Consider the following 57671-nt stretch of genomic DNA (forward strand, 5'->3'; position numbering starts at 1 on the left):
ATTTGGGGGTCGGTTCATTTGGTGGGGTTTTTATTTGACAAAAAATAAGGCACGCATGATGTCTTATGTTGCTTATTTTGTGGGCGGGGTAGGTTATTTTACCAAGCCGTATTTTTCTTCTAGCCGTTTTAACTCACCGCTTTGAGCCAGCTCGTCAATGCCTTCGTTTAGGGTGTTAAGCAGTTGAGTATTTTCTTTATCTATCACAAAGATAAAGCCTATTTTGTCTTGATAAGGGACGATTTTTAATAGGGATTCTTTGCCTTGTAGGTTGTTTTTGATGATGTGGTTTAATACCCCTGTATCAGAGAAAGCGACATCGTATTTGCCCTGTAAGACACCTTGAAAGCCCAAAAACTCAGATTGTACCTTGTTAATGTTGTGTTGATTGCCCAGACCCTCAACGTCGCCATCACTGACGGTGGCGATATTTAATGTGTGTGCATTTAAATCTGACTTAGTGGTTGGGTAGGTATTGGCAAGTTTGGCGTTATCAGCACGATAAAAATAAACAGGCTGAGTGTTGTGGTAGGGTTTGGTTACCCCATATTTGGAGGCACGTTCTTCTTGATAGAATATCCCAGAGGCGGCAATATCACTTGTGCCAGCATCAATCTCGGTGAAAATGCCATCAAAAGATGTGGGTTTGTATTGAAGGTTTAACCCCTTGTTTTGGGCGATGGCATCTAATAGGTCAATATCAAAACCTGTGAGCGAGCCTTTTTCATCAGAAAAGGTAAAAGGAGCAAAAGCTGAGGTTACTGCCACGGTCAATGTTTTGGTATTGGGGTTATTGACAGTGGCGGTTGTTTCGGTGGTAGTGGTGGTTGTAGATTCTGTTGATGGAGCATTGGAGTTATTAGGTTTGTCCCCACCACAGGCAAATAAACTAAGACTCATCGCCAAAAGTAGGCTGGGTTTAAAAGCGGTAGTGTTTAAAAAATTCATAAGTGTTCCAAATATTAAGCGGTTGGATGGATAAATGGTAGATTAGATGAATGGTGAATTAATAAAAAATATTGTATTAAACAATTATCATTTAAAAATATAAAGTATTAAGTACCAATCAACACAGTTTGTACTGCTTATTATAGATAAACATGACATAAAGTCAATATTTAAAAGTTTAATTAGAATTTTTAAACATGATTTGTCTAAAAATTAAAAAATCATTTAATGTGCCAAAAAATCAGCAATTTTTACCAAAAATTAAGCCCCATTCACATTTTTAAAACCATTGCAACTTGTTATATTTTGCCAAATGGCGTAAACTATACAGTATTTATTTGATGAAACTGTCTTTGGCTTAATTTGGGACGGATTCATGGATAGATTTTAGAGTGAGCGGGATGATTTTGCCGACAGACGGTTTTGCCATGCTCATCATTCGCTGACCTAATGCAACAATGTATCAAAATTTTCCTTAAAAATAATATGGCGAATATTATGACAAAAAGTAGCAAAGATACGGTGGCTTATCACAGCACCGAACTCACCGCAGATGGTGCAGCGTACATTGAGGCGTTGTACGAGGACTATTTGGCGGATAAGGCAAGCGTGAGCATCGAGTGGCAAAAATACTTTGCCGATTATGAGCAAGCAGGCGATGCCCCGCACAATGCCATCAAAGAGCAGTTCTTGCTCCTAGCCCGCAACCAAACCAACGCTCGCCCCACTGTGCAGACCGTTGGGACAGGCGACTGCGACCCCAAACAGATGGCAGTGCAACAACTTATCAGTGCCTATCGTCGTCGTGGACATCGTATCGCTAAGATTGACCCCTTGGGACTACAAAAGCGTGATGGCATTGAGGATTTGACCTTGGCTTATCATGGTCTGTCCGAGGCTGACCTTGACACGACTTTCCCAACCACACTCATGCACATCGGCAAAGAGTCAGCGACACTGCGTGAGATTATTGAGATTTGTGAGCGTATCTATTGCGGTAGCATTGGCTATGAATACATGCATGTCTTTACCGCCACCGAGAAAAAGTGGATTGAAAAATATATTGAGCAAAATCAAGGCTTTATCAGATTTGATAAAGACAAAAAATTAGAAATCCTTGACCGCTTGACTGCTGCCGAGGGTCTAGAAAAATACCTGGCTCGTAAATATACAGGCGTTAAGCGTTTTGGTCTAGAGGGGGGCGAGAGCTTCATTCCTGCGGTGCATGAGATGATTCAGCGTGTGGGAACCTATGGCACCAAAGAAGTCGTCATCGGCATGGCTCACCGTGGTCGTTTGAACCTACTTGTCAATATCATGGGTAAAAACCCATCTGCCCTGTTTGATGAATTTGATGGTAAAGTTCAGCCAACAGTCGGTTCGGGCGATGTGAAATACCACAATGGGTTTAGCTCAAACGTCATCACCAAAGGCGGAGAGATGCACCTTGCCTTGGCATTTAACCCGTCTCACTTAGAAATCGTCTCTCCTGTCATGCTAGGCTCGGTGCGTGCTCGTCAAGCCCGCCGTAGCGAGGCTTATGGTTATGACATTGACAACAGCACGGTACTGCCCATCGTGGTGCATGGCGATGCCGCCTTTGCAGGTCAAGGCGTCAACCAAGAGACCTTCCAGATGTCGCAAACCCGTGCTTACAAAACAGGCGGTACGGTACATATCGTCATCAACAACCAAGTAGGCTTTACCACATCTCGCCCTGATGATGCACGCTCTACCGAGTACTGCACGGACGTTGCCAAAATGGTACATGCTCCCATCTTGCATGTCAATGGTGATGACCCAGAGGCGGTCGTGTTTGCCAGTCAGCTTGTGCTAGATTATAGAAAAGAGTTCGGTCGTGATGTTGTGCTTGATATTGTTTGTTATCGTCGCAATGGACACAACGAATCGGATGAGCCATCAGCAACCCAGCCACTTATGTATCAAGTCATTAAAAAACTGCCCACCACTCGCACCCAATACGCTCAAAAATTGGCTGCCGAGGGTGTGCTAATTGCCGATCAAGCAAATGAGATTGATGATGCCTATCGTATCGCCCTAGATAATGGCGAGGATGTGGCTCACGGACTTGCCAAAGAGCCTGATGCCAGCCTGTTTGTAGATTGGTCGCCTTATGTGGGTCATGGCTTGACCGATGATGTTCAAACAGGCGTGCCTGTTGAAAAGCTCAAATCCTACGCACAAGCCATGGCAAAAGTGCCAGAAGGCTTTGAATTGCAACGTCAAGTTGCCAAAGTGCTAGAACAACGTCTTGCCATGCAAACAGGACAAGAACCCATGAACTGGGGTGCTGCCGAGACATTGGCATACGCGTCGCTTGTGGATGAGGGTTCGCTTGTGCGTATCACAGGCGAGGACGTGGGTCGTGGGACATTCTCGCACCGTCATAGCGAGCTTTACAGCCAAAAAGACGCTAGCCTATATATCCCATTACAGCACATTCGTGAGGGGCAAGCCCGTTTTGCCACCTATAACTCACTACTATCAGAAGAAGCGGTACTTGCCTTTGAATACGGCTATTCTACCACCGTGCCAAATGCCCTTATCATTTGGGAGGCTCAGTTTGGCGACTTTGCCAACGGAGCTCAGGTGGTGATTGATCAGTTTATTGCAAGTGGCGAAACCAAATGGCAACGCCTATCAGGTCTTGTTATGCTACTGCCACACGGCTTTGAGGGGCAAGGTCCTGAGCATTCATCAGCTCGTTTGGAGCGTTTCTTACAGCTATGTGCTGAGGATAATATGCAGGTCATCACCCCAACGACCCCTGCTCAGATTTTCCACGCTCTACGCCGTCAAGTGGTGCAAAAAGCTCGTAAGCCACTTATCGTCATGTCGCCCAAATCGCTACTTCGTCATCCGCTGGCCACATCAACGCTTGATGACTTGTCAAATGGCAAATTTGAGACAGTATTGCCTGAGATTGACAGCATTGACAACAGCAAGGTAACTCGTGTGGTACTGTGTGGTGGTAAAGTGTATTATGAACTGCTTGAAGCTCGCCGTAAGCTCGGGCTTGACCATATCGCCATCGTGCGTATTGAACAGCTCTACCCACTACCAGAAGAGCGTATTTTGGCGGAGCTTGCCAAATACCCAAATCTTAGCGAAATCGTCTGGACGCAAGAAGAGCCACTCAACCAAGGTGCGTGGTACTATCTACTGCCAGAGCTACACCGCTTGACAGAAGGCAAAGCCAAACTGCTCCCTGCATCAGGTCGTCCTGCGGCGGCAGCCCCTGCAACAGGTTCGCCAAAAATCCATGCCGCCCAACAAAAAGCCTTGATTGCACAGGCGTTGAACGTGAGCGTGGAACAGTTGTAATTTGACAGCACGCAGGGCGACTTGTGTGCTTATTTCTATTTTTGGCATTGTTCAATTAAAGGTACATTTTAAAAATTTGGACGTGTAGGGGCGAATCATATTCGCCCAAAAATCAACACTTTGTCAAAGGGCAAATGTCATTTGCCCCTACAAATTTACCCAAAGGTATGGTTAATTAACAATACCCTATTTTTTAAATTTAAGTAAACTTGGAGTTTATCATGGCTGACATTAAAGCCCCCGTATTTCCAGAATCGGTACAAGACGGCACCATCGTAGAATGGCACGTTGCCGAAGGTGAGCAAGTATCTCGTGACCAACTGCTTGCCGAGATTGAGACCGACAAAGTTGTGCTAGAAGTGGTTGCCCCTGACGATGGCGTGATTAGTAGCATTGCCAAAGGCGTGGACAGCACCGTATTGTCTGCCGAAGTGATTGCCACTTTTGAAGCAGGTGCAACTGCCGCACCAAAAGCTGAGAGCGAAGAGCTATCCAAAGACGAAGCCAACAAAGGCACCACCATTGACCCAGCCAGCGTTGCCGCCCCTGTACAGCCAAAAGCCGAAGCAGAAGGCGACTTTAAAGACCAAAGCCCTGCCGTGCGTAAAGCTGCCAAAGAAACAGGCGTAAACCCAGCAGACGTACAAGGTTCAGGTCGTGGCGGTCGTGTTACCAAATCAGACATGGTTAACCCCACCCTAAAAGGCGACAACGGTCAAGTTATCGCTACTGCTATCGGTCAGCGTATTGAAAAACGTGAGCCAATGACTCGTCTGCGTAAGCGTATCGCCGAGCGTCTATTGTCTGCCACCCAAGAAACCGCCATGCTTACTACTTTCAATGAAGTGAACATGAAGCCACTGATGGACTTGCGTGCCAAATACAAAGACCAATTTGAAAAACGTCATGGCGTAAAATTGGGCTTTATGTCGCTATTTGTAAAAGCAGCCACCGAAGCGTTGAAGCGTTTCCCTGCGGTCAATGCCTCTATTGACGGTGATGACATTGTGTATCACGGCTATTATGACGTGGGCGTGGCGGTGTCAAGCGACCGTGGTTTGGTTGTGCCTGTACTTCGTGATACCGACAGCATGGGTCTTGCCGACATCGAAGGCGGTATCCGTGATTATGCCACCAAAGCCCGTGAAGGCAAGCTATCAATTGAAGAGATGACTGGCGGTACATTCACCATTACTAATGGTGGTGTGTTCGGTTCGCTCCTATCTACCCCAATCATCAACCCGCCACAAACTGCCATCCTAGGTATGCACGCCATTAACGAGCGTCCTATGGCGGTAAACGGTCAAGTGGTTATCCTACCGATGATGTATCTGGCTCTGTCTTATGACCACCGTTTGATTGACGGTAAAGATGCGGTGCAATTCTTGGTAACGATTAAAGAGCTTATTGAAGATCCAGCACGTCTGATTTTGGATTTGTAATTTGTCAAAAAGACGGATTGGAAATCTGATCCGTCTTTGTATCAATTAAAAGGCTTAACAATGACAATGCAATTACACATGAATTTTGATGAAATCAAACGATTTTGCCAAACCAATCCGCTTTTGACGGACAAAAAAGTAACGTTGTCGTTTGATGAGAGTGCCAGCGAGTTGTATCACGCACTGCGTAAACAGCAAATGCTCAACGCCATTAACGCATTTCGTGGGTCGGGCATGGGCGGTGGTGTTGATGAGCTGCTTCTTGACCGACAGCAAGACAAGCGAGTATAGGTGGTGAAATCGTATGTCTTTGATACATCTGCCATTTTGACGTTATTTGATAATGAAGAAGGGGCGGATACAGTTGCCGAGCTACTACACTTGGCAATCCATGAGCGTATCACGATTTTTGTGAGTGCCATTAGCATGGTGGAATTTCGGTATCGACTCATTCGCCAACATCATGAACACGCATTTGTGGACAAAAAGATGAATGAGCTTTATGATATGCCAATAATAGTGGTGGATTTTAATCAGGCATTGATTGAACAGTCTGCCATTTATAAATCTACCGCCAAAATGTCGTTTGCTGATGCGTGTATTGCAGGTACAGCCAAGCATTTGGGTGCAATTTTGGTGCATAAAGACCCTGAGTATCAGGCGATTGCTCATGACATCAAGCAATTGGTATTGCTTTTTAAGCCAAAAACAAACCAATCTTAACAATTTATCCTTTAAAAATATAGGTAATAACTATGAAAAATTCATATGATTTAGTGGTTATCGGTGGCGGGCCTGGTGGCTATGAAGCTGCCATTCGTGCAGGCCAGCTTGGCTTTAGCACCGCTTGTATCGAAAAACGCATTCATAAAGGCGAACCTGCCCTTGGCGGTACTTGCCTAAACGTGGGCTGTATCCCGTCAAAAGCCTTGCTTGACAGCTCACACCGCTACGAAGCAACCCGCCATGAGCTTGCCGAACACGGTATCACGACAGGCGATGTGGCGATTGACGTATCAAAAATGCTAGAACGCAAAGACAGCGTTGTCAAGGGTTTGACCGCAGGTGTGGCAGGTCTATTAAAAGGCAATGGCGTGGACTGGCTACAAGGCGTGGGTACCTTGCTTGACGGTAAATCAGCCGAAAAGCAAGTTAAATTTACCGCTCATGACGGCACCGAGACCACCATTACTGCCAAATATGTGATTTTGGCGGCAGGTTCTGTGCCAATTGAAATCCCCGTTGCCAAAACTGACAGCGAATTTATCGTAGACAGCACTGGTGCCTTAGAATTTAAGGAAGCCCCAAAACGTCTTGGCGTGATTGGTGCGGGCGTGATTGGATTGGAGCTTGGCTCGGTATGGCGTCGCCTAGGCTCAGAAGTGGTAGTGTATGAAGCCATGCCAGAGTTTTTGGCAGTTGCCGACAAAGACATTGCCAAAGAAGCAGGCAAACTGCTTAAAAAACAAGGTCTTGACATTCGTGTGGATACCAAAGTGACAGGTGCTGAAGTGGTGGGTGGCGAAGTGGTTGTAACCACGGATGTCAAAGGCGAAACCAAAACCGAAACCTTTGACAAACTTATCGTGTGCGTGGGTCGCCGTGCGTACAGTGAAGGCTTGCTTGCGGACGGCTGTGGCATTGGGCTGACTGAGCGTGGACTTGTGGCGGTAGATGACCAATGCAAAACCAACCTAGATGGCGTGTATGCCATTGGCGACTTGGTGCGTGGCCCGATGCTTGCCCACAAAGCGATGGAAGAAGGCATGATGGCGGTAGAACGCATTCATGGCGAAAAAGCTCAGGTAAACTACGACACCATCATCAGCGTGATTTATACGCACCCTGAGATTGCGTGGGTGGGCTTGACCGAAGAGCAGGCACGTGCCCGTGGATATGAAGTCAAAACGGGTTCATTCAACCTATCTGCCAACGGTCGTGCCTTAGCACAAGGTGAGGGCGTGGGCGTGATTAAGGTTGTGGCTGATGCCAAGACTGACCGCTTGCTAGGCTTACACATGGTAGGCGTGGGTGCTGGCGACATCGTCCACCAAGGCATGATTGCCCTTGAATTTGTGTCAAGTGTAGAAGACCTACAACTGATGACATTCGCTCACCCAACCGTATCAGAAGCGGTGCATGAGGCGGCGCTGTCTGCGGACGGTCGTGCGATTCACGCGATTCAAAGAAAGAAGCGTTGATTGCATAGTGGTTTTGACACCCCAAATATTTTCGATTTGGGGTGGTTTGTTAAATTATGCAGATGTAAACACAAATGGGTAAAGAATTGTTACTTTGGTGGCAATTTCTTTGAATCCAAATGGCTGCTCTTGTATAATTTATTGTGATTGGGTTGGTTATTTAGTTATTAAGGCGATGACATGACAAAAGTCATTACTTACGGCACTTTTGATTTGCTGCACCATGGTCATATTCGTTTGCTTGAGCGAGCGAGCGAGAGGGCTTGGTGATTATTTGGTCGTGGCAATCTCTACTGATGAGTTTAATTTGGGCAAGGGTAAGGTGTGTGCTTATTCTTATGAAGAGCGTGCTCATATTGTCAAGGCGATACGCTATGTTGACGAAGTCATTCCTGAGAGCGGCTGGGAACAAAAGATTGTTGATGTCAAGAATCATGTCATTTGCACGCTTTTGTGATTGGGGTGGGGGTGTTGTCTCGTGGGTTGCCGAAGGGCTTGGTCGGTCTGGCGTTGGGCAAATTACCCTTGTGGATATGGATGTGATTGCCGAGAGCAATATTAACCGTCAATTGCCTGCCCTAAGTTCAACGCTTGGCGAGAGTAAGGTTTTGGTTGTAGCACAAAGACTGCACGACATTAACCCTGATGTGGTGGTGAATGCGATTGATGATTTTTTTGACTGTCGATAATGTGGCAAAGATTTTGCCCAGTCGTGAAATGGCAAACACTCTAAAAGCACAAGGCAAAAAATCGTGGTATTGGACTGTACGGACGATATGAATGCCAAAATTGACCCTACCAAAATTACCGTAGGCGACTTAAAAGAAGTCTATCAAGACTCTCTACTTGCCAAATTACGCACCAAATTGCGTGAAAAAGGTATTAACCGTGCGTTAAAAGAGAAGTTTGGGATTACCTGTGTGTATTCAACCGAACCACCCAAAACCGTCAAAGCATGCGAAAGTGGGCTACATTGTGGGGGTTATGGTTCATCGGTGGCGATGACTTGTGGAATGGCGATGGTGGTGGTAGGGCTTGTGATTGGAAGTGGTGGTTGAGTTTATCGTGATGGATTGATTGGGTAACAAGTTTTGTTGTGGCAGAGCATTATATGAACAATTTTGTGAAATGGGCAGAATTTAAAGCAAACACTCTAATTTATGGTGCAGGTGTTGGTGGTCAAGAGCTTTTGCAGCACTTACGCAACAAGGGTGAATACTTGGTGGTGGGTTTTATTGATGATGACCCAAGCTTACACGGGCAAGAGGTGATGGGCGTGATGGTGCATCACCCAGAGTGCATCGGTGAGTTGTTGCAGACGCATCAGGCATCAATGATTATTGTGGCAATCCCTTCATTGCCAGAGGCTCGAAAATACGAAATTTATGGGCTGTTAGATCGGTTTGAAGTACAGATTTTGACTTTGCCAAATTTGACCGATATTTTATTGGGTCGTGCTAGTACTGCTCAGACTTCACTAATTTCTCCAGAATATTTGCTTGATCGTCCAAGCGTCAAGCCGATGGGCGATTTGTTGAGCAAAAATATCACAGGCAAGACAGTATTGGTTACTGGCGGTGGTGGTTCTATCGGCAGTGAGCTGGCTCGTCAGATTGTACAATTAAATCCCAAGCACCTGATTATCTTAGAGGTGTCAGAGTATGCGTTATACAATATTGAAAGTGAGTTGTTGGTCTTATCAGATGTGCCAGTAACAGCGATGATTGGTAGCGTGCTTGACGAAACTAAATTACAACAAATTTTTAGTCAATATCAAGTAGATACCGTCTATCACGCTGCCGCCTATAAGCACGTACCAATGGTAGAAAAAAACCCATTTGTGGGTGTGATTAATAATTTTATTGGAACATTAAATTGCGTCAAATTGGCGGTGGCAAATAGCGTGCATACTTTTGTGCTGATTTCTACCGACAAGGCAGTTCGTCCAACCAATGTGATGGGCTGTAGCAAGCGATTGTCTGAGCTGATTTGTCAAGCGATGGCAACCGCCCAATCAAAAACAACCATCTCTATGGTGCGATTTGGTAATGTGCTAGGGTCGTCAGGCTCGGTGATTCCGCTATTTACCAAACAAATCCAAGAGGGCGGTCCAATTACTGTTACCCACCCTGATATTACCCGATACTTTATGACCATTCCAGAGGCGTCGCAGCTGGTGATTCAGGCAGGTGCAATGGCAGCAGGCGGCGATGTGTTCTTGTTGGATATGGGCAATCCTGTCAAAATTCGGGATTTGGCACTAAGAATGATTAAGCTAAGCGGTTTGCAACCAAAAAGCGACAAAAACCCATTAGGCATTGAGATTGTCTATACAGGACTAAGACCTGGCGAGAAACTCTATGAGGAGCTGTTGATTGCAGGCGATAATCTGGAACAAACCCAGCACCCAAGAATCATCAAGGCACACGAACGCCAGTTTTCGTTAGAGGAGCTGGACAATCTAAAACAAGGCATTATGTCAGCGTACGCCAATAATGATGTGGCTTGGCTGATTGAGCAGTTGGTTTATTTTGTTGAAGGCTACAAAAAGAGCGATTTAGCAAAAAGCTATTGATGTTCAATCCAATAAATTTTTTTCAGATAATTTGGGGCATAATAGTAGATGCACCAAGACTAAATAAGGTTAGTATGATATGAGTCAAAATCAGCGTTTTTTACCGTTTTCTTTGCCAGACATTACCGAGCGAGAGATTGAAGAAGTGGTACAAACTTTGCGTTCTGGTTGGGTAACCACAGGACCAAAAACTAAGCAATTTGAGCAAGATTTTGTCAGTTATTTGGGCGATGACAGTTTGGAGGCGATTGCGATCAATTCGGCGACTTCTGGACTGCATTTGGCATTAGAGGCGGCAGGTGTCAAGGCGGGCGATGAGGTCATCGTTCCAACTTATACTTTTACAGCAACAGCAGAAGTGGTGCGTTATTTGGGAGCTGATCCGATTTTTGTGGATGCTGACCCTGTAACTTATTGCATTGATCCAGAGTTGATTGAGGCTGCCATCACGCCAAAAACCAAAGCCATCGTGCCCGTACATTTTGCAGGTCTAACGGCTGATATGGACAGCATTTTGGCAATCGCCAAAAAGTACAATCTAAAAGTCATTGAAGATGCTGCCCACGCTTTCCCAACCAAGTACAAAGGCAAACTGGTGGGTACATTGGACAGCGATGTTACAGTATTTAGCTTTTATGCCAATAAGACAATGACCACGGGCGAGGGCGGTATGCTGGTTTCAAGAAATCCAGAAATCATCAAGCGTGCCAAAGTGATGCGTCTGCACGGCATCAGTCGTGATGCTTTTGATCGCTATCAGTCAAAAACCCCTGCGTGGTTCTATGAAGTGATTGAGCCAGGTTTTAAATACAATCTGCCAGATATTTGTTCCGCCATTGGTTTGGTGCAGTTGCAACGCATTGATGAATTCCAACAAAAGCGTGAGGCACTTGCTGAAGTGTATCATCAGGAACTCAAAGACTTGCCAATTAATTTGCCATTTTATGAGGACAAGAGTCAAGGTCATCAACATGCTTGGCATCTGTATCCGATTCAATTGGCCGATGAGTCAGGCATTAGTCGTGAAGACTTTATTTTGCAGATGTCAAAATTTGGTATCGGTTGTTCGGTGCATTTTATCCCATTGCATCGCCACCCAATTTGGCGTGATATGTACAATTTGACGCCAGAGCAATTCCCTGTGGCAGAATCTTTGTACCAAAATGAAGTGTCTATTCCTCTATTTACTAAGATGACGGCAGACGATCAAGCCTATGTGATTGATGCCATCAAAAAAGTGCTGAACGGACAATTCGCTAGCGAAGAGTAACGCTGTATGTATTATTTGGCGCGCCACGACTTGTGGTACACCACCTTAAAAACGGCGTATTACTTGATACGCCTTAACAAAAAACTGGTAAGACTATGAGTTTGTTTGATAAATTAAACCGCAACGATGTAGAAAAAACCCTACAAAAAGCCATCAAAAATAAAGATTCTTTGGTAAAAAAAGCCAAAAAACTACAACGAGACCCGCAGCTATTCTTTAAGGATATGTATGCCAAAAGAAGCAAGCAGTTGATCTCAAAAGTCCCTGTCAAATACGAAGGTCAAAATCAGTTTACGGTGGTGTCAGCCGTCTATAATGTTGAAAAATATTTGGACGAATATTTTACATCATTGACCAATCAGACGCTGGACTTCAAAAAACACATTCATCTAGTGCTGGTTGATGATGGTTCAACCGATGACTCTGCCAAAATCATCAAAAAATGGCAGAAAAAATTCCCAAACAACATTCGCTACTATTACAAAGAAAACGGCGGTCAAGCGTCGGCACGAGATTATGGTTTGGATTATATTCAGACCGAGTGGTGTACTTTTATTGATCCTGATGACTTTGTGGATATTGATTATTTCAAAAACATTGACCAAGCCTTAGTTGAAGAGCAAGACTTATGGATGGTTTCTTGTAATTTGATTTATTACTATGAGCAAAGCAAGCAGTATAAAGACGACCATCCACAAAATTATAAATTTAAGCAAAAAATTACTTGTTTTGATGTTAGAGACCAAAACCAATACATTCAGCTGTCGGTCAGTCTTGCGATTTTGAACACCAAAATCATTCAAGAAAATGGTTTGCGATTTGACACACGCATTAAGCCATCATTTGAAGATGCGACTTTTATGATGAATTATGCCTTAGCATTGTACAAAAAACAGGGCAGAATCGCCTTTGTTAAAGATGCTAAGTACTACTACCGCAAAAGAGCAGATGGCACCAGTACGCTAGACACAGGTTGGGTAAAACCATCTGGTTATGATGAAGTGCTGCGTTATGGTTGTTTGGCGACTTTGCAGGCATATCATCAGTCGGTTGGTTATGTCCCACGATTTATCCAAACATCGGCAATGTATTACCACATTTGGCAAATCAAGGGCATTGTCAATCAAAACAACGCATTGGACTTTTTGACTCAAGAACAAAAAGATGAGTACTTGTCGTTGTTAAGACAGATGTTTGAGTACATTGATGAAGATGCCATTGATGCTTTTAGTTTGGCAGGTACTTGGATGTTTGAAAAAGCGGGTATGCTAAATCTTTATAAGAATCAAGCACTACGCCCAGACCTGAAAATCGCCTATGCTGAAAAGTACGATGCGACCAAAGATGAGATTTTGTTGTACTATTTTGCACCAAAAGACAGCGTGGCGGTGTTCTATGATAATGGTGTGGTGATTGAGCCAACCCAAAAGAAAATTTTGCGTCATAGCTTTTTGGACAAAGCCTTTGTTTATGAGTATCGCTACTGGGTGCCATTGTCAAAAACTGGAAATATCCGCTTAGAAGTTGATGGTCACCCGACCAAAATTGGCTTTGCAGGCAAGCACATCAGAACGCCATTACTAGCTCAAGACATTCGTAAGTATTATCAGGCACAGTACAAGTATCCAAATATGAACAATGCTTGGATTATTATGGATAGAGATGTGCAAGCGGACGACAATGCTGAGCATTTTTATCGTTATGTAATGAACAATCACCCAGAGCAGCCGATTTATTTTGCTTTGCGTAAGACTTCGCACGATTGGGCAAGGTTGGAAGCAGAAGGGTTTAATTTGCTGGACTTTGGTTCGGTCAGATTTGAAAAAGAGTTAAAAAATTGTGCCAAAATCATCAGCTCACACATTGATGATTATATCGTGGACTATTTTGGCGACAAAGGTTTAATTTCCAAAGACTTTATTTTCTTGCCACACGGCGTTACCCAAAATGACTTGTATAGTTGGTATAACTCAAAAATCCAGTATATGAGCCTGATGACTGTTTCTACTAAAGACGAACACGAGTCCATCGCAGGCGACAACAACCATTATAAATATGGTCATAAAGAAATTAAATTGACAGGTTTTCCACGCCACGATGCATTATTGCGTGGTAATATGGAGAATACCAAGCGTATCGTAGTGATGCCCACTTGGCGCAAATATTTGCTGGGCAAATATGACAATGCTACAGGCAAATTCTTAAAAAATCCTGAATTTATGCAATCAGAATACGCTCAAAAATGGCAAGCATTCTTAGCCAGTGATGAGTTACAGCGTCTGATTCGTGAATATGGCTATGAAGTGGTGTTTGCTCCGCACAAAAATACCGAAGCCTATTTGGATGAGTTTAACTTGCCAAGTAATATCAAGATTTGGCAAGCCAACCCAAATGAAAGCATCCAAAAACTGTTCCAGACAGCGGATATGATGATTACCGACTATTCAAGCGTGGCGTTTGAAATGGGGTATTTGGGCAAGACGGTACTGTACTATCAATTTGATTTTGATGAGTTTTTTGCAACCCAATGGCAGCGTGGCTATTTTGAGTACGAAACACACGGCTTTGGTGCGGTGTCGGCTGATGAACAAAAACTATTGGCGGACTTAGAAGCAGTATTGGCAAATGATGGCAAGCCGTTGCCAGTTTATCAAGCTCGCATTGAGAATACCTTTGCTCATCGTGATGACCAAAACTCTGCTCGTGTTTACCAAGCCATTTTGGCACTTGATGAAAGCAATGAATATGTGGTGGATACTGATAAAGTATATCAGTCAATGCAGGCTTTGATGGCTGATGAACAATGGGCATTGGTTGAAGCACACGCACGATTCTTGATGAAAAAAGCCGATGACGAAACCGTCAATCCAGAGCTGGTTAATGCTTTGTTTGATGCTTTGATAAGACAAGGCAAATACGTAGAAGTTGCAGCATTGATTGATGATGAAGAGAGTGCATTGGTGCTTGGCAAGGCTCAGCAAGCAGAATACGCTTATTTTATGGCGGACTGGCAAGGGGTGGTTTCGCATCTGTCAGGGCTTGATTTGACCGAAAGACAACAAAGAATGTTGGCACACAGTTATGCCGCTCTAGGACAAGTACAATCCACCGAAAAAGCAGTAGCAAAACTGCCACAAGACGCGGAATACGAAGAAGCCTACACCCAAGCCTTGATTGCATTGGCAAATCAGGACTGGCAAGCGGTCATTGAGCTGCTTGGCGAGAACAAGTTGGACGAGCTGTTAGCCTTTGCTGATGAAGTGGCACAAGATGAGCAGGACGAACAAACGGACATACCGAGCATTAGTTCACAGCAGCTTTTGGTAGAGTATCGTTTTGAGTTGATTTTGGCACAAGCATATCGCCAACTAGAAGCGTATGATTTGGCAAATGAGCAATTGGGCAATTATGAAAAGCATTCACGCAATGAACCGCAATGCCGTTTGGAAATTGCACGCTTGGCAGCTGCTAGAAATAACACAACCAAAGTCATCTCACAATACGAGCAAGCGGTATTTGGCGAGATTGAGCGTTTGGCATTGGCGGATTTTGAGCGATATGTACAGGCACTATTAACAGCAGGCAAGCACAATGAACTGGCGAAGTTAATGCCAGAGGCATTGGCGACTTATGCTAACAATCAGACCTTGCAGACAGCGTGGACAAAACACTTATTCCAAGTGGCGGATTACCAAGCCTTCTTGGCAGCGTATGAAGCCCTAGATCAGGCAAGCCGTGCGACCTTAGTTTATGAAGTGGTGCTGGTGAAATACCGCTTGGGCTTGATTGATGAGGCGTATGCAGAGATTGTAATGCCAACCTATGAAAGCTCTTATGAATACTGGCTACTTGTAATGGAGCTGGCATTTGCAAAAGCGGATCTTAAACTGGCAAAAAGCTGTTACCAAAGACTATTGGCAATTTATCCTGCCAAGTCAGCAGAAGTGGCGAGTAAATTTGACTTTATGGTCAAAAATTATGAAGCCATCAATCCTTTGGCATAATTTGCCAAAGGATTGATGATTGGATAAAATCTATCTACTAAGATTGGTGGATAGATTTTATTATTAGCAAGTATGGTTAAGATTAAATTGGACTAAGAGTGTGCATTTTGGGTTTTTAACCACGCTGTTTTGTATTGTTTTTTTAAGGATAGTATTTGTGTATCAGCCGAATAAATGGTGATTTAAATGAAAAAATTTATTGACCGCTACAAATGCAAAACCAAAAAACTCATCAATAATCCCCCGATTTTTTTTCGGGATTATTTTAACAAGCGTTATCCGCTTACCCATACCGAGCTTGGGGTTGATGAGGCGACCGAGTCGGCTTTTATCGCCTATTCTGGGGTAAATAATGTCTTGAACGCCAAAGATACGCCAGTTGATGTGGTGTTTACTTGGGTGGATAATACCGACCCTGCTTGGCAAGCCAGATACCATCAGCATAAGGCATTGGTTGATGAGAGTATTGTTGGGCAATTTGCTACCGATATTGCCCGTTTTGACAATCATAATGAGCTGTATTATGCGGTCAAGGCGGTTAAGCGTCATTTGGCGTGGGTGCGTCATATTTATATTGTTACGGATAATCAAACACCAGCGTGGATTGATGAATTTGAGCAGGTAACCGTTATTGATCATCGGCAGATTATTGATGAAAAATATTTGCCAACTTTTAACTCGCACGTGATTGAGGCGTTTTTGCACAAAATTCCCAATCTGTCTGAGAATTTTATTTATTTTAATGATGATGTCTTTGTGGCAAAAGACTTACCAAAAGAGCATTTTTTTTCGGCAAATGGCTTGGCATCAATCTTTATCTCGTCCAAAGTGCTGTCCGAAATGCAGGCACGTGGGGTAAGAACACCAACTTTGCTTGCCACCAATAAAAGCCTAAATTTGCTGGCGAAGCAGTATCCGCACACAATTACCAATGCTTTGGTGCATACTTATTATCCCCTAAAAAAATCGGTCTATGAGTATGCGTGGCAACTGTATGGCGAACAGATTAAGGCGTTTTTGCCCAATCGTTTTCGCAGCAATAATGACCTGAATATGGCGACCTGTTTGGTGCCTTGGCTGGCATATTATCAACGCCTTGCCACCGAACGCCTTGATGTGTGTTATTATTTTAATATTCGTTCCAGAAAGGCATTGACTTGCTATGACAAGCTTTTGAGACTAAAAAAATTGGACGCATCGCCGCATTCATTTTGTGCAAATGATTTTAATACAGAATTAAAAAATCCTGTAATAGATTATCGTGAACGCTTGCTAAAAATGCTTGATGCGTATTACGCTTAACTGATTGTTTTTTAACTATTTTTTAATAGACTTCCTGCAAAACCCAAAAACAAGGAAAAACCGTTCGTGGTGAGCTTGTCGAACCATAACGGTTTTCCGCCACCCTTCGACAGGCTCAGGGCGAACGAAAAACCTAGTTTTGCAGGAAGTTTAATAGGGATATTATATGACGCCATCATCCCCACCGCAGGCTTTGGTACTCGTATGTTGCCACTCTCCAAAGCCGTGCCAAAAGAGCTTCTGCCACTTGGCGACAAGCCCGCCATTCACTATGTCGTCATGGAAGCGGTGCGTGCGGGTATCAAAAATATCGTACTGGTCAATCACACCCAAAAAAGTGCGATAGAAAATTATTTTGACATTAACAGCGAACTAGATACCCAACTTCGCTTAAAGGGCAAAAATGAGCTGGCGGACAGTCTAAACTTTTTGCCTGATGACGTGCGTATCATCAGTGTACGTCAAGGTCGTCCGCTAGGTCTAGGTCATGCGGTATTACAGGGTCGTGCAGTCGTGGGCGATAACCCCTTTGCCGTGCTGCTGCCTGATGTGGTGCTAGATCCCTTTAAGACCGATTTTAAGGCGGATAATTTGGCGTATATGTTGGATATGTTTGCCAAAACGGGTCGCTCGCAGATTCTCGTTGACCCTGTGGCGGACGATGATATACACAAATATGGCATTGCTTGTCTTAGTGATAAACAAACCATTGCCAAATCTGATGCCAATGACTCATTTGATGTCAAGGGCTTTGTGGAAAAGCCTGCTTTGGTGGATGCCCCATCCAACCTTGCGGTGGTAGGACGCTATGTGTTTGACCCAAAGATTTTTGACTTTTTGGCGGAGACCAAGCCGTCTGTGGGCGGTGAGATTCAGCTGACCGATGCCATTGATGCACTTATCAGTAAGCAGGGCATGGACGTGGTGACCTTAAAGGGTGAGAGCTTTGACGCAGGCGACATGAAAACCTATATACAGGCGTTTGGTTATTTTGCCGAGCATATAGGCGAATTATTCTAAGGATTTGTCATGAACCAAAGCCCTACTTGGCAAACTCTGCAATCCCTTGCCCAAACTAACCGCACCTTGACCGAGCTGTTCAAAGATGACAAACGTGGCGAGCGGTTTGGCGTGTCGGCTTGCGATATGTACATGGATTTTAGTAAGCAAGCGATTGACGATGAGATTTTATCAGCGTTATTGACCTTGGCGGACGATTATCAATTATCTAATAAAATCAATGACTTATTAACAGGCAAAAAAGTAAACGACACCGAAAACCGCCCTGCCTTACACACTGCTTTACGCTCACCCAAGGGCGAGTCTCTCATCGTGGACGGCACAGACGTAAACGCCCAAGTCCACGACAGCCTTGCCAAAGCCGAAACCATTGTCAGCCGTATCCGCACAGGCGTGTGGCGTGGCTATGCAGGACACGCCATGACGGACGTGGTTAATATCGGTGTGGGCGGTTCGGATTTGGGGCCTCTAATGGCAACGACTGCCCTGTCCGAGTGGGCGGACACGTCCATTCGGGTGCATTTTGTTTCCAACATGGACGGCACCCAACTTGACAGCCTGTTAAAGGTGCTAAACCCCCAAACCACGCTGTTTATTATTTCATCAAAATCATTTGGCACGATAGACACGCTCTCCAACGCCAAAACCACCTTAGGCTGGCTATTGTCCGCCCACGATAACAAACCCACGATTTTACGCCGTCATTTTATCGGCATTTCCACACGCCCTGACAAGATGAGCGAGTGGGGCATTCATGAAAATAATCAGTTGCTACTGTGGGACTGGGTCGGCGGTCGGTTTAGTATGTGGTCGGTCATCGGACTTGCCATTGCCATAAAAATCGGCATGGACGGCTTTTATGAGCTACTGGCAGGGGCGAACGACATGGACAGGCATTTTGCCACAGCCGATTTTGCCCAAAATATGCCCGTTTTGCTTGGGCTGTTGGGTGTGTGGAACAGCACTTTTTTGGGGATTAACGCCCACACCGTGCTACCTTATGACGGCAGATTGTCGCATTTTCCCAACTATCTGACCCAGCTTGAAATGGAATCCAACGGCAAATCAGTCGCCAGAGACGGTCAGCAGGTCGGCTATGATACTTGTCCGATTTTGTGGGGCGACATTGGTTCAAATGCTCAGCACGCTTTTTATCAGCTCCTGCATCAAGGCACGCAAAGAGTCTCTTGCGACTTTATCACGCCCATTCATCGCTATCATCAGCATCAAACCGCCAATGCCCATTTGTCCGAACAGCATGAGCTTTCCTTGTCAAATTGCCTTGCTCAGTCGCAGGTGTTGGCATTTGGCAACCATGCCTTGCCTGATGAATTACAAAAAAATGACGATGATTTTGCTAAGTTTAAACAATACCGTGGTAATCAGCCGTCCACAACGCTTTTACTTGACAGCCTAACGCCAAAAACGCTCGGCTCGCTCATCGCCCTATATGAGCATAAAGTCTATGTGATGAGTGTGATTTGGCAAATCAACCCGTTTGACCAATGGGGCGTGGAAGTGGGTAAAGTCATGGCAAATCAGGTTTATGACGTGTTGTGCGACAAACAAAGTGTGGGGGCGTTTGATTCATCAACCAATACGCTATTAAATAAAATTAAGGGCAAATTTTAAAAAGTATTTTTAATAAAAATTACGGTAAATGATAATGAAAACACACGACGCGGTCTATATCATCGGAGCAAATCATGAAGCGATTAATGCAGGGATTTTGCTTGCCAGTTTAAATAAAAAAGTGCATTTATTAAGTATGAAAAATGCCATTGATGAGACATTGTTTCATTATCATTTTGACCGTCAAATCAATGCCTTATGGTCGCTGTATGTGAATGAAAATAAAATCATTCATCATCATAAAAATAGTCGTGATGATACACTTGATTTTATTAAAAAATCACAAGGCAGTTTAATCTGGCTATTTGTTGATGACATGAGCGATGACGAATTGGCATTATTTACCAAAACCCAAGATAATCCGCACAGTCAAATTATCCTAAGCGGTATAGATAATATTGGCAAAATGGAGCAAATTGCCAATGAGATGATTAGCAAATGGGTGTATTATTTGCCATTTATTTTTATGAAAGACGGGGCGAATTTTAGCAGTTTTTATCAATCGGGTTTGGTATTGATTGGCGAAAAAACAGCAAATAGCGTGGCAAATTGTGAAATCATCTCTTTTATCAAATCCCAAGCCAAACAATGCCAAATTGATAATATTAAAACCATAGAATTTGCTCGCAGTGCGATTATGGCAATGCTTGCCACTCGCTTGTCGTTTATGAACGAAATGACACGCCTTGCTGATAAAGAAAATATTAATATCAAGCACATTGAGCGGATTATGGGGTCGGACAGCCGTATCGGTTCGGCATATTTGGGAGCAGGTTGGGGCTTTGGCGGAAAGACCTTGCCCAATGAATTGACTTTATTAAAAAATCAATTTGACAATCAAAACGTCAAATCAGAGGTATTAAATGCCGTGATTGATGTTAATGCTGACCAAAAAGAGCTGATTTTTAGAAAATTTTGGCGATATTTTAATGGCTTTATAGAAAATAAAACCGTGATGATATGGGGGGCAGGCTATCGCATTGGGGCAGGGCTTAGTACCAACAGTGCCATTCATCCATTATTAAAATTGTTGTGGTCGTATGATATAAAAACGGTGGTTTATACCAATAATACCACGATTGAATTACAAACGATGTATGAAAATGAGCGGTTATTTTCAATCACAAACAACCCTTATGAGTTGAATGAAATAGACAGTTTATTTATCATTAATTGGTCGGGATTAACACCGCCTGATGTTTATGAATTAAATAAATACAATGTACCGATATTTGATGCCAAAAATATTTTAAGTGATGATGAGATTAAATTATTAACCAGTGATTATATTGGTATTGGTCGCAAAAATCACTAAGCCCATTTTTAAGAGAGTATGACATGAAAAAAATCCTAGTAACAGGCGGAGCAGGCTATATTGGCTCGCATACCTTGATTGAACTCATCAAGGCAGGTTATACGCCTGTGGTATATGACAATTTGTCCAATTCTAGCCCTGTGGCGATTGAGCGTGTAGAAAAGATTGTCGGTACAGAGATAACCTTTATCAAAGGCGATGTACTGGATAAGGCTCATTTGGAGCGTGTGTTTGATGAATATGACTTTTTTGGCGTGATTCATTTTGCAGGGCTAAAAGCGGTGGGCGAGAGCGTGGCAAAACCGCTTAAATACTACCAAAATAACGTAACAGGCACGCTAAATCTTTTGGAGGTCATGAAAGACAAAGGCGTAACTAACTTTATCTTTTCATCATCGGCGACCGTCTATGGCGACCCAGAAGTCTTGCCCATTACTGAGACCGCCAAACGCTCTTGCACCAACCCTTATGGGCAGTCCAAACTCACGGTAGAATATATCCTAGAAGATTTGGCAAAATCCGTGCAGGACAGCCAAGTGTGGAACATCATCGCCCTACGCTACTTTAACCCCATTGGGGCGGACGTGTCAGGGGCGATTGGCGAAGACCCAAGCGACATTCCCAACAACCTTATGCCTTATATCTCACAAGTGGCGGTGGGTAAATTAGAAAAACTATCCGTGTTTGGCGATGATTATGACACGGTGGACGGCACAGGCGTGCGTGATTATATTCATGTGGTGGATTTGGCAAAAGGTCATGTGTCGGCACTGGACTATATCGCAGGGCGTGAGAGAGCTTTTGGTTTTGAGCCGATTAACCTAGGCACAGGCAACGGCACAAGCGTACTACAACTGGTCAATGCCTTTATCCACGCCACAGGGCAAAACGTGCCATACGTCATCGCCCCAAGACGAGCAGGGGACATTGCCACTTGCTATGCCAGTAGCGATAAAGCCAAAAACCTGCTTGGCTGGACGGCAGAATATGACACCCAGCGTATGTGCGTGGATACATGGCGTTGGCAAAGTCAAAATCCCAAAGGCTACCGCCCCTAAAACAAAACCGCCCAAAGGCGGTTTTTGCGACATTAGGACAGTCATGCCCTACTCACTATGCTTCTTAACCTGCTCAATCCGCTTATCCGTCTCAGGGTGCGTGGACAGCACCGACCAATGCCCTTGACCATCGCCATGTTCTTTTTTTAGCTTTTCAAAGAAGTTGGCAAGGTGCATGGGCGATATGCCAAGGCGTTTTAGCTCATCGATGGCAAATTTATCCGCTTGCATCTCCGCATCTTGGGAGTATTGGGCGGCAGCGAGCATGGTTGGTAGGGCAAGTATCAAATCAGACGCATCGCCTGTGATGACGATGACCAGTACCCCCACACCAATACTGCTAATCGCCCGCTCCAAGCTATGACGATGTACCAAATGCCCCTGCTCATGGGCAAGCACGGCTAGGATTTCGTTGTCATCTCCGCTAAGCTCGATAAGCTCGTCTGTGATGACGATGGTGTTGTTGGGGATGGCAAGGGCGTTTGCTCCGATGACCCCACCCCCACGCACCAGCACTTTGGCTTTGGGGTTGCCATCTAGCTTGTCGTACAGAGCGATTATCGCATCTTGGCGAGCCTGTGATAGCTTGCTTGGCTCGGTCAGCTCCATGACTTGTTCTTCTGCCTTTTGTCCGACTTCCATCAAAACATCAGGGGGTAGGGACTGGGCGATGTGGTGCGATGCCAATGGCACGCCAAATTTGAGTACGCCTGTCATAAAAATAACAACAGCGACCAAACTGACCAAAATCCACCCAAAACTGCTCTCCATGATGGAGATTTTGTGAAATAGGCGTTTGTGGTGTAGTTCAAGCCAATCAGGCACACCGCCAATCAGCTCAATCCGCTCACCGCTACCAAAGGCAAGCACCCCTGCCGACCGCCCCACGCTTGGCATAAATTCACAGTCGGCAGTCCGATATGCCCCGCCAACGTCATCGCCTTCTAGCACAAAGCTATCGGGACTGGTGCTTGGGCGGATATGGGCGGTATGGGCTTTGCTTGTTTTGCCATCAAAATAGCGTACGATGATTGGGCGTGTACTCATGACAACCTACCACGACACATCAATGTCAAACACATCGGCAATCTCTTCGCCCAAAGCGGATTCTTCTACCATTTGGGGTGTGATAATCTCATCAAAATTCTCATAACTGAGCAAAGACAGCGTCTCGGTCTTGTAGCGATGCAGTCGCACTGCCGCCCACGGGGTAAATAGCCCAAGTGTCAAGCCAATCAGCAAAAAGTTGGTAAATTGAATAAAAGCAAATCTAAAAATGCTAAACTCATTTAGCACAAACTCACTCTCGCCAATGGTCAAGTTGTCCCACACAACCTTATGCAGACAGGCTTGAATAAGCGGTAAGATAAGCAGTGCCATCAGGTACATGCCAATCAGGTACATGCCAATAATGACAATGAGCATAGTCCCTGTGCTTTCAACACCACCAAAACCTATGATGAACAGTCCACACACCGCCACAGCAATTGCAATTGGCATCACAACCGCCTTATACACATCAAGCATGCTGGCGTGCCAGGTAAACGCCATCTTGCCAAATTGGGTGTTGTTAAACTGATAACTCTTAAATAGTCGCCATGCAAATGGGGCAAGTAAGACAAAACCAATCACCATCACCATCATGCCAATGACATCATGTATCTGCAAGTTCATGCTCAAATAACCTGCCCCAATGATGAGAATATTGGCAAAAACAATCAAGCCAAACAGCATATAAGCACCAAGCAGACTGCCCACAAAGGCAAAGCGGACGTTTTTGTATTGGCTGTTCCTTGCCCGAAAGCGTAATGTAGAACGCACAAGCCATGGAAATACTGCCATCATCAAAACACCCCCTACCATCGTGATGACAGGCGAGAATTCCCCCAACACACTGATGACAAGATAGACACCAATTGCGATGAGACGCCCAATCAAAATCCGCTTAGGGTTGGCGGTGAAGTCAAATGACTCATCATTTAGCTCGGTGTTGCCATAAAAATACCGCAGACGGCGAACCTTTGCCCACGGCGAATAAATCCCAAGGGTGATGATTGTCAAAAGCAAATTAACAATCCAAATCCTAAAATACTCTGACCCTGTCCCATAAAAATGAAAGTCATATTGATACGGCTCATCAGGTTGGGCAGGGGGTAGGGTAGGGGGTGTATCAAAAGGGGTGTGATAAATATCGTTGGCAAAAGACTCATTTGGGGGCAGTGACATGTTGTGTCCTTATATGGTGTTGAATAAAAGTCATGAGAATAAGACTTATTTTTTTTACACAAATTATACCAAAGTCAAACCAAAAATACAAAAGTTAAGATTTGATTAATTTTATTGATTTTATGGTAAAATAAGACATCTAAACCAAGACTTAATTTTTATGAAAAAACTTATCCTAGCAAGCAATAACCAAGGCAAACTTGCCGAATTTCAATCCCTATTTGATAAGGCAAATCTGGGCATTAGTATCATCCCCCAAGGCGAGCTTGGTATCACAGACGCTGACGAAACAGGATTGTCCTTTATAGAAAACGCCATTATCAAGGCTCGTCATGCCAGTCGTGAAAGCGGTTTGCCTGCCCTAGCGGACGATAGCGGGCTGTGCGTGCCTGTGCTTGGCAATATGCCAGGGATTTATTCGGCGAGATTTTCGGGCAATCACGGCGATGACAATGCCAATAACGCCAAACTCTTGACAGAGCTTGCCCCTTTTAGAAACGGTACACCCATTGTCGGTAAATTTATCTGCGTGCTTGCCCTAGTTCGCCATGCCGATGATCCCTTGCCGATGATTGCACAGGGGCAGTGGGTAGGCGAGATATTGGACGCACCACGGGGCGAAAATGGCTTTGGCTATGACCCGCTTTTTTATGTGCCAAGCCTTGACAGCTCATCTGCCGAGCTTGATAAAACCACCAAAAACGCCCTAAGCCACCGTGGGCAAGCCCTAGATAAGCTCATCGCCCATTTAAAGCAGGGCGAATTTGATAGGTTGTAATTTTGCCAAAAAAAAGCTATACTACTCATCTTTTAGGATTTTTGTGGGCGTTTTAATTAAGTGCCTGCCCAGATTTTTGAGAATTTCACTGATAAGTGATTGAATTTTAACAAATTTTAAGGTAGATTCCCCATGAGTAACTTAGACGTTGCTGTAAATGTCATCTCAGACAAAGAAACCCAACTGACCGTTAAAGTGCCTGTTGGCACCATCCAGAGCAAAGTGGAAAGCCGTATTCGTAGCCTTGCCAAAACTGCCAAAATTGACGGTTTTCGTAAAGGTAAAGTGCCTGTGAGCCACATCCGTGCTCAATATGGTGCCGGCATTCAACAAGAAGTCATTAATGATGTCATTCGTGATACTGTTTTTGAAGTATTGGCTGACAAAAAAGTGCGTGCCGTGGGCGTGCCTAGCATTGATGATGTCAAGCTAGAAAACGACTTTTTGGTATACCAAGCGTCTGTTGAGACCATGCCAGAAGTAGAAGTTAAAGGTCTTAGCGAGATTGAAGTAGAGCGTCAAGTTGCCACCGTGTCTGATGAAGACGTGGATACCATGATTGAAAACCTACAAAAACAACGTCAAACCTTTGAAACCAAAGATGGCGAGTTGGCAGACGGCGATGAAGCGACGTTTGATTTTGAAGGCTCAATCGATAGCGAGAAATTTGAAGGTGGTAGTGCCGAGAATTTCCGTCTTATCATCGGTTCAGGTCAGATGATTCCAGGCTTTGAAGATGGCATGAAAGGCATGAAAGCGGGCGAAGAAAAAACCATCAAGGTAACTTTCCCAGAAGACTACCAAGCCGAGAACCTAAAAGGCAAAGAAGCAGACTTTAAAATCACCGTTAAAGAAGTTAAAGAAGCCAAATTGCCTGAGCTAAACGATGAATTCTTTGAGCTGTTCGGTGTTACTGAGGGCGGTCTTGACAAACTAAAAGCAGACGTTCGTAAAAATATGGAACGCGAGATTAAGAGTGCCGCTCGCAACCAAGTCAAGCAAGCTGCTTTTGATGCGTTGGTTGAGAAAAATGAATTTGACGTGCCAAATGCCATGCTCGCCCAAGAGATCGACCGTCAGCGTAACCTAATGCTCCAACGCTTTGCTCAGCAGTTCGGTGCTAACCCAAATACCTTTGACAAAAACATGCTCCCTGATGAGCTGTTTGAAGACCAAGCGTTGCGTGCGGTACGTCTAGGCGTGCTAGTTGGTCAGATTATTGACAAGCAAAAGCTAGAAGTTGACCAAGAGCGTGTGACTGCCTTTATCGCAGAAGCTGCCGAAAACTACGAAGACCCAGATGAAGTCATCGAGTACTACACCAACGACAAACAAGAACGTGCTGGTATTGAAGCGGTCGTGCTAGAAGACCAAGTGGTAGAATACATCCTATCACAAGGTAAAGTGACTGACAAAGAAGTCAAATACCAAGACCTATTGGCAGCAGCTCAGCAAGCCCAAATGTAATTTGCCAAAATGACACAAATACCCTAACAAAAAGTGTTGGGGTATTTTTATTTTGTGGTAAAATAGCTTGATTTCATTTGAATTTTTAAGGGCGTGCCTGCCTTTTGTATTTGCAATGAAAAATAGGGGAAATCGCCCGTTTTTCAAGGAAAAGGTGAAGTCTGATAGTCGTTCTATCAAACGAGCTTTTGATGATGAAAAACCAGATTTAGCCATTTTTCATGCAAAAACAGATAGTTTATTTCTAAAATATTTCTAAATTTTAAATTGTGTTATAAAGGGCAGGCACGCCCAAGACTTAACAGGATATTGTATGAGTGATTTTCGCAAAAACCCTTTTTATGACCAACTCGCCGACACCTTTCACACTGCCCCCCAGTCTGCCCTTGTGCCTGTGGTGATTGAGCAGTCAGGTCGTGGCGAGCGTTCGTTTGACATTTTCTCACGTCTACTGCGTGAACGTGTGATTTTTTTGACTGGTCAAGTCGAAGACCACATGGCAAATTTGATTGTTGCCCAACTGCTATTTTTGGAAGCGGACAACCCTGAAAAAGACATTCATCTATACATTAACTCCCCCGGTGGTGTGGTTACCGCAGGCATGGCGATGTTTGATACCATGAACTTTATCAAGCCTGATGTCTCTACCATCTGTCTGGGGCAGGCGTGTAGTATGGGGTCGTTCCTACTGGCGGCAGGTGCCAAGGGTAAGCGTTATGCCCTTGCCAATAGCCGTGTGATGATTCATCAGCCATCGGGCGGGGCTCAGGGTCAGGCGACCGACATTGAGATTAGTGCCAAACAAATCCTAAAAATCCGTGAACGCCTAAATGCCATTCTTGCCGAGCGTACCGGTCAGCCACTTGAAAAAATCGAGCGAGACGTTGAGCGTGATTATTGGTTGGATGCCTTTGAAGCCAAAGAGTATGGCTTGGTGGATGCCGTGCTTGAAAAACGCCCTGTGTAGCAAATGACCGATAACGGCAGATTTGCCCTGCCTAGCAAAGATGTGTAAAAGGAAAACTGATGACTAAGACCAAAGAGCCGTGCTGTGCCTTTTGTGGCAAAAAGAAAAGTGAAGTCAAAAAGCTCATCGCTGGCATTGATGAGAATACCAACATCTGTAACGAGTGCGTGGAGCTGTGTGGCGACATGTTGGGCGGTATGGATTTGGACACCAAAAACGAGCAAGGCAAAAAGCCAAGCCATGCCAAAGCCAAAAAAGCCAAAACCGATGATAAAGACTGGGCGAGTGCGGTGCTACCCAAGCCCAAAGAGATTCGTGAACATCTAGATGAATACGTCATCGGTCAAGACACTGCCAAAAAAGCGTTGTCCGTGGCGGTCTATAACCACTACAAACGCCTAAAAGTGCGTGCCGATAACAAAATCTCGCCCGTGGAGCTTGCCAAAAGTAACATCCTGCTCATCGGCCCCACAGGTTCGGGCAAAACCCTACTTGCTCAGACCCTTGCCAAGATGCTAGATGTGCCATTTGCCATGGCAGACGCCACCACACTCACCGAAGCAGGCTATGTGGGTGAGGACGTGGAGAACATCGTTCAAAAACTGCTCCAATCTGCCGACTATGATGTGGAACGCACCCAGCGTGGGATTATCTACATTGATGAGATTGACAAAATCAGCAAAAAAGGCGAGAACGTCTCCATCACGCGTGATGTCTCGGGCGAGGGCGTTCAGCAGGCTCTGTTAAAACTCATCGAAGGGACGGTTGCCAATATTCCGCCCCAAGGTGGTCGTAAGCACCCCAACCAAGAGATGATTCAGGTGGACACCAGCAACATCTTGATGATTGTCGGTGGGGCGTTTGCAGGGCTTGACCGTATCATCCAGCAACGCACCGAGAAGACGGGTATCGGTTTTAATGCCGATGTCAAAGCCCAAGAAGAAACCAAAATCAGCGAGTTGTTCAAAGAGGTTGAGCCTGAGGATTTGATTAAGTTTGGTCTCATCCCTGAGCTCATCGGACGTCTGCCCGTGATTGCCACATTAGATGAGTTGGATGAAGACGCCCTTATTCAGATTCTTACCGAACCCAAAAACGCTCTGACCAAACAGTACGAATACCTATTTGACATGGAAGGGGCGAAATTGAGCTTTGAAGATGAAGCCTTGACGGCAGTCGCCAAGCAGGCGATGAAGCGTAAGACAGGGGCAAGGGGCTTGCGTTCTATCATCGAAAATGCCCTGCTTGACACCATGTACGAATTGCCGAGCATGGAGAGTGCCAAAGAAGTGGTGGTGACTCGTGCGGTGATAGAAGATGGCAAAGAGCCTGTTATTAAATAAGGTGCATGAAACAAAAAGCGGACGATGGTTCGCTTTTTTATTGGAAAATGACCAACAAGTCAATGTTACAAAATGGTCGTGATTTTGCCTAAATGATTGTGATATAGTAAGTAGGCACTGCCAGTGATGGATCGTGGGCGAGATGGAGATGACAAATGTGATTTGTTATTTTGCCTGTATCGGTCGTATCATGAGTGATATTTAACCAAACCCCATCGGGGGACATAACAGGAGTAATCATGATTTATAGTGGAAAATCCATACAAGTCAGCCGACTAGACGGCGACATTGTCAAATTTCATTTTAATAATGAAAGCGAGTCGGTCAATAAATTTGACCAAGCCACCAATGCCGAGTTCAAAGAAGCCGTAACCGCCTTGGAGCAGGATACGAGCATTAAAGGCTTGATTGTAACATCAGGCAAAAAGGTCTTTATCGCAGGGGCGGACATCACCGAGTTTGTCGGTTATTTCAAAAAACCCCAAGCAGAGCTAGAAAACTGGCTACTTGACATCAACAGCGTGTTTAACCGTTTTGAAGATTTGCCATTTCCCAAGGTATCGGCTATCAATGGCGCGGCGTTGGGTGGTGGGTGTGAGATGACGCTTGTCTGCGAATACCGTGTCATGGGGCAGTCGGCTCAGATTGGCTTGCCCGAGACCAAGCTTGGTATTTTCCCAGGGTTTGGTGGCAGTGTGCGTACGCCACGCATTATCGGCATTGACAACGCCCTAGAACTTATCGCCACAGGCAATCCCCTAAAACCTAATGATGCCTTAAAAGTGGGTTTGGTGGACGCTGTCGTGGCGGACGAGAGCGTGGAGCAGTCGGCTCTGGATTTGGTCAAAAAGTGCATAAATGGCGAGCTAGATTGGCAAGCCAAACGTGCCGAGAAGTTAGAACCTGTTAAACTTAACAAAACCGAGCAGGCAATGGCGTTTAACTCTGCCAAAGGCGTGATTTTTGCCAAGGCAAACCCCAAGCACTACCCTGCCCTTGCCCTTGCCCTAGATGCGATAGAAAACCACGCTAATCTGGGGCGTGATGAAGCGATAAAGGTGGAAGCGACCAATTTCGCCAAATCCGCCAAAACTCCACAAGCGACCGCCCTTGTCGGTGTATTCTTAAATGACCAGCTTGTCAAAAAACGTGCCAAAGACCAGTCCAAAACCGCCCACGAAATCAATGAAATGGCGGTGCTTGGGGCAGGGATTATGGGCGGTGGTATCGCTTATCAGTCGGCGGTTAAGGGCTTGCCCATCATCATGAAAGACATCAAATCCGAGCAACTTGACCTAGGCATGAATGAAGCGAGCAAACTCCTTAGCAAAGAAGTAGAACGTGGCAAAATCAGCACCGCCAAAATGGGCGAAACCCTATCCAAAATCCGCCCAACCCTAAACTATGGCGATTTTGGCACGCCTGACATCGTCATTGAAGCGGTGGTGGAGAACGAAAAAGTCAAAAAGTCGGTGCTTGCCGAGACCGAAAGCCTGATTAAAGACACGGCTATCCTTGCGTCCAACACGTCCACGATTAGCATTACCGAGCTTGCCAAATCGCTAAAACGCCCAGAGAATTTTGTGGGTATGCACTTTTTTAACCCCGTTCATCGTATGCCCTTGGTGGAGATTATCCGTGGCGAGCGGACGAGCGATGAAGCGGTGGCGACCACGGTTGCCCTTGCCCAAAAAATGGGCAAAACGCCGATTGTGGTCAATGACTGTGCAGGCTTTTTGGTGAACCGTGTGCTGTTCCCTTATTTTGGGGCGTTTGATTTGCTTATCAAACATGGGGCGGATTTTGTCAAGATTGATAAAGTCATGGAAAAATTCGGTATGCCCATGGGACCTGCCTACCTGCTTGACGTGGTGGGCATTGATACAGGCGTTCATGCCAGTGCGGTCATGGCGGAGGCATTTCCTGAGCGTATGAGCCCTGACTATAAGACTGCCACGACTGTTATGTTTGAAAATAACCGTTTGGGTCAAAAAAATGGCGTGGGCTTTTATAAATATGAGCTTGACAAAAAAGGCAAGCCTAAAAAGAGCGTGGATACGACCACTTATGAGCTACTAAAAGCAGTGCAAGACGGCAGTAGCGATTTTGACGAGCAAGAGATTATTGACCGCTTGATGGTGGCGTTTTGTACCGAGACGGTGCGTTGCCTAGAAGATAATATCGTGGCAAGTGCAGGCGAGGCGGACATTGCAATGCTGATGGGGCTTGGTTTCCCACCGTTTCGTGGTGGGGCGTGTCGCTACATTGACCAAGTGGGCGTAAAAGAATTTGTCGCTTTGTGTGATAAATACGCTCATCTTGGCAAGGCGTATGAAGCTCCACAAATGCTACGAGACATGGCAGAGTGTGGCGAGACGTTTTATCAGTAAGGAGTTTTGATGATTGAGTTGCCCCCAAACTTACCCCAAGAAGTGCAAGCTGTGTTACCTATCATGGCGAATTTGGATTTGCAAAAACGGGCGTCCATTGCTCAGTTTTTGCTTGCCAATCACGATGACGGCAAACCCAAAATGAGCCGTCTTGGGGCGATGAGTTTGGGGGTGGTGGCAATCAGTGATGATTTTGATGATGAGCTTGGCGATGAGTTTTGGCTTGGGGAGCATGCTTAAATGAGTGCGTTTTTGATTGACACGCACATTTATATTTGGGCGGACAGCGAGCCTTGCTGGTTAAGTCCGCAAGTCCGAGCGATTTTGGATAATCCCAATCATCACATTTATCTTAGTATGGCAAGCCTGTGGGAGTTGCAGATAAAAATGCAACTGGGAAAATTAAGCCTAAACACGCCCCTAGCCCAAGCGATTGAGTATATTAAGGCGAATAACTTGTACATCATCTTGCCCATAAAAGAGCGTGATATTTTGGGCTTGCAAAGATTGCCATTTCATCACAAAGACCCTTTTGATAGATTGCTGATATCCCAAGCGATAAACCACGATTTGACATTGATTACCTTTGATGAGCATATTGTAAAATATGACGTAAAGTGTATTTTTTAAATCACAAATTTTTAAGGAAAAAACCATGACAACCCTATCCCCAACAGACGTAGTGATTATAGATGGCGTACGCACCGCCATGGGCAAATCCAAAAACGGTATGTTCCGCAACGTGCGAGCCGAGACCTTGTCGGCAGAGCTGATGAAAGCCTTAATCAAGCGAAATGACTTTGACCCCAATGACATCGAAGACGTGATTTGGGGCTGTGTCAATCAAACGCTAGAACAAGGCTGGAACATCGCTCGCCACGCAAGTCTATTGGCAGGCATTCCCAAGCACGTGGCAGGGCAAACGGTAAACCGCCTGTGTGGTTCGTCCATGCAAGCCCTACACACCGCCGCCGCCCAAATCATGACCCACCAAGGCGACATCTTTATCATTGGGGGCGTGGAGCATATGGGACACGTTGCCATGATGCACGGCGTGGACATCAACCCCAGTAGCTCAAAGCACATCGCCAAAGCGTCCAACATGATGGGGCTGACCGCCGAAATGCTTGGGCGTATGAATGACATCAGCCGAGCCGAGCAGGACGAATTTGCCCTAGGCTCACACGTCAAAGCAACCAAAGCCACCCAAGAAGGACGGTTTGACAAAGAAATCGTGGGCGTGGAAGGGCATGACGAGCAGGGCAATTTGCAATTATGCACGGTGGACGAAGTTATTCGTTTTGATGCCAATATTGAGAGCCTACAAAAACTCAGACCCGTATTTGACCCTATAAACGGCACGGTAACGGCAGGTTCATCGTCCGCCCTATCAGACGGTGCGTCCGCCATGCTCATCATGTCGGCAGGCAAGGCCAAAGAGCTTGGGCTGACCCCACGAGCGGTTATCCGCTCCATGGCGGTGGCAGGGTGCGATGCGGCGATTATGGGCTATGGCCCTGTCCCTGCCACGCAAAAGGCACTAAAACGAGCAGGGCTGTCTATCAACGACATTCAGACGGTGGAGCTAAACGAAGCATTCGCTGCCCAAGGCTTGTCGGTGCTAAAAGGCTTAGGGCTGTACGACAAGCAAGACATCGTCAATCATAATGGCGGGGCGATTGCCCTAGGACACCCCTTGGGCTGTTCAGGGGCGAGAATTACCACTACACTCCTTAACGTCATGGAGCAACAAGACACCCAAATCGGACTTGCCACCATGTGTATCGGACTGGGGCAGGGGATTGCGACTGTGATTGAACGAGTTTGATTGTGTAAAAATCAAAAAACAGGCGAGCAATGACAGTAAGGTGCGTACTACGCACCTTACCGCCCTGCCACTGAGTTTGTACTCATCATCTGATAAAAAACCGAATGGGAAATTGCCATTCGGTTTTTGTTTTAGCCAACGATTTGCATGAGCCTTTCAAAGCTATCCACCACGTCATATTTGACTTGACTGCCTTGCTCGTTTAGTGTCTCAAAAAACCGTCTGGCACTGTCAATTTTGTGCTTTTCGTCTGTTCTTAGGCTATTTTCTTTATGCGAGCCTTTGGTTTCGGCAACAAAATACACATGGCGTACCGCCCCATGACGAAACGCAATCGCCCAATCAGGATTGTAGCCACCGAAGGGTGTAGGGATTTGAAATTTGTCGGGCAATTTGGCATAAACCGCCACTTCGTCCGCACCGTCTAAGGCTTTGGCGAATTTTTGTTCAATCTCAGAATCGGTAGGCACATAGTCCAAAACGTGCTTGGTTGCCAAAAAGCTGTCTTTGTCGATTGGTGTATTTGCCATAAAAATCTCATTGGTCTGGTGGCGTTTGTCCAGCAGATGATAACTAAGATCTTGTACGAGCATGACCGCCTGAGTGTCATTGATAAGCTGACTGACTTTATTGATAAAGCCCTCAGGGTTGTATTTGTACTGCAAAAACACCACAGGCGATATGCCCTGCAAAATCGCCACCACTGTTTTGCGAGTTAGATTGGTCTTTTTGGCGACATCGCCCACAAGGTCGTAGCGTAGTGTGGTCGTCATGGCGATATCGGCACGCACTCGTTTGGTGGTGGCATTGTCAAAGGCTTGGCTGTTGTCTAAGTCGGACAAAGACAAAGTATCCTTTTGACTGCTTTGGGCGATGGTGTAGCTTAGTTTTGGCACAAACTGATTGCTAAGCGTTCTGTTCTCAGTTTCTATCGCTTGTATGCTTTGGCGGATAAGTCTGTCGCTGTCTAGGCGAATTTGAAATGTGGCTTTTTGGTTGATGGTCTGCCACAACGCCAAAAATTCTTGCTTGGCAAGGTTGGCATTGCTGGGATTTGTGATTTTGGCATTACTGTTGTCAATCATATTATCCAAAGCGGACGCATCAAGCACGCTGTCAATCAGCCCAAATACCGCCTGTGCCTTGTCCGCCAAATTCTCAGGCAGTGCAGGTAATTCCCCTGCACGTTTGGCATCTTGATAACTTGGCAATAGATAGTCGTTGTCATCAATAAAATCATGCTTTGACAGATATTTATGAATCTGCTTTGCCTCGGTCTCGCTGATGATGTGCTGTTGCCCATGAACGCTTATCACTTTGCCCTTAAAAAATTCTGGCGTGGCTTGGCTTGTTCTTGATGTCAGACTTTGGCGAATCTCGCTTTGTAAATTTTTGGCAAATTCGGTATAGCTTTCGTTGGTTACGACTGTTAGGTTGTTGACTTTGTGAACGTCCGATAAGCCACCAAAAAAATTGCTGTCCATACGCACGCCGTCTTTATTGACTGCCAAACGCAGTCCACGCCCCATCTCTTGTCGTCTGGATATGGTGTTGTCGGAGTGTTTTAGGGTGCAGATGACAAACACATTGGGGTTGTCCCAGCCCTCACGCAAGGCAGAATGACTAAAAATAAAACGGGTCGGCTCATCAAAGGACAGCAGACGCTCTTTGTCTTTTAAAATCAGCTCATAAGCGTCCTTATCATCGGAAGTATATTCCTCTGATTTTTTGATTTGGGGGTTGGTAAGTCGTTTGGATTTTTTGTCCACGCTAAAATAGCCGTTGTGCGTTTGGCTTGTGGCGATACCACGTAAATATTCCTGATAAGGGTCGTTTTGTAAATTCAAATCCAAATACGCCTCTACCGCCTTGTCGTATTCTTGCTCAAAAATCTTGGCATACTCGCCTGCTACTGATTGATTATTTTCATCATACAAGCGGTATTTGGCGACTTCATCAATAAAAAACAGACTTAGCACCTTAATGCCTTGGCGATACAACAACGCCTCTTTTTCTAAATGAGCCAAAATACACTCACGAATCTGAATGGTACGCAACGTGGTCTCACCCACATCGCCCACCGCCTGCCCAAGAGCAACCGACACGCCATTGACAAACTCAATCACGCCAATCCGTGCATCTATCTCCGAGACGATGTAGCCACGGTACTGCTCAGACTCGCCTGATAGCGTGTACAAATCATCGCCCTTGCCCACTTTGCGGACGGCTCGCCTAAATCCTTTGGCAGTTTTGATTTCAAGTTCAAGCTGGGCGGTGGGGGCGGACGTTGAGATGTTGATACGTTGTAAGTACAAGTAGCCATTGACCCCTGACAGCCCTTTGACTTCTATGCCTTTGACCGTAATTTTTTTGACAAGTCGCCCATTATAAGCATCCAAAGCGTCCAGTCTATGCACAAGGTTGTATTGTTTTTTGTGGGTGGCGGAGTATCGCAGGATAAACAAAGGCTTGAAATTGGCAAGCGATGACAACGTCTTGTCAGCTTGCATTTTTTGGGGTTCGTCTAGGATAAGAATGGGACGGTTTTTGGCGATGACATCAATGGGGCGGCGAGAACCAAAGTCATCAAGCTCATCATAAATCCGTCTGTTGTCCTTGCCTGTGGCGTTAAAGGCTTGCACGTTGATGACCATTACGCTTATCTCGTTGGTGGCACTAAACGTATCTAATTGGTGTAAGTTTTTTGAGTCATAAATAAAAAAGCGTATCTTTTTGTGATACTCCTCATAAAAATGCTCTGCCGTCATCTGCAACGTCTTGTACACGCCCTCACGAATGGCAATGCTTGGCACCACGATGATAAATTTGCCCCAGCCATAGCGGGCATTTAGCTCAAACATCGTACGAATATAGCAATACGTCTTGCCTGTGCCTGTCTCCATTTCCACATCAAGATTTATCATCGCCCCTGTCAGATTGGCAGGTTTGCCTTTTTCTTTATCATTATTGATAAGCTCGTCAGATAGGGGCAGGTTTTGTGTACGCTGAACGGCTTGGATATTGGCGAGAATGTGGCATGAGTCAGCCAAGGGAGCATTGGCAAAGCCCGTCTCGTCTATCTCATCAAAACTGCCTTGGGTCGCCCCAAACAGTTGCCCCTGTCCCATGCCCTGCACGCCCACATCACGGCGGTATGACAGCCCCGACTGATACGGCTGTCCGACAAAGCAATCACTCACAGCACTAACCGCCTTGTGCTGATAAGGCAAGGCATTAAAACGGATTTTCATCTTGCTCTCCTAAATAAATCTCACGTCCGTCTGTGCTGACAACTGCCCAAACCGCTCTTTGATGTTGGTTTTGTCTTGGTCGTGGGCGATGGCACGCTCCGATGACACAAAACGCAGTGGGGCGACTTTGGCAACTTCATCAACGATAGTGGTGCTAAGCCCGTCAAAGCACGCCACAAGCGAATTGCCCGCCACAAAATACACGTTCTGTCCGTCTATGGTGCGACAGTCAATCGGTAGCGACAACGGCACGCCGAAATCTAACATGACTTGAAACAACAAATCCTCGTCCGTGCGATCGTCCTTGATGTGGCTTGTCATCTCAACCAAATCCGCCTGAGTTAGGGCATGGGGCTGGTAATACACGTCTTTCATGTTGGAGCTGTCTATTTTTAAGACACGAAAGCCTGTATCCACATGGGGGTGGTCGGTGCTGATTTTTGCTCCTGCCAATCTTAATCTATCTTTTGTAAGGTCAGAAATTGTTTTGTAACCAGCTTTGTGTGTATCAGAACCTTCTTTTGTTGGCTCATTAACTTGAACCATGATAAATTGCCTATGACTATTTTTGTTTTTAGCATTCATCTGCATAACCGCATGAGCAGTAGTTCCAGAGCCTGCAAAAAAGTCCAAAATAATATCATTATCGGAAGTAAAGTGGAATAGTAATTTTTCAATCAATTCAATGGGCTTAACGGTTTCAAAGCCATGCTCCTTACCTAAAATTTCCCTTAGTAACGCTTTGCCTGTTTCGCTTGTGCCATATCCGTCTGAAAAGTTTGCCCACAATGGAAAGTGCGATTCGGAACTCTCATCTTTCTCGTAAATCTTTCTAATGACTTTTCCTTTTTGTAGTATGACATCACCATTCTTTTCAAGTTGTTTAGCTGTATCAAAACCAATAGTCCAACGATATTCATTCTGTGGCATAACACCCAATATCTCAAAAACCATTTTTTCAGAACGTTTGATACCAATATTTTTTCGTTGTTGAATTTCTTCTAAACGATATTTGTCGCCATTTTCGGAGACAAATGGGTATTCTTTGTAACCTTTTAGTTCTAAGTGAAAATTTTCATGTTCTTGCATTGGCACTCTACCGTAAACATGTATATACTCTTCGGACTTTTGTAATTTGTACTTAGCTGAACCTGCATTCATGGCTTTGGTTGTGGCTGTCCAACTAATTGTTCCATAATAATTATTTCTGCCAAAAACTTCATTAGCCATAACTTGCAAATTGCAACACTCTTCTTCTCCAATAGCCAGAAATATCAATCCTTGTTCAGATAATAGATTTCTGGCAAGTTTTAGCCGTGCATACATCATAGACAGCCAGTCGGAGTGAAAGCGTCCGTTGCTTTCGGTGTTAATGGTTAGGCGGTTGCCGATGTCGTCATATTGCTCGGATTTGGCAAGGTAGTCCTCGCTGTCGGTGGCAAAATCGTCATTATAAATAAAGTCGTTGCCGGTGTTATAAGGCGGGTCAATGTATATCATCTTAACCGCCCCAAGGTAGGTGTCTTGGAGCAGTTTTAGGGCGTCTAGGTTGTCGCCCTCTATAAAGAGATTTTGGGTGGTGTCAAACTGCACGCTCTCATCTTTGTATGGTCGTAAGGTCTTATAAATAGGGCGGTTGGCGGTGAGTATTGCCTCACGTTTGCCCACCCAATCTAGGCGGTAGCGTTCTTGACTGCCCTCCACGATGGACGATGACAGCTCTTGGCGAAGTAGCTCAAAGTCAATGGCAGGGACGGTGTTGCCGTGTTCGTCTGTGTGTTCGGTGAGTACGTTTGGGAACAGCTCGGCGATTTTGGCGATGTTTTGGCAGGTTAGATCGGGGGAGTGGAGTTTTAGGGTCATGGGGTATCCTTAGGGTTGGTACTTATTACATGTACTTATTACATGTACTTATTACATGTACTTATTACATGTACTTATTACATGTACTTATTACATGTACTTATTACATGTACTTATTACATGTACTTATTACATGTACTTATTACATGTACTTATTACATGTACTTATTACATGTACTTATCATGTTGTACTAAGAAAAGTTTGCCTTGTTCGGTGGTGAAGTAGGTTTGTTTTTTGCTGTTTGGGCTTTCTGGAAAGCTAAATGCCAAAAACCCACGTTTTACAAGCTCAGAGATGTAGCGATTTCTAATGCCGTCTTTGTTTTTTTGTAAAAAATGTGCAATTTGGGCAGATGATAAGGGCTGTTCTGCACACAAAGACAGTATTTGTTCCTGTATTTGTTGCTTGACGTTTAGTGGCGTGGGTAGTATGTCTGTTGGATTAACTCCGGCATTAACTCCGGCATTAGGCTTATCGAGTCCGGCATTAACTCCGGCATTGGGGTTATCAACTCCGGCATTAACTCCGGCATTGGGCTTATCGAGTCCGGTGTTGGGGTTAGTGGCTGTAATGATAGAATCGTCCGTTTTGGCGTTAGGTATAGGTATGCCAATCGGGGTGCCCAAGGGTGTATCAGATAAACTAAATAAGTCGGTAGGGTTGGTGTCTGCTAGCCTATAAACTGTGCCTGTGCCTTTACCTGACTTTTGGAGCATGTTTTTTTGTATCAACTGTCTAAGCAGTTTGGTAATGTCTGTGGGGTGTATGCCCAAGAGCTTTTGTAGGCGTGTATTGGTGCTGGTTGTTTCCATTTTTATGGTAGCCAGCACCACTCTTTCATCTTGGCTAAGTGTATCAAACGCTTGTCCGAACTGTATCACCAAATCGTTAATGATGTTTTGGGGGTATAGACTGGCGATTTTTAATTTGACAAGGGTTTGATGATTGGGTTCTCGTCTTTCTTCAAAAGTGGGTTTTTGCCAATGTTGTTCTGCCCAACTGTCGTGAATGGTTTGAATGCCCGTGCCTGCTTGCTCACAAGCCTTAATAAGGCGGAACATCTGCTGTAATTTTCGGTTGCGACAGTCGCTACTGCCAGTATGTTCTAGGGCATACTGGGCAGAGATACGCATAGTGCCGGGGTTGGAAAAGCAAAACTCATGTTCGTATTTTTCTACCAAAATAGGCATACGGTCAGCATAATTGGCGTGAATGAGACAATTAACCAACGCCTCTCTTAGGGCATCATGCACAGGCGTTTCATCTTGGCGTATACCGTCTTTTAGGGCAAATGGAACATCTAGCCCTTGGGGTAAGCGGTAGGCAACATGGCGATAAAAGTCAAAAAGATTGCCTGACCAGTTGCCGTCTAGGGCTAGGCGATGACTCCAACGGGGGTTGTTATTCAGATATTCCCTATAATCCACAAAATAATTGGGGAAAATATCCTGAATGGCAGACAATTGCCCAAACATCAACAGACCTGCTTTGGTAACACCACTAATCTTTTTTGAGCGGTTGACGCCGTAAGCTCCGATTTGTTGCAAAAACTTTTGGGTGTCGTAGCTGTTAAAGGGTGAGTTGGGGTTTAGGTTGGTATAAATTTGGCGATAGTCTTGTATAGAAGTTAAATCCAAGTCCTCAATTGTATAATGTTCCAATACTTCATCATCACGATTTTCCAATTGTTTTTCAGCGATGAGTAGGTTTACTTTGTCATCATCTAGCCGATAATCGCCCTCATGTTGGCGAATAAAGGTGTTGCCATAAGGGTTTTCGGTTAGGTGAACAGGTTGTTGAGTGCGTTTGGCTCGGGGGACGGCTACCAGCATGACCACTTTATCATCAATTTGCCATTCGTGTATATCACTGTCACTCAAAAGATTGGTGCTGACTTTCTTTTTGTTGTTTAGATTGTCAAAAAGCTCTTTTTTGACTTTGGCAACATCGACAATGCCTTGTACCTCAAACTGCCCATTTTTTTCTTTGACACCAAGCACAACCACACCGCCATTGGTGTTGGCAAAAGCACTGTAACTTTCCCAAAAAGCACTGGGCAAACTGCCCCTGCCGTCTTTTCCTGTGGCAAGTTTACATTCTATTTCTATGCTTTCTTGCAGTATGTCTAAGTGATTGCTGTCAATGCTATTGATGATGTCATTGATAAAGTAGTGATTATTCATTGTGATAAGTTATGATTGGGTGAATTGTGCTATTTTACACCAAATTAAGCTGTCTTTGTATGGCTTGTATTTCGCTGTTTATTTGTACTTTGCGATTGAACTGTTTTTCTTTGGCAAGTTTGGCGGTGAGTTTAGTCAGCTGTTTTTGTAGCTGGTGAGTTTGGCGTGCTTTTTGTAGATTTTGGGATAAATTACTGGCAAAAGAGCCTGTTGGTGCTGGGCAGGGTAATAGTGTATGAATAAAATAAGCGTACAGCTCATCTAAATTGGGCAATATCGGCAAATCAGCACTTGGTACATTTGCCAAATCTTTTGATGTGTAATAGTCGTCCAAGACAAGTTTGTCTTTGTCGGCAAGATTTTGGCGTTTGTAAGTGGCAGTTTGGTAGATACTGCCATTTGGGTGGTGGCTTTCAAAGATGATGGGGCTTGGTATCAGTCTGTCTATATATGTCAAGATGTCGGTATTTAGGGTGTTTGTGCGTGTGATAAGATGAAAAATCTGAATCTCCGCCACGTCTTTACCTGCATGGATGTTTAGTGTGGCAGGCGAGAGCTTGTTTGCCCAAATGATTTTTTCTATCTCTTGGGTAAACAGTCGCTGTATGCGAGCATTGGCGTTGCCTTGTTCATAAAATCGGCTTTTGGCGATGACTTGTCCGACTTCGGTGGTGGCAGGATAGTGGTGGCGGATGTTCATGGCGACTACTCAATGACAAAAAAGTTGATAAGCTCAAAGTCGTTCAACCCTGAAATCTCATGCTCTAAGGCTTGGGTGTGACGACTGCCAAACAGACTGTCAATGTCGCTTTGAGTTTGGCGGTCTTGGATATGGGCAATGGCATTGTCTAGTAAGGCAGAATACTCGCTCATGTCCCGTCCGTCCTTGGTGCGTTCATTAAATAGCTCGTACGCTGATGTAATGGGCGTGTCAGTATGACGACACGCCTGAGCGAGCAAATCTAGGAGATGTTTGGCTTTGGTGTGATTGTAGAGTATCTCACCTGCTTTGTTTAGATAAATGACAAAGTAAGGGTACAAAGGATTTTGTCCACCCAGCTCTTTTTTGGCGTTTTTAAGTTTTAGCACAAAAACAACCCCTGCACTTAGCCCATACTCATCATTATGGGGTATTACGGTGTGCAGTCCGTGGGGTAGGCGTTTTATGGCGGGGTGCTTATCCAGATAGGCAAGCAGCTCCATGCGAAAATCATTAAGTCCCAAATCCGTGATAGACACACCACCGCCCACATCTTCTAAGTCTAGCACTTCGTTTTGTAGGCGTTTTAGTTGCTCTTTGCGGTATGCCATGTCATGACTTTGGTGTTTTAGAATGTCATCATCACCAGTGCTTGTCATATCTACAATCGCCATGCGATTCTCCACACGCTCTTTGAGATTGATGTACTCATCAAGACTGATGTCTGGCCAATAATTGACAAGTTGAATGCTGTCGTTGGGCGAGCCGATACGGTCAATCCGCCCAAAACGCTGAATGATACGCACAGGATTCCAATGAATGTCATAGTTGATGAGATAATCGCAATCTTGCAAGTTCTGACCCTCTGAGATACAGTCAGTGGCTATCAAAATATCAATCGCACGAGATTCGTTGGGAAAGATGTCCGCCTTTTGCTTGGATTGCGGTGAAAACAACGTCAATAATCCTTGCAAATCATAGCTTTTTTGGCTATTTGGCATTTTGCCAAGGGTGGAGTGGTTGTTTGTGCCTGTGATTTTGGCGGTATGCAAGCCAAAATGCGTCAAAAAATAAGTTGATACGGTCTCATACAGGTAATCAGCCGTATCAGCAAAGGCGGTAAAAACAATGACTTTTTTGTTGTCTGGGTTGATGGGATTTTGGATTTTGTGGGTGATATGAGCGATGAGTTGTTGGAGCTTGACATCTTTGTGGGTATTGATATGACAAATAAGAGACAACAGCTCATCAATCACTGCCATGTCGTCTTTTAAGGCGCGCTCAAAACTTCGGGTATCCATGTCATCTAGGCGAATTTTTAGCACGCCACCAATCATATCTTCATCATCATCGTCAATATTGGGCAATGCCACCTCACCTGAGCCAATCTGCTTTCTATGAAAATCGTCAATCTGCCCCAAAATATCACTCATGAGCGTTTTCATTTTGGTTAGGGTTAGTCTAAACGCATGAATGGAGCTTTCAAGGCGTTTTAAAAGATTGACTGTCATCAAAGATTGTAGGCTTTTTTCACGGTCAGCTTGGCGAAAGCGAGAGCCTGTGCCTGTGGTGGTATCAAACAGTTCAGCATACTGTGCCAACCTGCTTGGCAAGATATAACCCATGGGGGCATAGACCGTCATCTTAATGCTGGCTAATAGCGTGTAAATGTCATTTAAGGCAATGTTATTATCCACACTAATGCCACAGCGATAAGATAGGGGCTTGTGGCGAGTGGGGAATTTACCAATGGCTTTGGTGTCATAAAAAGTTTGAATGTGCTTTCTTGAACGAGCAATGGTAACGCTATCTAAGAGCTTAAAAAAATCCAATTCTAGTTTGTTTAAAATAGCATCGGTTGTACGATACTCAGGCGGTAGCTTTGTCCATTCATTGAAGGCAGTTTGGGCTTTTCTAAATATTGTGTCTATGCTTTGATTGATGTCTAATTTATCTTCTAATAAACTGCTATCGCCTTCATAAGCTAAGGCAAGCTGATTTTTTAGGTCGTTGAATTTATTATTAACAGGCGTAGCAGACAACATCAGAACCTTGGTTTTTACCCCTTGGCGAATGATTTTGTTCATCAAATGATCATAGCGTGTTTCTTTATCTTTAAAATATTCTTTATTTCTAAAATTATGCGACTCATCTATCACCAGCAAATCATAATTTCCCCAGTTTATTTTGGACAAATCCATACCCAAAGTATGCCCCGATGTTCTAGATAGGTCTGTGTGATATAAAACATCATAATTAAATCGGTCTTTGGCAAAAATATTAGTGATGACATTGGTGTTATAACTTGTCCAGTTATCGCTTAACTTTTTGGGGCATAGCACCAAAACACTTTTATTTCTAAGTTCATAATATTTGATGACTGCCAAAGCACTAAAAGTCTTGCCCAGACCCACGCTATCGGCTAGGATACAGCCATTGAACTTTTCTAACTTATTGATAATACCGATAACAGCATCTTTTTGAAATTCAAACAATTTCTGCCAAATAAGCGTATTTTGATAGCCCGTTTTATCATTAGGTAGATTGTCCTCATTGCTGTCGTCTAAAAATTCCTTAAACAAATGATACAATGCCAAAAAATAAATTCTTTGTGGGTCGTTTTCTTGATAAACTGACTCTATGTGGCGAACGATTTCTTGGCTGACATCATGTGCTTTTGTGGGGTCGCACCATAACTGGTCAAATACCATTTCATGCTGTTTGACAGCACTGGTGTCGTTCATGACATAGACAAAATTAGATAATGCATTGCTTTTTTGTAAACCCAACCCCACAGGCGTAAACCCTTGGGAAACTGGGGTGTATAAGAAATGATGATTTTCATATTTTAAGATACAAAAATTTTGTATGGATTGATTGCTGATATTGGACTTAAAAGTGGCTTTTTGCCTTATCCAATTAGCACACTCTTTGGCAATGGCTTTTTGATTGAGTTTGTTTTTTAGGTGAATTTCAAATTCACTGCCATATAAACTTTTCTCATAAGTTGGCTTAGGAATAAAAAATTCTCTTTTTTCTTTTTTGTCTTGGGCAACGGCAGAGACCGGCTCAAAACTGAATGAGCTAAAAATAAAATCAAAACTTTGCAATTGATTTAAGTGTTCTTTTAGGGTTTCATAAGCATAAATAGAAAAACTATCACCAATGAATTTACATTGGGTATTTGAGTTTAGGTGTTGTTTTATCTCATCAGCAAGCAGATGATTGATATTGTCTATGAGTGTCATGTGTTGCCTTGGGTGTATCGCTCTTCGCTTTAAAATAAAGGATATGTTGGTAGATGTCAAGTGTATTCAAAAAAGAGTTTTGAGCAGTGCTCGATAGCCTAAGCATGTTAATAAAAATACACAATAATTACATAAGATTGCCGTGGTGTCCATGCTAAAATACACACCCCTTTTCTTATCTTTTATGTTATGTTATTAGCCATTATTGCGATGATTGTCGGCATTGCCTTGCTTGTGTATAGTGCCGAGTTTTTTATTGAAGGGTCGTCTGGCATCGCCCTAAAATTTGGTATGCCCAAACTGTTGGTGGGTATGCTGGTCATTGGGGTGGGCACATCCGCCCCTGAGATTGTCGTGTCGGTGTTGTCCACGCTAAACGGAGCCCCTGGTTTGGCACTGGGTAATGCGTACGGCTCAAACATTACCAACATCACGCTTGTGCTGGGTGCAACAGCGTTGGTAAGCCCTTTGTTTATCCAAAAATCCTTGGTCAAATCCGACTTTTTGATACTCATCGGCATTACCGCTTTGGCGATTTTTCAGTTATTGGACGGACAAGTGAGCCGTCTGGACGGGGCGATACTCCTTGGGGTGTTGGCGGTGTTTTTGGCGTTTCAGATTTATATGGCAAAACTGGGCAAGTCCGCCAGCGATGACGTGCCTGACACGGTGGATTTTCGCATGGGCGTGGCGGTCGCCAAACTCATCGGGGGCTTGGTGGTATTGGTGCTAAGTTCACGCCTTGTGGTGTGGGGAGCGGTGGAGATTGCCAAAATCGCAGGGCTGTCCGAGCTTATCATTGGTCTTACCATTGTGGCAATAGGTACGAGCTTGCCCGAGCTGGTCTCATCCATCATCGCTGCACGCAAGGGCGAAGATGAAATGGCTTTGGGTAACGTCATCGGCTCAAACATCTTTAACACCCTAGCGGTCGTGGGCATTCCTGCCGCCATCATGCCCATGGCGGTGGCTCAGGAAGTGGTGAGCCGTGATATGATTGTCATGGGTGGGGTGACGGGACTGTTGTTTATCCTGTGCCTGCTTGCCGTGCGTGGCAGTCAAAAACTCGGGCGTGGCGTGGGTGCGGTGCTGTTGTCTATCTTTATCGGCTATACGGTATGGCTGTTTGTGGGTGGTTAAACCATACTTTGCATAAAAAACGACCATACATGTGATGGTCGTTTTTATTGGATGTCAGATGACTTTGCTAAACCGTCCGCTATGCTTTTGGGTTAGATATTCATCAAAGACCATTGCCACGTTACGCCCCAGTATCCGCCCTTTGGGTAGGATTTGTACGCCGGTTTCATCGATAAAGACAAGCCCATCTTCTGCCATTTGGTGTAGGTTTGCCAGCTCTGGCTCAAAATAACGGCGACTGTCAATGCCGAATCGCTCATCAACATCGGCAAAGTCCAAGCGGTCATGGCATAATAAGTTCATGATGACATAACGGCGCAGCTTGTCCTTTTCATCTGCCCTGATGTGCTTGACGGCAGGGAGCGTGCCGTCATTAATGCGTGCTTGATAGGCTTTTAAATCAGTGGAGTTTTGTAGGATATGCTCGCCAATCTGACTGATACTGCTGACCCCAAACGAGAGTAGGTCGCACTCGCCCAAGATGGCATAGCCTTGAAAGTTGCGATGGAGCTTGCCTTGGCGTTGGGCGATTGCCATGTCATCATCAGGGCGGGCAAAATGGTCAATGCCAATGTACTGATAACTTGCGTCCGTGAGTGCCTTGATGGTGTTGCCAAACATGGTGAGCTTGTCGGCAGGACTAGGCAGGTCGTCATCTTTGATACGGCGTTGGGCGGTAAATCGCTCGGGCAAATGGGCGTAGTTAAACACCGATAAGCGGTCAGGGGCTAGGGCGATGATTTTGGCGACCGTGTCCGCCATGCTCGCCACACTCTGATGGGGCAGACCATAAATCAAGTCAATATTAATCGAACCAAAGCCCAGTTCTCTGGCTTCACGCATGACCGCCTGCACCATGCTGTGGGGCTGTACACGGTTCACGGCGATTTGCACGGTCTCGTCCAAATCCTGCACCCCAAACGATAAGCGATTGACCCCCAGCGAGCGTAACACCGCCAAAGTCGTCTGTCGAAGCTCTCGTGGATCAATCTCTACCGAATAATCCCCGTCATCAGCAAAGTCAAATTCATCTTGTAAAAACCGCCACAATATGCTTAGTTCATCATCGCTCAAAAAGGTGGGTGTACCGCCCCCTAAATGGACTTGTTTGACCTTTGCATTACCGTTTAGCAGGGATTTTTTATGGCGAATTTCTCTAAACAGATAGTCTAGATAATCGCCCGAGTCGCTGTTTTTCTTGGTGATGATTTTGTTGCAACCGCAGTAATAGCACAGATGACGGCAAAAGGGGATATGAATGTAGAACGATAGGGGGACGGCAGGGTCTTTTTGTTGTAAAATGCTCATCTCCACACCGTCTGCAATGGGGGCAAACTCTAAGGCGGTCGGATAGGACGTGTAACGGGGGCCTTGACGGTTGTATTTTTGAATCAAGGCTTCATCAAAGCTGACTTGGCTAAAATGGTGCATGGCGGTTGTCAATAAATGGGTATTGGAATGTTATTATAACTGTTTGGGCGGTGCGAGACAATAATACTTTTGGGGATTGACAGGATATGAAAAGCACGCCCAACAAAAGCATTGTTTAAAAATGCCAAAGCGGTGCGGATTGGGGGTAATTGGATTAATTGGCAAATTTATTCAATGAGTAAAACAAAACCCCAAAACAAAAGTTCTGGGGTTTTTAAGTAAGCTGTTAGCTTAGGCTAGGGCAGACTTTGCTTTTTCGCAGATTGCCGTGAACGCTGCTGCGTCATGCATGGCGATGTCTGCTAGGATACGGCGGTCAATCTCAATGCTTGCCTTTTTAAGACCATTGATAAGACGGCTGTATGACAGACCATTTAGACGAGCACCTGCATTGATACGAGCAATCCACAGACGGCGGAAAGAGCGTTTTTTGTTACGACGGTCTCTATAAGCATACTGACCTGCTTTCATTACCGCTTGTACGGCAACACGATACACACGAGAGCGTGCACCATAGTAACCTTTTGCACGAGCCAAGACTTTTTTATGACGGCGGTTAGCCTGTACACCACGTTTTACACGAGCCATTATATTCTCCTAGATATTAAATGTATGGGCACATACGGCGGATTGATGGAACGTCAGCGACGTGAACCATGACGCAACCACGAAGTTGGCGGATACGCTTAGGAGATTTTTTGGTCAAAATGTGGCGTTTGAACGCTTGTTTGCGTTTAAAGCCGTTGGCGGTTTTTTTAAAACGCTTTGCCGCACCACGTTTGGTTTTTAGTTTTACTTTCATAAGTAGCCTCTTTATTAAAGGTTGGCAGACCAACCGATGAACCTTTTTGCCAATTTATTTTTAAAAAATAAATAGCGGAAGGTGGGACGTGTATTATAAAGGTTTTTTGGTTGGATTGCAATACTTAACAACAATCAAAGGTAAAAAACGCCTTATCAAAACGCAAATTCGCCAAATCATCAGGGTGGATAAAGAAATTGCCCACGCCACAATCGCCCCACATCAGCTCCACGCCTTCATCGCCATATTCGCTGGCTAACTGAAACAGTAGCACATAATCAGACAGTGGCTCGCTGTGCTCCCAGCCACGCACGTCATCTTGGGTAAAAAACGGATAACCGCCCACACGGTGCGACTCGGCTTGTGTCCATGTGTCGTACTCGCTGTGTAGCTCCCAATTGTAGTTGCCTTGGTCGGCTTTGTCGTTTAAAAATTGAGCAAGGTTTGGCACGGTCTCATCAAATTTAAAATCAAATGCGGTAACAGCTTGGGGCATGGCTTCATCAAAACTGATGCGATAAGAGAGTCCTGTGGGAAATGGCAGGGCGTATTCATCAGTATCAACGTCAATGTCTGTTTGCAGGGCGTTGATGTCGTCAAGCACATGGGCGTGATAGATGAGTTTGTAGCCTGTGCGGTCGGTTAGGTCATCAAAGTTGATACCAAAACAATCATCGTTATTGGCGATAAAAAATTGCAAAATGCCCGATGTCGGAAAATCAGGCAAGGCAGGCATTTGCCCAAAGTTAATCTGTGCCAAAAACGCCATAGGCTTGCCGTCCGTGCCTGTCGGATAGCTGTGATCTTTTGGCAGATAAGGCATACCGCCAACCTTGCTATCAAACGGTGTGGCAGGGTCGGTAGATAACGTCAAGCGAACGGACGGACGCATGGACGCAAAAATCTCATCGGCAAATGGGGCAAAGGCTTGGGTTAGGGTCATGGGTTGTCCTTAATTGTGGTGGTATGAATGGTTATTATGGCACGTTTGGGCGGTGGAGACAATGGCAAGTGATTTTATTTGGCATTTGCTTTATAATACCCCTTTTTTATCCGCCAAAATCACGACTAACCAACTTCCCAAAAACGCCCTTATCAAGGCTCTGCCCCCTGCCGTTCAGCGGTTTATCGCTCGCTTTTTTGTAACCCGTGCTTTTGTGTGGCTCATCTCCATTGCCTTTACGCTCTTTGTTGGGGTGAGCAGTTTTTGGCTACTGATGGCGTTATGGGTGCATAAGCCCTTTGGCGAGCTGGGTACACAAGTTTTTATGGTGTTTTGGGCGTGTTTGGCAATGAGTTTAACGGGCTTTTTTATCACTCGGACGATTTTTAGACGGCGGACGGATTTGGCGGTGTATCTTGTCTGCTTTGGTGTGGGGCTTGGGTGGTATTTTGGCATGGACGCAAAAAATGACCGCATTTGGCATGATGAAGTCGCCAAAATCATTCAATACGAACAGCAGGGCGATATGGTTACCCTGCACAATGTGCGTAATTTTCGCTGGTACGATAAAGACAAATACGATGTAAACTGGGAAACTCGCCAGTATAACCTGCAAGAGCTAGAAACCTTTGAGCTTATCATCTCCGATTGGGGTTTGGATAAAATCGTACACACCATGGCAAGTTTTGGCTTTAAAAATGGCGAGAAATTAAGCTTTTCTATTGAAATTCGTAAAGAGTCGCATGAGAGCTTTTCGGCGATTGGGGGATTTTTTCGCCAGTTTGAGCTTGGGCTTGTGGTGGGCGATGAGAAGGATTTGATATACAGTCGCACCAACGTGCGTGGCGAAGATGTGTACATTTATCCTGTTGATTTATCAAAAGAAAGCGTGCGTGAGCTGTTTTTGCTTTATTTACAAAAAGGCGAGAGTCTCAACCACGAAGCCCGTTGGTATAACACCTTAATTAGTAATTGTAGCACGCTCATTTTTGATATGATGGCACAAATTGAGCCGATACCGATTGACTATCGGGCGTTATTGGCAGGCTTGTTGCCCGAATATTTGCTTGATGAAAAGGCGATTGATACTCGTTATACGGCTGATGAATGGCGAGCGATGGCACACGCCAATCCGTATGTGGGGCATTTGATAAAAACTGATATGGACAGCGATAAGTTTTCAAGATTGATAAAGCAAGGGCTACCAACACAGGGGGAGAGATGATAAATTCTTTATTTCAAAATAGCCGATTTTTGGTGTATGTGATTGTTTTTACTTCATTTTTATCATCTGTCATACTCTATATCATGTCGCTCAACATTTTGTTTCATCTGTGCCTATCCTTTGTGATGGCGGTGCCTGATACCGCCAAATCAGGCAAACAGTTGGCGGTAACGCTCTTAAAGGTGCTTGATATTGGGCTGATTGCCTTGGTGTTTCAAATTACCAGTATTGCCTTGTACCAATTTTTTATTTGCAAAAAAGAAATGGTGGATTCTCGTTTTTTAAAGGTGCTACACATTCACGATTTTCATGATTTAAAAAGTATACTCATGCAAGTGGCGGTGCTGATTTTGACCGTGATGTTTTTGGAGCAAGCGGTGGAATATGGGGCAACGCTTGAAACTTTGTATTTTGCCCTGTCGGTGTCGTGCGTGCTAGTGGCGGTGGTGTTTGTGATTAAAAATTTGAAATCATCATCGCACGATAAGACGGATTAACCATCATCTCCTATTTTGTGATAAAATATCCCAAAATAGGAGATGATGATGAGCTGGCTTGATGATTTAACATTTAACGCCGATGGGCTGATTCCCGCCATCGCCCAAGACCACGCCACGGGGCAAATTTTGATGATGGCATGGCAAAATGCCGAAAGTTTACGCCTGACGGTAGAGACAGGCACGGCGGTGTATTTTAGTCGCTCTCGTGGCAAGATTTGGCACAAGGGCGAGACGAGCGGACACACTCAAATCGTTCATGAGATTCGCACCGATTGCGATAGAGATGTGATTGTGCTTATCATCACGCAGATTGGGGGGGTTGCGTGCCACACGGGGCGGACGAGCTGTTTTTTTGAAAAATTGGACGTGGCGAGCCTTGATTGGGTGGCGGTGGATAAGGTCATTAAAGACCCTAGTGAGATTTATGGTGATGCGGTAAAAGTGGACGCACCGCATACGCTGATTAAGCCAGATAATAGCAAAGTCATTGGCGAGCTTGACCGCATCTTAGATGAGCGAAAAACTGCCGACAAAGACAGCTCTTATGTGTCAAGCCTATACCACAAAGGGCTGAATAAAATCCTAGAAAAAGTGGGCGAAGAGACGACCGAAGCGATTATCTCCGCCAAAGAATTACAGCTTGTGCGTGCCACAGGCGACAATGACGAACACGCCAAAGCGGACGTGGTCTATGAAGTGGCGGATATGTGGTTTCATAGCCTTGTGGCGTTACACCAGTTGGGGCTATCAGGCGATGATGTCTTGACCGAGTTGGGACGGCGATTTGGTTTGTCGGGTATTGATGAGAAAAATGCACGCACGCCAAAGGGCTGATTTCATCATTTTGTCAAAATTTTATGTTAGACTAATTTTTTAAATTTAAAAGGGTAATATCATGGGCGGATTTTCTATCACACATTGGCTGATTTTATTGGTGGTGGTGGTCATCGTGTTTGGCACGAGTAAACTTAAAAACGCAGGCAAGGACTTAGGCTCTGCCGTCAAAGGCTTTAAAGATGCGGTCAAAGAAGATGATAAACCTAAACTCACCCAAACCAATGATACCCAAGACGTTAAAGTAGAAGAGATTAAGGTCAAAAAAGACGAGACGGTCTGATAGGCTATGTTTAATCTTGGGCTGTTTGAGCTTGGGCTGTTTGGGGTCATCGCACTCATCATCTTGGGCCCTGAAAAACTCATCATCACCGCACGCACGCTTGGCAAATGGTACGGTAATTTTCGCCGTATGTCAGCACGCCTACAAAGTGAGCTGGTGAGCGAGCTTGAACTCACCGAAGTACAAAACGCCCTAAAAGCAGAGATTGACGAAATTCGTGCGTCCGAAGCCAAGATGAAAGCCCAAATGCAGGAGTTACAAACCAAAATCCGCCAAACCGACCAAATGGCACGCACTAATCAAAGTGCGATTTTGGATAATTGGCAAGAAATTCAAGATACTAAGCAGGACAATCAAAACGCTGACACAAAAAGCACAAATCCCCAACCCACGCCCCAATACGATACCTTACCTTTAACTTATCGCTTTTTTTTATTGGGTGATTATGATAAAAAACGCCGTCTACCCCCTGCCCCATTTTTACCTAACCATAAAGCTGACAGGCTCCTATATCGGAGGGGTGTGTGAGTGAGTTAGACAGACAAAGCACAGATGATGGCGATATGTCACTCATGGCACATTTTGCCGAATTAAGAACCCGATTTATTTACATAATCATGGCGGTGGTAGCAGTGTTTTTGCCACTTATGTATGTGAGTCGTTCTTTGTATGACCTGATTTCAAGACCACTTGTCGCCTTGTTGCCTCACAATGCCAGCATCATCGCAACTCAGGTGGCATCGGGGTTTTTAGCGCCGATAAAACTTGCTTTTTTTACGGCATTATTCATTTGTGTGCCTTTTATCATCGCTCAGATTTGGGGTTTTGTCGCCCCCGCTCTTTATAAGCATGAGAAAAGGGCGGTTATACCTTTGTTGTTGTCCGCCATTGTGCTGTTTTATGTGGGTGTGGCGTTTGCCTATTTTGTGGTGCTTGTTCCTGCTTTAAAGTTTCTTGTGTTGTTCGCCCCTGATAACGTGCTACCGATGACGGATATTGAGAGTTATTTGGATTTTGTTATCAAGCTGTTTTTGGTGTTTGGACTGATGTTTGAGATACCTGTGGCGACCATGCTGTTGGTGCTGATGCGTATTGTAACCCCCAAACAGCTTGCCACGAAACGCCGATATGTCATCGTAGGCTGTTTTTTTGTCTCAGCAATCATCACACCCCCCGATGGAGCAAGCATGCTCATGCTTGCCATTCCCATGTGTATCTTGTTTGAATTGGGGCTTATGGCGGCAAGCATGTTCATAAAGTCCGATAAATCAATCGCCCAGTGATATAAGCACAAAAGATAAGGCTTCATGAGATTGGCATTAACCAACAATTTGATGATGTCTTTGCACTGGTAAGCCCTTGCACTGATAAGATAAATGGTTTTGGTAATTTTTGATGGTTTATGCTACAATACCAAAAATTTTAGCCGTCATCATTTTATCTTATTCATTCTATTTTGGCACAGTCATGTCCATTGAGCTACCCCCATACCGACCGATAAAAAAACGCAGTGGATTGGCTGTCATGGGTGCAGCGTTTCATGCCCTGCTCATGCGTGAGTTACAGACCCGTTTTGGCAGTTATCGTTTGGGTTATCTGTGGGCTCCCTTAGAAGTCATTTTGCAAATGGCGATTATGATGATTATCTTTGGAGCCATCATGAAACGTGCCTTGCCTGGCATGGATTATATGCTGTTTTTGGTGGCAGGGTTTGCGCCGTTTTTTATGATGCAAAAAATCGCCACTCGCTCACTAGGAGCGGTCTCTGCTAATGCAGGATTACTCATGTATCGGGCGGTACGGCATATTGATGTGATTATCGCTCGCTCGTTTTTGGAGCTGGTGATTTATTTTATCACTTTTGTCATTTTATTGTGTGGACTGGCGTTTTTTGGGGTTGGGTTTAGTGTGGCACATTTGGATATGGTGCTACTTTGTTGGCTGATGATGTTCTTTTTTGCTTTTGGACTTGCCATGATACTCATGATTGTGGGGCATTATGGTGGTGAGCTTAGTAAAATCATCAGCATCATCTTTACGGTGTTATACTTTGCATCAGGGGTGATTTATTCGGTACATATGGTGCCTGAGCCGTATTTGTCATACCTGATGTACAACCCATTCATTCACAACTTAGAAATGATAAGACATTCACTCTCGCCCACGTATCCGATTTATCATGTAGACATGTGGTATTTTGTCAAATGGACGATGTGTGTCAATTTTTTGGGACTGCTGCTATATAAAGCTTTTGAGCGTGATTTGATTCGTGCCAAATGATGATACAGACATGATTGAGATTAAAAATATAACCAAATCTTTTATGACCCCACACGGTCGCCATTATCTCTTTAAGGGGCTAAATCTGACGATTGCCCATAAGCAGTCGGTAGGACTGCTTGGACGAAATGGGGCGGGCAAATCCACACTGCTACGCATCATCTGTGGGTTGGACACCCCTGATGAGGGCGACGTGCTGACTGACAGCACCATCAGTTGGCCTGTGGGTGTGGCAGGAGGCTTTCAAGGCAGTTTGACAGGCAGACAAAATGTCCGCTTTGTGTGTCGTCTGTATTCTAGTGGTGATTATATTGATGAGAAGATTCGTTTTGTTCAGGAATTTGCTGATATTGGCAAATACTTTGACATGCCAGTCAAAAGTTACTCATCAGGCATGCGTTCACGACTGACTTTTGGGCTGTCGCTTGCCTTTGATTTTGATTATTATATGTTAGATGAAGTCAGTGCGGTCGGTGATGCAGCGTTTCGTAAACGCAGTGAAGAGATATTAGAAGCTCGCCGTGAGCAGGCGGGATTTTTGATGGTGTCGCATAATCTAAAAGAGATTGAGAAAAACTGTGATATTGGTATTGTACTGATGGATCAAACCGCCAAAGTTTTTGCTGACCCCAAAGAAGCCATTGAGGTGTATAACGAATATGTTCATAAAGCTAAAAAATAAGCGTAATCGCCCAGTTGCTACCCTATTTATATGGGTGGTGGTTTTGCCGTGGCTTGCCATCAGTGCTTATACACTCGTATTGGCTCACCCACGTTATGTCAGCACATCCAACGTGGTCATCAAGCAAGTCTCCGAGCAGGGTGTATCCGCCACAGGCATCTCATCACTGCTTGGGGTGAATAACACCAACCGTGAAGATGCTCTGTATCTGACCAAGTACATCTTATCTGATGATATGATAAATAAGTTAGATACAGAGTTTAAGTTTCGTGAAGCTTATCGCATTAATGGCGTGGATTTTATCAATGAAATCCCTGCTGACGCAACCCAAGAAGAGTTGCATGAGTATTTTCAAAAGCGGGTTTCGGTATCACTGGATGAACTTAGCTATATGCTTACAGTAACAACCGAGGGTTTTGAACCAGAATATGCTCTAAGGCTCAACCAAGCCATCTTGCGTGAATCGGAGAAGTTCGTCAATCAAGTCTCCAAGGACACAGCTGGCGAACAACTTGCCTTTGTTTCTGCCCAGGCCGCCGAAGCGGAACAAAAACTCAACGATGCCAAAAGAGCTGTCATTGACTACCAAAACCAAAATGAGATTTTTGATCCACAGCTTAACGCCCAGATGGTCAATCAGGTCATCGCTACCTTGCAGGGACAGTTAAGTACGTTACGCACCGAAGAGCGACAGCTGCTTAGTTACCTAAACCCAGAGGCTCCGCAAGTGGTGAGCCTGCGTAGTCAGATAAATTCAGTAGAAAAACAAATCAAAGATGAGCAGGCCAAATTAACATCATCACAAGATGCCAAGCTAAATGCCAAAGCATTAGAATTTGAGACCCTAAAAGCAGAGGCTGAATTTGCTAATGAGCTTTATAAAATCGCCTTGAATTCTTTGGAGAGTTCTCGAGTTGAGGTCATGCGTAAGATTAAAAATCTGGTGGTCATCACCTCCCCTCATCGGGCAGAAGATGCTCTCTACCCTCGCATGGGCTATGTTTTGGGTACATCATTGGTGTTGCTGCTCATCTTGTATGGTTTTATCGTGTTGGTGTTGGCGGTCATCAAAGACCATGCCAAATAATGGAAAATAAAACAATGAAACATTTGCTAACAAAAATACCCTTAGCCACTGCTTTGATGCTAAATTGCGTTGCCATTGCCAACACCAATTTTGCCATGGATAATAATACGGGCAGACTGGCAGGGGTGGTTAATGGCAAAAATGTACCATCTCAGGCAACCACGGCCGAAGCGGTGGCGATGGCAAGCATGCCAACTCATGCCATCATTCATAACAATCCTGTCATTCAAAATGTCAAAACGGACGTACGTATTTTTGGTGAACAGCTCTTTCGTGGGGCGTTTTCTACCACGTCAGGCTCCACTTTTAATGACAACTATGTCATCAATGTTGGTGATAATGTGCAGGTGCGAATGTGGGGGGCGTATCAGTACGCCGCCACGATGACCGTTGACCCGCAGGGTAATATCTTTTTGCCAAATGTCGGGCCAGTACGCATTGCAGGTGTGAGAAATGGACAACTACAAAGTGTGGTACAGTCGGCGATAGGGCGGATTTACCGCTCTAATGTGGGCGTGTATGCGTCTTTGGAGCAAGCTCAACCTGTCAAGGTATTTGTCACAGGCTTTGTCAATCAACCGGGCTACTATGGCGGACTGGCGGCCGATAGTGTGCTGTCGTATCTTGACCGTGCAGGGGGCGTGGACCCTAAGCGTGGCAGTTATATTGATGTGCAAATCCTGCGTGGCGGTCAAGTTGTCCAACAAATTAACCTGTATGATTTTCTTATCATGGGTCGCTTGTCGCCCTTTGCGTTTAGAGATGGGGACGTGATTAATGTCGCTCCCCAAAAGCAAACCTTTGCCATCTCAGGTCGGGTGCAAAACGAATATGTCTTTGAGTTTGGGGTCAATGACTTGACCATCTCGGACGTACTCGCTGTTGCAAACCCCTTGCCAGATGCTACCAACGTTAGCATTACCCGAGCCTCAGGCAAAGCCAAGACGGCAGAGTACTATGCTCTAAATGAAGCACGAAATATCCCTGTCCAAAATGGCGACACGCTCGTGGTCACCTCCGACCGCCATGCAGGGACGATAGCGGTGCAAGTCACGGGGGCTCATAAGGGCAATGGAGCGGTGGTGTTGCCGTATGGGGCAAGATTAAAAGACGTCATCGCCCAGCTTGAACCGTCTAGCCTTGCCAATGTCAACAACCTGACCATCTATCGTGAGTCAGTCAAGGCAAGCCAAAAAGCATCCATCAACCGAGCCTTAGACCGCCTAGAAGAGATGACACTGGCTACTCAGTCCACAACCCGAGAAGAGGCACAGTTGCGTGCTGAGGATGCCAAATTGGTGGGGCAGTTCATTGCCAAGGCTCGCCGTATTGAGCCGACAGGGCGTGTGGTGGTGGTGCCAAACTCATGGCAGGACATCATCTTGGAGCAGGGCGACATCATTCATATCCCTGCCCAAACGTCCGTCATCACCGTAAATGGACAAGTGCGTAACCAAGGGGCGTTGACCTTTAATGCTGATTTGACGGTGGGCGACTACATCGCCAAATCGGGCGGATTTGATGACAATGCCGACAGCGATGAGATTTTGGTCATGCACCAAAACGGCGAAACCAGCGTGGTTAACACCGCTTATCGCATACAGCAGGGCGATGAGATTATGGTGTTGCCAAAAGTCAAAACTCGCCGTGTTGAGATTGCTCGTGGTATTGCACAGGTCATCTATCAGCTTGCTGTGGCGACAGGTGTGATTGTCAAGCTCTGATGGTGCGTTTGTCTTGTGCCACACGAGGGATTATTAAAAATAATCCCTTACTTGGCGTGGCACTTGGGGCGGATATTGTTTATCAAGACAAAACCGTCCAAGCCGTCATCGCATGGGGACAAAAACCAAGCCGTAGCAAGGCGACCGCTTTTGCAGATACACACAGCTTACCACTTATCACAGTAGAAGACGGCTTTTTACGCTCGCTCGGCAGTGGCATACACAGCGTGGGGGCGAGTTTTATCAAAGACGATTTGGGCGTGTATTTTGACCTAACTACCCCCAACCGTTTGCAAGCACTCATCGCCGATTGCGTGGCACAGTGGAGTGATGACAAAGAACGACACGCACAGCAGTTGATTAACAAAATCATCAGCCATAAA

At 45.0% G+C, this 57671-nt stretch carries 49 protein-coding genes (1 of these 49 running past the window's edge); 37 read left to right on the forward strand and 12 right to left on the reverse strand.

All coding sequences use genetic code 11. From position 1 onward, the window contains the following. Positions 1-93: 93 nt before the first annotated feature. Positions 94-948, reverse strand: a complete 855-nt coding sequence (locus B5J94_RS10695) for a substrate-binding periplasmic protein (RefSeq protein WP_062499033.1) — start codon at positions 946-948, stop codon at positions 94-96. 498 nt (positions 949-1446) lie between these two features. Between B5J94_RS10695 and B5J94_RS10700 the strand changes: the two genes are divergently transcribed. The 17 genes from B5J94_RS10700 (at position 1447) to galE (ending at position 22112) form a co-directional block, all read left to right on the forward strand. Then, the gene (locus B5J94_RS10700) at positions 1447-4293 is read left to right on the forward strand and encodes a 2-oxoglutarate dehydrogenase E1 component (RefSeq protein WP_062499034.1); all 2847 of its coding nucleotides are present in this window, start codon (positions 1447-1449) and stop codon (positions 4291-4293) included. A 221-nt stretch (positions 4294-4514) separates the two neighbouring features. Then, positions 4515-5735 carry a 2-oxoglutarate dehydrogenase complex dihydrolipoyllysine-residue succinyltransferase gene (gene odhB / locus B5J94_RS10705; RefSeq protein ID WP_062499035.1) on the forward strand — a complete coding sequence of 407 codons (1221 nt, stop codon included), beginning with the start codon at positions 4515-4517 and terminating at the stop codon, positions 5733-5735. Between the two features lie 60 nt (positions 5736-5795). Continuing rightward, a complete protein-coding gene (locus B5J94_RS10710) occupies positions 5796-6026 on the forward strand; it encodes a hypothetical protein (RefSeq protein ID WP_062499036.1) in 231 nt (76 codons plus the stop codon). A gap of 3 nt (positions 6027-6029) precedes the next feature. Beyond that, a complete protein-coding gene (locus B5J94_RS10715) occupies positions 6030-6458 on the forward strand; it encodes a PIN domain-containing protein (protein ID WP_158081060.1) in 429 nt (142 codons plus the stop codon). Positions 6459-6490: 32 nt separating this feature from the next. Further along, positions 6491-7936, forward strand: a complete 1446-nt coding sequence (gene lpdA, locus B5J94_RS10720; RefSeq protein WP_062499038.1) for a dihydrolipoyl dehydrogenase — start codon at positions 6491-6493, stop codon at positions 7934-7936. A 180-nt stretch (positions 7937-8116) separates the two neighbouring features. After that, entirely contained in the window at positions 8117-8206 is a 90-nt protein-coding gene (locus B5J94_RS15160) for an adenylyltransferase/cytidyltransferase family protein (protein WP_373280018.1), read from the forward strand. Continuing rightward, the gene (locus tag B5J94_RS10725; RefSeq protein ID WP_373280020.1) at positions 8166-8393 is read left to right on the forward strand and encodes an adenylyltransferase/cytidyltransferase family protein; all 228 of its coding nucleotides are present in this window, start codon (positions 8166-8168) and stop codon (positions 8391-8393) included. Before B5J94_RS15160 ends, B5J94_RS10725 begins: the two co-directional genes overlap by 41 nt. Next, positions 8371-8625 carry a tRNA threonylcarbamoyladenosine dehydratase gene (locus tag B5J94_RS15165; RefSeq protein WP_062499039.1) on the forward strand — a complete coding sequence of 85 codons (255 nt, stop codon included), beginning with the start codon at positions 8371-8373 and terminating at the stop codon, positions 8623-8625. The genes B5J94_RS10725 and B5J94_RS15165 overlap by 23 nt, the downstream gene beginning before the upstream one ends. 63 nt (positions 8626-8688) lie before the next feature. Then, entirely contained in the window at positions 8689-8994 is a 306-nt protein-coding gene (locus B5J94_RS15170) for a hypothetical protein (RefSeq protein ID WP_373280019.1), read from the forward strand. Between the two features lie 53 nt (positions 8995-9047). Further along, a complete protein-coding gene (locus tag B5J94_RS10735; protein ID WP_062499041.1) occupies positions 9048-10511 on the forward strand; it encodes a polysaccharide biosynthesis protein in 1464 nt (487 codons plus the stop codon). Between the two features lie 79 nt (positions 10512-10590). Continuing rightward, the gene (locus B5J94_RS10740; RefSeq protein WP_062499042.1) at positions 10591-11781 is read left to right on the forward strand and encodes a DegT/DnrJ/EryC1/StrS family aminotransferase; all 1191 of its coding nucleotides are present in this window, start codon (positions 10591-10593) and stop codon (positions 11779-11781) included. Between the two features lie 95 nt (positions 11782-11876). Beyond that, positions 11877-15785, forward strand: a complete 3909-nt coding sequence (locus B5J94_RS10745; RefSeq protein ID WP_062499043.1) for a CDP-glycerol glycerophosphotransferase family protein — start codon at positions 11877-11879, stop codon at positions 15783-15785. A 186-nt stretch (positions 15786-15971) separates the two neighbouring features. After that, a complete protein-coding gene (locus B5J94_RS10750) occupies positions 15972-17087 on the forward strand; it encodes a Stealth CR1 domain-containing protein (protein ID WP_062499044.1) in 1116 nt (371 codons plus the stop codon). A gap of 153 nt (positions 17088-17240) precedes the next feature. Next, entirely contained in the window at positions 17241-18107 is an 867-nt protein-coding gene (locus B5J94_RS10755) for a UTP--glucose-1-phosphate uridylyltransferase (protein WP_265734270.1), read from the forward strand. Between the two features lie 9 nt (positions 18108-18116). Continuing rightward, positions 18117-19739 carry a glucose-6-phosphate isomerase gene (gene pgi, locus B5J94_RS10760; protein WP_062498734.1) on the forward strand — a complete coding sequence of 541 codons (1623 nt, stop codon included), beginning with the start codon at positions 18117-18119 and terminating at the stop codon, positions 19737-19739. Between the two features lie 34 nt (positions 19740-19773). Further along, the gene (locus tag B5J94_RS10765; protein WP_143821975.1) at positions 19774-21054 is read left to right on the forward strand and encodes a UDP-glucose 6-dehydrogenase; all 1281 of its coding nucleotides are present in this window, start codon (positions 19774-19776) and stop codon (positions 21052-21054) included. 23 nt (positions 21055-21077) lie between these two features. Continuing rightward, a complete protein-coding gene (gene galE, locus B5J94_RS10770) occupies positions 21078-22112 on the forward strand; it encodes a UDP-glucose 4-epimerase GalE (RefSeq protein ID WP_062498736.1) in 1035 nt (344 codons plus the stop codon). Positions 22113-22160: 48 nt separating this feature from the next. Here the strand turns inward: galE and B5J94_RS10775 are convergent, their stop codons facing one another. Beyond that, positions 22161-23159 carry a M48 family metallopeptidase gene (locus B5J94_RS10775; protein ID WP_062498737.1) on the reverse strand — a complete coding sequence of 333 codons (999 nt, stop codon included), beginning with the start codon at positions 23157-23159 and terminating at the stop codon, positions 22161-22163. 6 nt (positions 23160-23165) lie between these two features. Next, positions 23166-24338 carry a YjgN family protein gene (locus B5J94_RS10780; RefSeq protein WP_062498738.1) on the reverse strand — a complete coding sequence of 391 codons (1173 nt, stop codon included), beginning with the start codon at positions 24336-24338 and terminating at the stop codon, positions 23166-23168. Positions 24339-24498: 160 nt separating this feature from the next. Here B5J94_RS10780 and rdgB point away from each other — a divergent pair, with 160 nt between their 5' ends. The 8 genes from rdgB to fadA all read left to right on the forward strand — a co-directional run bounded on the left by rdgB (position 24499) and on the right by fadA (position 33111). After that, on the forward strand, positions 24499-25116 hold the full coding sequence (gene rdgB, locus B5J94_RS10785; protein ID WP_062498739.1) for an RdgB/HAM1 family non-canonical purine NTP pyrophosphatase: 618 nt from the start codon (positions 24499-24501) through the stop codon (positions 25114-25116). Positions 25117-25248: 132 nt separating this feature from the next. Further along, positions 25249-26583, forward strand: a complete 1335-nt coding sequence (tig, locus tag B5J94_RS10790; protein ID WP_062498740.1) for a trigger factor — start codon at positions 25249-25251, stop codon at positions 26581-26583. A 313-nt stretch (positions 26584-26896) separates the two neighbouring features. Beyond that, a complete protein-coding gene (gene clpP, locus B5J94_RS10795; RefSeq protein ID WP_062498741.1) occupies positions 26897-27550 on the forward strand; it encodes an ATP-dependent Clp endopeptidase proteolytic subunit ClpP in 654 nt (217 codons plus the stop codon). A gap of 59 nt (positions 27551-27609) precedes the next feature. After that, complete coding sequence (clpX, locus tag B5J94_RS10800; protein ID WP_062498742.1) at positions 27610-28893, forward strand: ATP-dependent protease ATP-binding subunit ClpX; 1284 nt, start codon at positions 27610-27612, stop codon at positions 28891-28893. A 239-nt stretch (positions 28894-29132) separates the two neighbouring features. Continuing rightward, a complete protein-coding gene (fadB, locus tag B5J94_RS10805; protein ID WP_062498743.1) occupies positions 29133-31283 on the forward strand; it encodes a fatty acid oxidation complex subunit alpha FadB in 2151 nt (716 codons plus the stop codon). 9 nt (positions 31284-31292) lie between these two features. Next, positions 31293-31523 carry a hypothetical protein gene (locus B5J94_RS10810; protein ID WP_062498744.1) on the forward strand — a complete coding sequence of 77 codons (231 nt, stop codon included), beginning with the start codon at positions 31293-31295 and terminating at the stop codon, positions 31521-31523. Continuing rightward, positions 31524-31913 carry a type II toxin-antitoxin system VapC family toxin gene (locus B5J94_RS10815; RefSeq protein WP_062498745.1) on the forward strand — a complete coding sequence of 130 codons (390 nt, stop codon included), beginning with the start codon at positions 31524-31526 and terminating at the stop codon, positions 31911-31913. It abuts the gene before it with no gap. Positions 31914-31938: 25 nt separating this feature from the next. Next, entirely contained in the window at positions 31939-33111 is a 1173-nt protein-coding gene (fadA, locus tag B5J94_RS10820) for an acetyl-CoA C-acyltransferase FadA (RefSeq protein ID WP_062498746.1), read from the forward strand. 131 nt (positions 33112-33242) lie between these two features. Here fadA and B5J94_RS10825 read toward each other — a convergent pair whose 3' ends face one another. From B5J94_RS10825 to B5J94_RS10845, 5 genes are all read right to left on the reverse strand, one after another. Next, entirely contained in the window at positions 33243-36362 is a 3120-nt protein-coding gene (locus tag B5J94_RS10825) for a type III restriction-modification system endonuclease (RefSeq protein ID WP_062498747.1), read from the reverse strand. Positions 36363-36371: 9 nt separating this feature from the next. Further along, a complete protein-coding gene (locus tag B5J94_RS10830; protein ID WP_062498748.1) occupies positions 36372-38225 on the reverse strand; it encodes a site-specific DNA-methyltransferase in 1854 nt (617 codons plus the stop codon). Positions 38226-38393: 168 nt separating this feature from the next. Then, entirely contained in the window at positions 38394-40409 is a 2016-nt protein-coding gene (locus B5J94_RS10835) for an RNA-binding domain-containing protein (RefSeq protein ID WP_062498399.1), read from the reverse strand. A gap of 34 nt (positions 40410-40443) precedes the next feature. Beyond that, on the reverse strand, positions 40444-41109 hold the full coding sequence (locus B5J94_RS10840; RefSeq protein WP_062498398.1) for a DUF4391 domain-containing protein: 666 nt from the start codon (positions 41107-41109) through the stop codon (positions 40444-40446). 5 nt (positions 41110-41114) lie between these two features. Further along, positions 41115-44357 carry a helicase-related protein gene (locus B5J94_RS10845; RefSeq protein ID WP_062498397.1) on the reverse strand — a complete coding sequence of 1081 codons (3243 nt, stop codon included), beginning with the start codon at positions 44355-44357 and terminating at the stop codon, positions 41115-41117. 189 nt (positions 44358-44546) lie between these two features. On the opposite strand from B5J94_RS10845, the gene B5J94_RS10850 reads away from it, so the two are divergent. Further along, a complete protein-coding gene (locus B5J94_RS10850) occupies positions 44547-45497 on the forward strand; it encodes a calcium/sodium antiporter (RefSeq protein ID WP_062498396.1) in 951 nt (316 codons plus the stop codon). 54 nt (positions 45498-45551) lie between these two features. Here the strand turns inward: B5J94_RS10850 and hemN are convergent, their stop codons facing one another. The 4 genes from hemN to B5J94_RS10870 form a co-directional block, all read right to left on the reverse strand. Then, on the reverse strand, positions 45552-46928 hold the full coding sequence (gene hemN, locus B5J94_RS10855; RefSeq protein ID WP_062498395.1) for an oxygen-independent coproporphyrinogen III oxidase: 1377 nt from the start codon (positions 46926-46928) through the stop codon (positions 45552-45554). Between the two features lie 231 nt (positions 46929-47159). Then, positions 47160-47516, reverse strand: a complete 357-nt coding sequence (gene rplT / locus B5J94_RS10860) for a 50S ribosomal protein L20 (protein WP_029102390.1) — start codon at positions 47514-47516, stop codon at positions 47160-47162. A 16-nt stretch (positions 47517-47532) separates the two neighbouring features. Then, positions 47533-47730, reverse strand: coding sequence for a 50S ribosomal protein L35 (gene rpmI, locus B5J94_RS10865; protein WP_029102391.1), 198 nt, complete (start codon positions 47728-47730; stop codon positions 47533-47535). 124 nt (positions 47731-47854) lie between these two features. Next, positions 47855-48673, reverse strand: a complete 819-nt coding sequence (locus tag B5J94_RS10870; RefSeq protein ID WP_062498394.1) for a YwqG family protein — start codon at positions 48671-48673, stop codon at positions 47855-47857. Positions 48674-48686: 13 nt separating this feature from the next. On the opposite strand from B5J94_RS10870, the gene B5J94_RS10875 reads away from it, so the two are divergent. The 11 genes from B5J94_RS10875 to B5J94_RS10925 all read left to right on the forward strand — a co-directional run. Then, positions 48687-49898 carry an Lnb N-terminal periplasmic domain-containing protein gene (locus tag B5J94_RS10875; protein WP_143821977.1) on the forward strand — a complete coding sequence of 404 codons (1212 nt, stop codon included), beginning with the start codon at positions 48687-48689 and terminating at the stop codon, positions 49896-49898. Further along, positions 49895-50395 carry a YqhA family protein gene (locus B5J94_RS10880; protein WP_062498392.1) on the forward strand — a complete coding sequence of 167 codons (501 nt, stop codon included), beginning with the start codon at positions 49895-49897 and terminating at the stop codon, positions 50393-50395. The genes B5J94_RS10875 and B5J94_RS10880 overlap by 4 nt, the downstream gene beginning before the upstream one ends. 48 nt (positions 50396-50443) lie before the next feature. Continuing rightward, positions 50444-51232 (forward strand): bifunctional phosphoribosyl-AMP cyclohydrolase/phosphoribosyl-ATP diphosphatase HisIE, encoded by a 789-nt coding sequence (hisIE, locus tag B5J94_RS10885; RefSeq protein WP_373280015.1) that lies wholly within the window; start codon positions 50444-50446, stop codon positions 51230-51232. Positions 51233-51293: 61 nt separating this feature from the next. Continuing rightward, positions 51294-51515: a Sec-independent protein translocase subunit TatA gene (gene tatA, locus B5J94_RS10890; protein WP_062498390.1), complete on the forward strand. Its 222-nt coding sequence runs from the start codon at positions 51294-51296 to the stop codon at positions 51513-51515. A gap of 6 nt (positions 51516-51521) precedes the next feature. Beyond that, the gene (locus B5J94_RS10895; RefSeq protein ID WP_062498389.1) at positions 51522-52043 is read left to right on the forward strand and encodes a Sec-independent protein translocase subunit TatA/TatB; all 522 of its coding nucleotides are present in this window, start codon (positions 51522-51524) and stop codon (positions 52041-52043) included. Further along, positions 52040-52798 (forward strand): twin-arginine translocase subunit TatC, encoded by a 759-nt coding sequence (gene tatC / locus B5J94_RS10900; RefSeq protein WP_373280014.1) that lies wholly within the window; start codon positions 52040-52042, stop codon positions 52796-52798. The genes B5J94_RS10895 and tatC overlap by 4 nt, the downstream gene beginning before the upstream one ends. Before the next feature lie 184 nt (positions 52799-52982). After that, positions 52983-53795 carry an ABC transporter permease gene (locus tag B5J94_RS10905; protein WP_062498402.1) on the forward strand — a complete coding sequence of 271 codons (813 nt, stop codon included), beginning with the start codon at positions 52983-52985 and terminating at the stop codon, positions 53793-53795. Between the two features lie 10 nt (positions 53796-53805). Continuing rightward, on the forward strand, positions 53806-54477 hold the full coding sequence (locus B5J94_RS10910) for an ABC transporter ATP-binding protein (RefSeq protein WP_062498401.1): 672 nt from the start codon (positions 53806-53808) through the stop codon (positions 54475-54477). Then, positions 54455-55564, forward strand: a complete 1110-nt coding sequence (locus B5J94_RS10915) for a hypothetical protein (protein ID WP_062498388.1) — start codon at positions 54455-54457, stop codon at positions 55562-55564. The genes B5J94_RS10910 and B5J94_RS10915 overlap by 23 nt, the downstream gene beginning before the upstream one ends. 14 nt (positions 55565-55578) lie before the next feature. Then, complete coding sequence (locus B5J94_RS10920) at positions 55579-57288, forward strand: polysaccharide biosynthesis/export family protein (RefSeq protein WP_062498400.1); 1710 nt, start codon at positions 55579-55581, stop codon at positions 57286-57288. Positions 57289-57290: 2 nt separating this feature from the next. Further along, positions 57291-57671, forward strand: partial view of a capsular polysaccharide biosynthesis protein gene (locus B5J94_RS10925; RefSeq protein WP_211271087.1) — the 5' end (the start) only. 1782 nt of this gene lie beyond the right edge of the window; only the first 381 of its 2163 coding nucleotides appear in the window; the start codon lies at positions 57291-57293; its stop codon lies off the right edge, out of view.

This window comes from Moraxella lacunata (genome assembly GCF_002027545.1).
Lineage (GTDB): Bacteria > Pseudomonadota > Gammaproteobacteria > Pseudomonadales > Moraxellaceae > Moraxella > Moraxella lacunata.

Coding starts and splice junctions, on each gene's coding strand:
- B5J94_RS10695 (WP_062499033.1), bottom strand. CDS start 948: ATGAATTTTTTAAACACTACCGCTTTTAAACCCAGCCTACTTTTGGCG.
- B5J94_RS10700 (WP_062499034.1), top strand. CDS start 1,447: ATGACAAAAAGTAGCAAAGATACGGTGGCTTATCACAGCACCGAACTC.
- odhB (WP_062499035.1), top strand. CDS start 4,515: ATGGCTGACATTAAAGCCCCCGTATTTCCAGAATCGGTACAAGACGGC.
- B5J94_RS10710 (WP_062499036.1), top strand. CDS start 5,796: ATGACAATGCAATTACACATGAATTTTGATGAAATCAAACGATTTTGC.
- lpdA (WP_062499038.1), top strand. CDS start 6,491: ATGAAAAATTCATATGATTTAGTGGTTATCGGTGGCGGGCCTGGTGGC.
- B5J94_RS15160 (WP_373280018.1), top strand. CDS start 8,117: ATGACAAAAGTCATTACTTACGGCACTTTTGATTTGCTGCACCATGGT.
- B5J94_RS15165 (WP_062499039.1), top strand. CDS start 8,371: ATGTCATTTGCACGCTTTTGTGATTGGGGTGGGGGTGTTGTCTCGTGG.
- B5J94_RS10735 (WP_062499041.1), top strand. CDS start 9,048: ATGAACAATTTTGTGAAATGGGCAGAATTTAAAGCAAACACTCTAATT.
- B5J94_RS10740 (WP_062499042.1), top strand. CDS start 10,591: ATGAGTCAAAATCAGCGTTTTTTACCGTTTTCTTTGCCAGACATTACC.
- B5J94_RS10745 (WP_062499043.1), top strand. CDS start 11,877: ATGAGTTTGTTTGATAAATTAAACCGCAACGATGTAGAAAAAACCCTA.
- B5J94_RS10750 (WP_062499044.1), top strand. CDS start 15,972: ATGAAAAAATTTATTGACCGCTACAAATGCAAAACCAAAAAACTCATC.
- pgi (WP_062498734.1), top strand. CDS start 18,117: ATGAACCAAAGCCCTACTTGGCAAACTCTGCAATCCCTTGCCCAAACT.
- B5J94_RS10765 (WP_143821975.1), top strand. CDS start 19,774: ATGAAAACACACGACGCGGTCTATATCATCGGAGCAAATCATGAAGCG.
- galE (WP_062498736.1), top strand. CDS start 21,078: ATGAAAAAAATCCTAGTAACAGGCGGAGCAGGCTATATTGGCTCGCAT.
- B5J94_RS10775 (WP_062498737.1), bottom strand. CDS start 23,159: ATGAGTACACGCCCAATCATCGTACGCTATTTTGATGGCAAAACAAGC.
- B5J94_RS10780 (WP_062498738.1), bottom strand. CDS start 24,338: ATGTCACTGCCCCCAAATGAGTCTTTTGCCAACGATATTTATCACACC.
- rdgB (WP_062498739.1), top strand. CDS start 24,499: ATGAAAAAACTTATCCTAGCAAGCAATAACCAAGGCAAACTTGCCGAA.
- tig (WP_062498740.1), top strand. CDS start 25,249: ATGAGTAACTTAGACGTTGCTGTAAATGTCATCTCAGACAAAGAAACC.
- clpP (WP_062498741.1), top strand. CDS start 26,897: ATGAGTGATTTTCGCAAAAACCCTTTTTATGACCAACTCGCCGACACC.
- clpX (WP_062498742.1), top strand. CDS start 27,610: ATGACTAAGACCAAAGAGCCGTGCTGTGCCTTTTGTGGCAAAAAGAAA.
- fadB (WP_062498743.1), top strand. CDS start 29,133: ATGATTTATAGTGGAAAATCCATACAAGTCAGCCGACTAGACGGCGAC.
- B5J94_RS10810 (WP_062498744.1), top strand. CDS start 31,293: ATGATTGAGTTGCCCCCAAACTTACCCCAAGAAGTGCAAGCTGTGTTA.
- B5J94_RS10815 (WP_062498745.1), top strand. CDS start 31,524: ATGAGTGCGTTTTTGATTGACACGCACATTTATATTTGGGCGGACAGC.
- fadA (WP_062498746.1), top strand. CDS start 31,939: ATGACAACCCTATCCCCAACAGACGTAGTGATTATAGATGGCGTACGC.
- B5J94_RS10825 (WP_062498747.1), bottom strand. CDS start 36,362: ATGAAAATCCGTTTTAATGCCTTGCCTTATCAGCACAAGGCGGTTAGT.
- B5J94_RS10830 (WP_062498748.1), bottom strand. CDS start 38,225: ATGACCCTAAAACTCCACTCCCCCGATCTAACCTGCCAAAACATCGCC.
- B5J94_RS10835 (WP_062498399.1), bottom strand. CDS start 40,409: ATGAATAATCACTACTTTATCAATGACATCATCAATAGCATTGACAGC.
- B5J94_RS10840 (WP_062498398.1), bottom strand. CDS start 41,109: ATGAACATCCGCCACCACTATCCTGCCACCACCGAAGTCGGACAAGTC.
- B5J94_RS10845 (WP_062498397.1), bottom strand. CDS start 44,357: ATGACACTCATAGACAATATCAATCATCTGCTTGCTGATGAGATAAAA.
- B5J94_RS10850 (WP_062498396.1), top strand. CDS start 44,547: ATGTTATTAGCCATTATTGCGATGATTGTCGGCATTGCCTTGCTTGTG.
- hemN (WP_062498395.1), bottom strand. CDS start 46,928: ATGCACCATTTTAGCCAAGTCAGCTTTGATGAAGCCTTGATTCAAAAA.
- rplT (WP_029102390.1), bottom strand. CDS start 47,516: ATGGCTCGTGTAAAACGTGGTGTACAGGCTAACCGCCGTCATAAAAAA.
- rpmI (WP_029102391.1), bottom strand. CDS start 47,730: ATGAAAGTAAAACTAAAAACCAAACGTGGTGCGGCAAAGCGTTTTAAA.
- B5J94_RS10870 (WP_062498394.1), bottom strand. CDS start 48,673: ATGACCCTAACCCAAGCCTTTGCCCCATTTGCCGATGAGATTTTTGCG.
- B5J94_RS10880 (WP_062498392.1), top strand. CDS start 49,895: ATGATAAATTCTTTATTTCAAAATAGCCGATTTTTGGTGTATGTGATT.
- hisIE (WP_373280015.1), top strand. CDS start 50,444: ATGAGCTGGCTTGATGATTTAACATTTAACGCCGATGGGCTGATTCCC.
- tatA (WP_062498390.1), top strand. CDS start 51,294: ATGGGCGGATTTTCTATCACACATTGGCTGATTTTATTGGTGGTGGTG.
- B5J94_RS10895 (WP_062498389.1), top strand. CDS start 51,522: ATGTTTAATCTTGGGCTGTTTGAGCTTGGGCTGTTTGGGGTCATCGCA.
- B5J94_RS10905 (WP_062498402.1), top strand. CDS start 52,983: ATGTCCATTGAGCTACCCCCATACCGACCGATAAAAAAACGCAGTGGA.
- B5J94_RS10910 (WP_062498401.1), top strand. CDS start 53,806: ATGATTGAGATTAAAAATATAACCAAATCTTTTATGACCCCACACGGT.
- B5J94_RS10915 (WP_062498388.1), top strand. CDS start 54,455: ATGTTCATAAAGCTAAAAAATAAGCGTAATCGCCCAGTTGCTACCCTA.
- B5J94_RS10920 (WP_062498400.1), top strand. CDS start 55,579: ATGAAACATTTGCTAACAAAAATACCCTTAGCCACTGCTTTGATGCTA.